Origin of the sequence: Bdellovibrio sp. HCB117 (assembly GCF_047305915.1) — a bacterium.
Classification (GTDB): Bacteria; Bdellovibrionota; Bdellovibrionia; order Bdellovibrionales; family Bdellovibrionaceae; genus Bdellovibrio; species Bdellovibrio bacteriovorus_B.
The window spans coordinates 1-57,448 of the sequence record NZ_CP178622.1; the positions used below are offsets into that span (position 1 = coordinate 1).

The 57,448-nt window shown below is 44.3% G+C and carries 57 protein-coding genes; 40 read left to right on the top strand and 17 right to left on the bottom strand.

The features are described from left to right. The 11 genes from dnaA to ACLWBD_RS00055 all read left to right on the top strand — a co-directional run bounded on the left by dnaA (position 1) and on the right by ACLWBD_RS00055 (position 12,496). The gene (gene dnaA, locus ACLWBD_RS00005; RefSeq protein ID WP_063205763.1) at positions 1-1,416 is read left to right on the top strand and encodes a chromosomal replication initiator protein DnaA; all 1,416 of its coding nucleotides are present in this window, start codon (positions 1-3) and stop codon (positions 1,414-1,416) included. Between the two features lie 227 nt (positions 1,417-1,643). Then, complete coding sequence (gene dnaN, locus ACLWBD_RS00010; protein ID WP_063205765.1) at positions 1,644-2,750, top strand: DNA polymerase III subunit beta; 1,107 nt, start codon at positions 1,644-1,646, stop codon at positions 2,748-2,750. Next, complete coding sequence (gene recF / locus ACLWBD_RS00015; RefSeq protein ID WP_413569140.1) at positions 2,750-3,877, top strand: DNA replication/repair protein RecF; 1,128 nt, start codon at positions 2,750-2,752, stop codon at positions 3,875-3,877. Before dnaN ends, recF begins: the two co-directional genes overlap by 1 nt. A gap of 47 nt (positions 3,878-3,924) precedes the next feature. After that, complete coding sequence (gyrB, locus tag ACLWBD_RS00020; RefSeq protein ID WP_063205769.1) at positions 3,925-6,342, top strand: DNA topoisomerase (ATP-hydrolyzing) subunit B; 2,418 nt, start codon at positions 3,925-3,927, stop codon at positions 6,340-6,342. A 26-nt stretch (positions 6,343-6,368) separates the two neighbouring features. Continuing rightward, a complete protein-coding gene (gene gyrA / locus ACLWBD_RS00025) occupies positions 6,369-8,852 on the top strand; it encodes a DNA gyrase subunit A (protein WP_063205771.1) in 2,484 nt (827 codons plus the stop codon). Position 8,853: 1 nt separating this feature from the next. After that, a complete protein-coding gene (locus ACLWBD_RS00030; protein WP_063205773.1) occupies positions 8,854-9,651 on the top strand; it encodes a tetratricopeptide repeat protein in 798 nt (265 codons plus the stop codon). After that, on the top strand, positions 9,651-9,875 hold the full coding sequence (locus tag ACLWBD_RS00035; protein ID WP_063205775.1) for an AtpZ/AtpI family protein: 225 nt from the start codon (positions 9,651-9,653) through the stop codon (positions 9,873-9,875). The genes ACLWBD_RS00030 and ACLWBD_RS00035 overlap by 1 nt, the downstream gene beginning before the upstream one ends. A gap of 6 nt (positions 9,876-9,881) precedes the next feature. After that, a complete protein-coding gene (locus ACLWBD_RS00040) occupies positions 9,882-10,238 on the top strand; it encodes a hypothetical protein (protein WP_413569141.1) in 357 nt (118 codons plus the stop codon). Then, positions 10,228-10,917 carry a F0F1 ATP synthase subunit A gene (atpB, locus tag ACLWBD_RS00045; protein ID WP_041875744.1) on the top strand — a complete coding sequence of 230 codons (690 nt, stop codon included), beginning with the start codon at positions 10,228-10,230 and terminating at the stop codon, positions 10,915-10,917. The genes ACLWBD_RS00040 and atpB overlap by 11 nt, the downstream gene beginning before the upstream one ends. A 37-nt stretch (positions 10,918-10,954) precedes the next feature. Beyond that, complete coding sequence (locus ACLWBD_RS00050) at positions 10,955-11,275, top strand: ATP synthase F0 subunit C (protein WP_284607786.1); 321 nt, start codon at positions 10,955-10,957, stop codon at positions 11,273-11,275. 234 nt (positions 11,276-11,509) lie between these two features. Beyond that, on the top strand, positions 11,510-12,496 hold the full coding sequence (locus tag ACLWBD_RS00055) for a MerR family transcriptional regulator (protein ID WP_413569142.1): 987 nt from the start codon (positions 11,510-11,512) through the stop codon (positions 12,494-12,496). 377 nt (positions 12,497-12,873) lie between these two features. On the opposite strand, the gene ACLWBD_RS00060 is transcribed toward ACLWBD_RS00055, so the two are convergent. From ACLWBD_RS00060 to ACLWBD_RS00095, 8 genes are all read right to left on the bottom strand, one after another. Continuing rightward, positions 12,874-14,244, bottom strand: a complete 1,371-nt coding sequence (locus tag ACLWBD_RS00060; protein WP_413569143.1) for a phosphomannomutase/phosphoglucomutase — start codon at positions 14,242-14,244, stop codon at positions 12,874-12,876. Positions 14,245-14,289: 45 nt separating this feature from the next. Beyond that, positions 14,290-15,246, bottom strand: coding sequence for a 4-hydroxythreonine-4-phosphate dehydrogenase PdxA (locus tag ACLWBD_RS00065; RefSeq protein ID WP_413569144.1), 957 nt, complete (start codon positions 15,244-15,246; stop codon positions 14,290-14,292). Beyond that, the gene (locus tag ACLWBD_RS00070; RefSeq protein ID WP_413569145.1) at positions 15,239-16,183 is read right to left on the bottom strand and encodes a peptidylprolyl isomerase; all 945 of its coding nucleotides are present in this window, start codon (positions 16,181-16,183) and stop codon (positions 15,239-15,241) included. Before ACLWBD_RS00070 ends, ACLWBD_RS00065 begins: the two co-directional genes overlap by 8 nt. After that, entirely contained in the window at positions 16,176-17,144 is a 969-nt protein-coding gene (locus ACLWBD_RS00075) for a peptidyl-prolyl cis-trans isomerase (protein ID WP_413569146.1), read from the bottom strand. Before ACLWBD_RS00075 ends, ACLWBD_RS00070 begins: the two co-directional genes overlap by 8 nt. Before the next feature lie 15 nt (positions 17,145-17,159). Further along, positions 17,160-17,969, bottom strand: coding sequence for a peptidylprolyl isomerase (locus ACLWBD_RS00080; protein ID WP_063205789.1), 810 nt, complete (start codon positions 17,967-17,969; stop codon positions 17,160-17,162). Between the two features lie 53 nt (positions 17,970-18,022). Further along, positions 18,023-18,550: a lysophospholipid acyltransferase family protein gene (locus ACLWBD_RS00085; RefSeq protein ID WP_253696540.1), complete on the bottom strand. Its 528-nt coding sequence runs from the start codon at positions 18,548-18,550 to the stop codon at positions 18,023-18,025. Positions 18,551-18,678: 128 nt separating this feature from the next. Continuing rightward, positions 18,679-19,647, bottom strand: coding sequence for an electron transfer flavoprotein subunit alpha/FixB family protein (locus tag ACLWBD_RS00090; protein WP_413569147.1), 969 nt, complete (start codon positions 19,645-19,647; stop codon positions 18,679-18,681). Positions 19,648-19,656: 9 nt separating this feature from the next. Continuing rightward, on the bottom strand, positions 19,657-20,430 hold the full coding sequence (locus tag ACLWBD_RS00095) for an electron transfer flavoprotein subunit beta/FixA family protein (RefSeq protein ID WP_413569148.1): 774 nt from the start codon (positions 20,428-20,430) through the stop codon (positions 19,657-19,659). Positions 20,431-20,613: 183 nt separating this feature from the next. Here ACLWBD_RS00095 and ACLWBD_RS00100 point away from each other — a divergent pair, with 183 nt between their 5' ends. The 6 genes from ACLWBD_RS00100 to ACLWBD_RS00125 all read left to right on the top strand — a co-directional run bounded on the left by ACLWBD_RS00100 (position 20,614) and on the right by ACLWBD_RS00125 (position 27,101). Next, positions 20,614-21,273 carry a succinate dehydrogenase cytochrome b subunit gene (locus tag ACLWBD_RS00100; protein WP_063205798.1) on the top strand — a complete coding sequence of 220 codons (660 nt, stop codon included), beginning with the start codon at positions 20,614-20,616 and terminating at the stop codon, positions 21,271-21,273. A gap of 11 nt (positions 21,274-21,284) precedes the next feature. Further along, on the top strand, positions 21,285-23,201 hold the full coding sequence (locus tag ACLWBD_RS00105; protein WP_063205800.1) for a fumarate reductase/succinate dehydrogenase flavoprotein subunit: 1,917 nt from the start codon (positions 21,285-21,287) through the stop codon (positions 23,199-23,201). Positions 23,202-23,211: 10 nt separating this feature from the next. After that, complete coding sequence (locus ACLWBD_RS00110) at positions 23,212-24,000, top strand: succinate dehydrogenase/fumarate reductase iron-sulfur subunit (RefSeq protein ID WP_063205801.1); 789 nt, start codon at positions 23,212-23,214, stop codon at positions 23,998-24,000. Positions 24,001-24,117: 117 nt separating this feature from the next. Then, positions 24,118-24,867 carry a hypothetical protein gene (locus ACLWBD_RS00115; protein WP_413569149.1) on the top strand — a complete coding sequence of 250 codons (750 nt, stop codon included), beginning with the start codon at positions 24,118-24,120 and terminating at the stop codon, positions 24,865-24,867. A 131-nt stretch (positions 24,868-24,998) separates the two neighbouring features. Further along, the gene (locus ACLWBD_RS00120) at positions 24,999-25,247 is read left to right on the top strand and encodes a hypothetical protein (RefSeq protein WP_063205805.1); all 249 of its coding nucleotides are present in this window, start codon (positions 24,999-25,001) and stop codon (positions 25,245-25,247) included. Positions 25,248-25,457: 210 nt separating this feature from the next. After that, positions 25,458-27,101: a S8 family serine peptidase gene (locus ACLWBD_RS00125; protein WP_413569150.1), complete on the top strand. Its 1,644-nt coding sequence runs from the start codon at positions 25,458-25,460 to the stop codon at positions 27,099-27,101. A gap of 79 nt (positions 27,102-27,180) precedes the next feature. Here ACLWBD_RS00125 and ACLWBD_RS00130 read toward each other — a convergent pair whose 3' ends face one another. Together ACLWBD_RS00130 and ACLWBD_RS00135 are read right to left on the bottom strand one after the other, a co-directional pair. Then, positions 27,181-28,062 carry an alpha/beta fold hydrolase gene (locus tag ACLWBD_RS00130; protein ID WP_413569151.1) on the bottom strand — a complete coding sequence of 294 codons (882 nt, stop codon included), beginning with the start codon at positions 28,060-28,062 and terminating at the stop codon, positions 27,181-27,183. Between the two features lie 9 nt (positions 28,063-28,071). Beyond that, positions 28,072-28,764, bottom strand: a complete 693-nt coding sequence (locus tag ACLWBD_RS00135) for an FHA domain-containing protein (protein WP_413569152.1) — start codon at positions 28,762-28,764, stop codon at positions 28,072-28,074. A gap of 149 nt (positions 28,765-28,913) precedes the next feature. Here ACLWBD_RS00135 and rpsF point away from each other — a divergent pair, with 149 nt between their 5' ends. The 4 genes from rpsF (at position 28,914) to ACLWBD_RS00155 (ending at position 31,775) form a co-directional block, all read left to right on the top strand. Next, positions 28,914-29,366 (top strand): 30S ribosomal protein S6, encoded by a 453-nt coding sequence (rpsF, locus tag ACLWBD_RS00140; RefSeq protein ID WP_063205811.1) that lies wholly within the window; start codon positions 28,914-28,916, stop codon positions 29,364-29,366. A 15-nt stretch (positions 29,367-29,381) separates the two neighbouring features. Further along, on the top strand, positions 29,382-30,269 hold the full coding sequence (locus ACLWBD_RS00145) for a DUF2232 domain-containing protein (protein ID WP_063205812.1): 888 nt from the start codon (positions 29,382-29,384) through the stop codon (positions 30,267-30,269). A 16-nt stretch (positions 30,270-30,285) separates the two neighbouring features. Next, positions 30,286-30,729, top strand: a complete 444-nt coding sequence (gene rplI, locus ACLWBD_RS00150; RefSeq protein ID WP_063205813.1) for a 50S ribosomal protein L9 — start codon at positions 30,286-30,288, stop codon at positions 30,727-30,729. A gap of 197 nt (positions 30,730-30,926) precedes the next feature. Beyond that, a complete protein-coding gene (locus ACLWBD_RS00155) occupies positions 30,927-31,775 on the top strand; it encodes a S1 family peptidase (RefSeq protein WP_063205814.1) in 849 nt (282 codons plus the stop codon). Between the two features lie 74 nt (positions 31,776-31,849). Here the strand turns inward: ACLWBD_RS00155 and ACLWBD_RS00160 are convergent, their stop codons facing one another. From ACLWBD_RS00160 to ACLWBD_RS00180, 5 genes are all read right to left on the bottom strand, one after another. Further along, positions 31,850-32,044 carry a hypothetical protein gene (locus ACLWBD_RS00160; RefSeq protein WP_063205815.1) on the bottom strand — a complete coding sequence of 65 codons (195 nt, stop codon included), beginning with the start codon at positions 32,042-32,044 and terminating at the stop codon, positions 31,850-31,852. A 108-nt stretch (positions 32,045-32,152) separates the two neighbouring features. Continuing rightward, positions 32,153-33,085: an SDR family oxidoreductase gene (locus tag ACLWBD_RS00165; RefSeq protein ID WP_063205816.1), complete on the bottom strand. Its 933-nt coding sequence runs from the start codon at positions 33,083-33,085 to the stop codon at positions 32,153-32,155. 14 nt (positions 33,086-33,099) lie between these two features. Then, positions 33,100-34,515, bottom strand: coding sequence for a replicative DNA helicase (dnaB, locus tag ACLWBD_RS00170; RefSeq protein ID WP_063205817.1), 1,416 nt, complete (start codon positions 34,513-34,515; stop codon positions 33,100-33,102). Positions 34,516-34,675: 160 nt separating this feature from the next. Continuing rightward, on the bottom strand, positions 34,676-34,975 hold the full coding sequence (locus ACLWBD_RS00175; RefSeq protein WP_061834327.1) for a helix-turn-helix domain-containing protein: 300 nt from the start codon (positions 34,973-34,975) through the stop codon (positions 34,676-34,678). Between the two features lie 41 nt (positions 34,976-35,016). After that, positions 35,017-35,655 carry a radical SAM protein gene (locus ACLWBD_RS00180; protein ID WP_063205819.1) on the bottom strand — a complete coding sequence of 213 codons (639 nt, stop codon included), beginning with the start codon at positions 35,653-35,655 and terminating at the stop codon, positions 35,017-35,019. A 146-nt stretch (positions 35,656-35,801) separates the two neighbouring features. Here ACLWBD_RS00180 and ACLWBD_RS00185 point away from each other — a divergent pair, with 146 nt between their 5' ends. The 11 genes from ACLWBD_RS00185 to ACLWBD_RS00235 all read left to right on the top strand — a co-directional run bounded on the left by ACLWBD_RS00185 (position 35,802) and on the right by ACLWBD_RS00235 (position 46,122). Then, on the top strand, positions 35,802-38,183 hold the full coding sequence (locus ACLWBD_RS00185; RefSeq protein ID WP_063205821.1) for a DNA translocase FtsK: 2,382 nt from the start codon (positions 35,802-35,804) through the stop codon (positions 38,181-38,183). Between the two features lie 75 nt (positions 38,184-38,258). Beyond that, entirely contained in the window at positions 38,259-38,831 is a 573-nt protein-coding gene (locus ACLWBD_RS00190) for a hypothetical protein (RefSeq protein WP_041872717.1), read from the top strand. A 16-nt stretch (positions 38,832-38,847) separates the two neighbouring features. Beyond that, positions 38,848-39,702, top strand: coding sequence for a tetratricopeptide repeat protein (locus ACLWBD_RS00195; protein WP_413569153.1), 855 nt, complete (start codon positions 38,848-38,850; stop codon positions 39,700-39,702). Further along, positions 39,686-39,895 (top strand): lipoprotein, encoded by a 210-nt coding sequence (locus ACLWBD_RS00200; protein WP_063205826.1) that lies wholly within the window; start codon positions 39,686-39,688, stop codon positions 39,893-39,895. The genes ACLWBD_RS00195 and ACLWBD_RS00200 overlap by 17 nt, the downstream gene beginning before the upstream one ends. Next, a complete protein-coding gene (gene dapF, locus ACLWBD_RS00205; RefSeq protein WP_413569154.1) occupies positions 39,892-40,752 on the top strand; it encodes a diaminopimelate epimerase in 861 nt (286 codons plus the stop codon). The genes ACLWBD_RS00200 and dapF overlap by 4 nt, the downstream gene beginning before the upstream one ends. After that, positions 40,749-41,630: a 4-hydroxy-tetrahydrodipicolinate synthase gene (dapA, locus tag ACLWBD_RS00210; RefSeq protein WP_063205829.1), complete on the top strand. Its 882-nt coding sequence runs from the start codon at positions 40,749-40,751 to the stop codon at positions 41,628-41,630. Before dapF ends, dapA begins: the two co-directional genes overlap by 4 nt. Continuing rightward, positions 41,627-42,313 (top strand): 4-hydroxy-tetrahydrodipicolinate reductase, encoded by a 687-nt coding sequence (dapB, locus tag ACLWBD_RS00215; RefSeq protein ID WP_413569155.1) that lies wholly within the window; start codon positions 41,627-41,629, stop codon positions 42,311-42,313. Before dapA ends, dapB begins: the two co-directional genes overlap by 4 nt. Continuing rightward, positions 42,310-42,819, top strand: a complete 510-nt coding sequence (locus ACLWBD_RS00220; protein ID WP_063205833.1) for a hypothetical protein — start codon at positions 42,310-42,312, stop codon at positions 42,817-42,819. The genes dapB and ACLWBD_RS00220 overlap by 4 nt, the downstream gene beginning before the upstream one ends. A 60-nt stretch (positions 42,820-42,879) precedes the next feature. Further along, a complete protein-coding gene (fsa, locus tag ACLWBD_RS00225; protein WP_063205835.1) occupies positions 42,880-43,527 on the top strand; it encodes a fructose-6-phosphate aldolase in 648 nt (215 codons plus the stop codon). Beyond that, the gene (locus tag ACLWBD_RS00230) at positions 43,527-43,967 is read left to right on the top strand and encodes a hypothetical protein (RefSeq protein WP_063205837.1); all 441 of its coding nucleotides are present in this window, start codon (positions 43,527-43,529) and stop codon (positions 43,965-43,967) included. The genes fsa and ACLWBD_RS00230 overlap by 1 nt, the downstream gene beginning before the upstream one ends. Before the next feature lie 61 nt (positions 43,968-44,028). Beyond that, entirely contained in the window at positions 44,029-46,122 is a 2,094-nt protein-coding gene (locus ACLWBD_RS00235; RefSeq protein ID WP_413569156.1) for a hypothetical protein, read from the top strand. Here ACLWBD_RS00235 and murD read toward each other — a convergent pair. Next, positions 46,108-47,430, bottom strand: coding sequence for a UDP-N-acetylmuramoyl-L-alanine--D-glutamate ligase (murD, locus tag ACLWBD_RS00240; protein ID WP_253696543.1), 1,323 nt, complete (start codon positions 47,428-47,430; stop codon positions 46,108-46,110). The genes ACLWBD_RS00235 and murD overlap by 15 nt on opposite strands. Positions 47,431-47,459: 29 nt before the next feature. Here murD and ACLWBD_RS00245 point away from each other — a divergent pair, with 29 nt between their 5' ends. From ACLWBD_RS00245 to ACLWBD_RS00255, 3 genes are all read left to right on the top strand, one after another. Next, positions 47,460-48,935, top strand: a complete 1,476-nt coding sequence (locus ACLWBD_RS00245) for a metallophosphoesterase (RefSeq protein WP_413569157.1) — start codon at positions 47,460-47,462, stop codon at positions 48,933-48,935. A gap of 88 nt (positions 48,936-49,023) precedes the next feature. After that, positions 49,024-49,218: a histone-like protein gene (locus ACLWBD_RS00250; RefSeq protein ID WP_041872690.1), complete on the top strand. Its 195-nt coding sequence runs from the start codon at positions 49,024-49,026 to the stop codon at positions 49,216-49,218. 151 nt (positions 49,219-49,369) lie between these two features. Then, on the top strand, positions 49,370-50,731 hold the full coding sequence (locus ACLWBD_RS00255) for a hypothetical protein (RefSeq protein ID WP_063205845.1): 1,362 nt from the start codon (positions 49,370-49,372) through the stop codon (positions 50,729-50,731). Here the strand turns inward: ACLWBD_RS00255 and ligA are convergent, their stop codons facing one another. Beyond that, positions 50,732-52,732, bottom strand: a complete 2,001-nt coding sequence (ligA, locus tag ACLWBD_RS00260) for an NAD-dependent DNA ligase LigA (RefSeq protein ID WP_063205847.1) — start codon at positions 52,730-52,732, stop codon at positions 50,732-50,734. A gap of 123 nt (positions 52,733-52,855) precedes the next feature. Here ligA and gatC point away from each other — a divergent pair, with 123 nt between their 5' ends. From gatC to ACLWBD_RS00285, 5 genes are read left to right on the top strand one after another with little or no spacing between them, the layout of a single operon-like run. Then, entirely contained in the window at positions 52,856-53,137 is a 282-nt protein-coding gene (gene gatC, locus ACLWBD_RS00265) for an Asp-tRNA(Asn)/Glu-tRNA(Gln) amidotransferase subunit GatC (RefSeq protein WP_063205849.1), read from the top strand. 1 nt (position 53,138) lies between these two features. Further along, a complete protein-coding gene (gatA, locus tag ACLWBD_RS00270) occupies positions 53,139-54,611 on the top strand; it encodes an Asp-tRNA(Asn)/Glu-tRNA(Gln) amidotransferase subunit GatA (RefSeq protein ID WP_063205850.1) in 1,473 nt (490 codons plus the stop codon). Continuing rightward, positions 54,601-56,031, top strand: a complete 1,431-nt coding sequence (gene gatB, locus ACLWBD_RS00275) for an Asp-tRNA(Asn)/Glu-tRNA(Gln) amidotransferase subunit GatB (RefSeq protein ID WP_063205852.1) — start codon at positions 54,601-54,603, stop codon at positions 56,029-56,031. Before gatA ends, gatB begins: the two co-directional genes overlap by 11 nt. After that, positions 56,032-56,940 carry a Ppx/GppA family phosphatase gene (locus tag ACLWBD_RS00280; protein WP_413569158.1) on the top strand — a complete coding sequence of 303 codons (909 nt, stop codon included), beginning with the start codon at positions 56,032-56,034 and terminating at the stop codon, positions 56,938-56,940. It abuts the gene before it with no gap. 28 nt (positions 56,941-56,968) lie between these two features. Continuing rightward, entirely contained in the window at positions 56,969-57,376 is a 408-nt protein-coding gene (locus tag ACLWBD_RS00285; protein WP_413569159.1) for a DUF192 domain-containing protein, read from the top strand. The last annotated feature ends 72 nt before the right edge of the window (positions 57,377-57,448 follow it).

The following is a 57,448-nucleotide window of genomic DNA, read 5'->3' on the forward strand; positions in this document are numbered from 1 at the left end:
GTGGAGTTAAACTCGTCTTTTTGGACACTAATCAAATCAAAGATGAAAAGCCGGAACGATAACAATAAGTTATTGGATACCTGGCTGGACCCTATTGAATACGTGAATACCGCGGGTACTCAAGAACGACCAAGAATAATACTTGGGGTCCCAAATGCTTTACATCAGTATTTTGTGATCGAAAATCTTCAAGATAAAATTTACACTGAGATTTCGGATACTTACGGGAAGCCTTTTGAGGTTGAGTTTAGTATTACGGGGAACAAAGTAAATGCTCATATTGAGACTTCTCATATCCCTGATGAAGTTATGGGTGGTACAGAAATCCTTCAGGCGCAATTAGCTCGTGCTCAGAATATCCAGATTACTCAACCAAGGTCTGGGCAGGATACTCTTAACCAAGAGCTTACCTTCTCCACATTCGTTGTGGGAAAAAATTCCGAGTTCGCGCATGCAGCTTGCTTCAATGTCGCCCGCAACCCTGGGGCCGACGATTACAACCCTCTCTATATATATGGACCGGTTGGAATGGGTAAAACGCACTTACTTCATGCCGCTGGAAACCATATTCGCGAGCAATATCCGCAACTTAGAATTACCTATATTTCGGCTGAACGCTTTATGAATGAGTGTATTTCGGCGATTCGTCGCCACGAAATGGATAAGTTCCGCCAAAAATATCGCGAGAACTCAGACATTCTTTTAGTGGATGACGTGCAGTTCATCGCACGCGGTGAAGCGGTTCAAGAAGAATTTTTCCACACTATCAACAGCTTTATCGACAGTCGTAAGCAAGTCATCTTAGCCAGCGATCGTATGCCGAAAGATATCCATGGTTTAGAAGACCGCAGTCGCACTCGCCTAGAACGCGGTTTGATTGCAGATATCACTATGCCGGATTTAGAGACTCGTATCGCGATCCTGCGTTATAAAGCCGAAAAATTTAACGTTCGTTTACCTGAAGATGTTGTGAATTATATCGCAAGAATCTCAAAACGTTCGATCAGAGAGCTTGAAGGTAATCTTAAGAAGGTCAAAATGTTCTCTGAACTGCAAGGCCTTCCGATCGATCACGAGCTTGTTAAACGCATTCTTTCGCACCATGAAACGCAATCCACGATCTCTGTTGAAGAGATCATGAAGCTTGTAGCAGACCATTATAAAGTGCGCGTTTTGGATCTTAAATCCTCTACTCGCGCCAAGCCAATTGTCGTTCCACGTCAAATTGCGATGTATTTGATTAAGAAGTTCTTGGATAAATCTTTAGTGGATATCGGGAAGGCTTTTGGCGGAAAAGATCACACAACTGTGATGAATGCTCTAGAACGCGTCAAGAATCTACAATCCACGGATCAAGATATTTCCAAAGATATCGAAGATTTAGAACAGAGAATCCACAATATCACAGGCGTGTGAATGTGGACTGTGGATAAGGTTGAGGAAAAATTTGGGGCTTAAAATGTGGATCCGAGTTACCCCCAAAATCAACCAAGTTTAAGACGATTTATGCAGAGTCTTTATCCACAAGTGTTTTTTAGTGTTTACATGGGTTTAGGGGATTTGTTAGGTTTTCCACGCCCCTACTACTACTACTAGTTATTTATATTAATAGTAATAGTTAATAAGAGGGCTCAAGAGGTTGTATGAAACTTGAAATTGATAAAAGAGATTTATTAAGCCTTATCGGAAAGACACAGAACATTGTTGAGAAGCGCAACACAATGCCCATTCTCATCAACGTCCTTTTGGAAGCTGATCAAAATGCTTTAAAAGTTTTTGCAACAGATTTGGAAGTCAGCCTGACAGACCAAACAAAGGTTCAAGTTCATCAACCGGGAAAAGTGGCGGTCTCTGCAAAAAGTCTTTTCGAAATCGCAAAAGAACTTTCTGAAGGCCCAATCACTTTAATCAAAAAAGAAAACAACTGGTTGGAAATCAAGCAAGGGAAGTACACTTCAAAAATCGTCGGTATCTCTGCTGAAGAATATCCGATCTTCCCAACATACAACTCTCAAGGTTTTATCAGCATCAATGCCGGTGTTCTGAAAGAGATGATTGATAAAACAATCTACTCTGTTTCCAATGATGAAACTCGTTACCACCTGAACGGTGTGTTCTTTGAACTTTCACCTCAAGGTGGATTTAAGATGGTGGCGACGGATGGTCACCGTATGAGTCTAGTGAATAAACCACTTTCGGAAGTGAAAGTGGCCGCTACTCAAGGTGTTATCATTCCTCGTAAAGGTCTTCATGAAATCAAAAAGATTTTAGAAGGCATCGATGGCAATGTGGAAATTGCGATTGAAGGTTCTCAATTCGTACTTAAACATTCATCAACAATTTTGATGATTCGTTTGATCGAAGGAAAGTACCCGAATTATCAACAATTTATTCCACAGAAGCTTCCGCAAAAAGTGATGATCCACCGTGAAGCATTTTTGACTTCACTAAAACGTGTATCACTTTTAGCGAACGTAAAATCCAAAGCGGTGTTGTTGAATCTTTCTAACGGCCGCATGGAAATTTCTTCAAACAACCCAGAGCTTGGTGACGCGAAAGAAGAAATCGAAGTTGAATACGCAGGCGGAGAAATCAAAATCGGTTTCAACGCGAAGTATGTGACTGACATCTTGACGAGCATGAGCCAAGACAAAATTGATTTCGAATTGAATGATCATCTTTCTCCGGGATTGATCCGTCCTCACAACGACACGTCTTACACTTGCGTTGTGATGCCTATGAGAATCTGATGATTTTTGAAAAGCTACGTCTTGTTAATTTTCGTAATTATCGGGACGTAGTAGTTCCATTCTCTCCGCGTGTGAATGTGTTCGTCGGTGAAAATGGTCAGGGTAAAACAAATCTTCTTGAGGCCATGTACCTGATTTCTCAAGGAGACTCTTTTCGCTACAGTGACAATCGCACCTTGATCAACTCGAATAACCAAGAGGCTTTGATTCAAGCGCTGATTACTCAAAATGATCTCCACTACAAACTCAAACTTGGATTAAGCAAAAGTCGCAAAGTTTTAACTTTGAATGACAAGAAAATTTCTTCCACTGACGTTCGCAAGATTTTTGCTAGTGTCGTGTTCAGTCCCGAAAGTTTAGCATCGATCAAAGAAGGTGCGGATCATCGCCGCGAACTTGTGGATGAGTTGCTTATCACCTTTGAACGAAAAAATGCGGATTTGATCGCGGAATATCGTAAAGCCCTGAAAACGCGCAATAAGATCCTTAAAAACTATTTGGAGGGTTTGAACGACAAAACGGTCACGGAGAACCTTTTGGACGCTCTAAACCCCCAATTCTTGCGTTTAGCGGCCGATTTAAGCTACGCCCGGATCACGGCACTCGCTGGTCTTTCCAAAGACTTTAATAATGCCATGCAGTACATTTCGAAGAATGACGCTGTGGATATCTCCGTGGAATACGTGATTTCAGATCAAAATGCGGTGGATTTTTCCCGAGAAGAAGTCCAATTTGCGCTGCAAAAAAGGATGAATGAACTGCATGATGCGGAGCTCTCATCTGGAACCAGTCTGGTAGGCCCTCACAAGCACGATATTGTGTTCCTATATGGGCAAAAAGACTCAAGATTTTATTGTAGCCAAGGGCAGCAAAGAGCCATCATATTGTCTTTCAAAATGGCCCAAATTGTGTATCATAGGAAGGCTCACGGAACCTATCCGGTTTTGATGTTAGACGATGTTTTATCTGAACTCGATAAAGCCAAAAGAGATGCACTGATTACGTTCTTACACGAGATCAATACGCAGATTTTTGTGACGACGACAGATTTCACATTGCCTGAATCTTTCAGCCTCGATCAGCTTTCCGTTTTGCGCATCAAGGATGGTCACATCCTCGATGAATAACTTCACTCTGGTTTTCCAGGGTGTATGCAGTCAGTGAGGGGTACACAGTGTCAGTCGAAGAACAAAAAACATATTCCGCCGACTCGATTCAGGTTCTTGAAGGACTTGAAGCCGTTCGTAAACGTCCAGGGATGTATATCGGTGATACCGGTTTCAAAGGTTATCACCATCTTGTGTATGAGATTGTGGATAACTCGGTAGACGAACATCTTGCAGGACATTGCAAACACATCTACGTCACAATCAATGCCGATGAATCGGTTTCAGTTCAAGATGATGGCCGCGGTATTCCCGTAGGCGCACACAAAAATGGTAAATCTGCTCTTGAAATCGTTATGACCGTTCTTCATGCCGGCGGTAAATTCGACGGTGGTGGTTACAAAGTTTCCGGTGGTCTACATGGCGTGGGTGCTTCTGTTGTGAATGCACTTTCTGACCGTGTTTCTGTCGAAGTTCATCGTGAAGGTTTCGTATGGAGACAAAACTATGAGCGTGGCCGCATCGTCGCGCCAGTAGCTCAAGGTGAAGCTTCGAATAAAACTGGAACGACAGTGACGTTCAAACCGGACCGTCAAATTTTCAAAGATGAAACTGTTATCTATGATTTCGCTACACTTGCAAATCGTTTTCGTGAACTTGCATTCTTGAATGCGGGTCTTCATATTTCTTTGAAAGACGAAAGATCAGGAAAGAAACAAGATTTCCAATATGCAAACGGTGTTGCTGAATTCGTTCAGTACATGAATCAATCTAAAAAATCTCTTCACAATGAAGTCGTTTACTTCAAAGGTGAAAAAGACAATGTCGACGTTGAAATCGCTTTGCAGTGGAATGATTCTTATTCGGAATCTATCTTCACGTACTGTAACAACATCAATACTCACGAAGGTGGTACTCACTTAGTTGGTTTCCGTGCGGCTTTGACTCGTACAACGAATGCGTACGCGACGGAAAAAAACCTTCTGAAAGATTTGAAAGCAAACCTTGAGGGTGAAGACATCCGCGAAGGTTTGGCAGCCGTGATTTCAGTAAAGGTTCGTGAGCCTCAGTTTGAAGGACAAACGAAAACGAAACTTGGGAACACGGAAGTCAAAGGTATCGTTGAAGCCTTAGTGAATGAAAAACTTGCGGACTGGATGGATCGTAATCCTGCCGTGGCTAAGAATATTATTTCTAAGTGTGTGGAATCGGCGCGTGCTCGTGAAGCCGCTCGTAAAGCTCGTGATTTGACTCGTCGTAAGACAGCACTGGATGGTGGATCTTTGCCGGGTAAGATGGCGGACTGCCAAGAACGTGACCCCGCACTTTGCGAATTATACCTGGTGGAGGGAGACTCTGCCGGTGGATCTGCGAAACAAGGACGCGATCGTCGTACTCAAGCGATTCTGCCTTTGAAAGGTAAAATCCTAAACGTCGAAAAAGCGCGTTTTGATAAAATTATTTCTTCTGAAGAGATCAAAGTTATTATCTCTGCGTTGGGAACTGGTATCGGTAAAGACAACGTGAACGTGGATAAAATCCGCTATCACAAAATCATTATCATGACCGATGCCGACGTCGACGGATCGCACATCATGACTCTGCTTTTGACATTCTTCTATCGTCAAATGCCGGAGGTTCTAGAGCGCGGTTATGTTTACATCGCTCAACCACCACTTTACCGTGCGAAAAAAGGTAAAGAAGAAACTTATTTGAAAAACGAAGCAGCATTAACCGAGTTCCTTTTAAGCTCTGGTTTGAATGCTTTCAAAATCAAAGGAAAAGAAAGCTTGAAAGAAGCCGATCTTCGTCAATTGATTTTGAACATTCAAAGATTCAATGACCTTCTTCGTGTATCTTCAAAAAAGTACGACAAAGATGTTTTGTATTTCTTGTTAAGCAAGGTAGGCGATTTCGAAAAAACTTTCGCCGACGCTGGTAAAATCCAAACTTCTTTGAACGATCTGGGTGATTGGATTAAAGGAAATCAAAAACTGGGTATCACAGAGTACAAAGGCGAAGTTAAAACAGATGAAGCTACAGGAAAACCTTATGCTGACATCTACACTGTTCGTTACGCGGATCGTATGACGACAAAATTCAGCCTTGAAAGCTTGCGTTCTTCCGAAATTATCGAGCTTCGTAAAATCTGGAATGATATCCAAGGTGTGAGCACTCTTCCGATGACAATCATGGAAGGTGAAACTGAAATTGAGTTCGACAACTACAACGAATTCTATTCTCACGTAATGGAATCTACGAAAAAAGGAATGTACATCCAACGTTACAAAGGATTGGGCGAGATGAATCCGGAGCAGTTGTGGGAAACTACACTGAATAAGGAAAACCGCACTCTTCTTCAAGTAAACATTGATGATGCTGTTGCAGCGGATGAGACATTCTCAATCTTGATGGGTGAAATGGTTGAACCGCGTCGTCAGTTCATCCATGACAATGCCCTTCTTGCTCGTAGTTTGGACGTTTAATTTTAGTTTTTTAAGTTGGTGAAGTTATGGAAAATAATAATGAAGAAAAAGGCGTAACCCGCGTCGATGTCAGTAAGGAAATGCGTGATGCCTACCTTCAGTACTCGATGTCTGTTATCGTGGGTCGTGCCCTACCCGATGTTCGCGACGGTTTAAAACCAGTTCACCGCCGTGTCTTGTTTGCACAAAGTGAAATGAACAACCGACCTGGCAGACCTTACTTGAAGTCTGCCCGTGTTGTCGGGGACGTAATCGGTAAATACCATCCTCACGGTGACTCTGCGGTTTACGAAACTATGGTTCGTATGGCCCAGGATTTCTCTTTGAGATATCCACTTGAGGATGGACAAGGAAACTTCGGTTCTATCGACGGTGATAGCGCGGCAGCTATGCGTTACACTGAGATCCGTATGACTCATCTTGCGGAAGAACTTTTGCAAGATATCGATAAAGAAACTATTCCGTTCGGACCGAACTACGACGACTCTTTGCAGATTCCTCTAGTTCTACCCGCGAAGTTCCCGAATCTTTTGGTGAATGGTTCTTCAGGTATCGCCGTTGGTATGGCGACAAATATTCCTCCGCACAACTTGGGCGAAGTCATTGATGGTTGTATTGAACTTATCAATAAGCCGGACTGTACACTTGAAGACTTGATGGTTCACATCAAGGGCCCAGACTTCCCATCTTACGGTGTGATTGCCGGTCGTGAAGGTATCTTGCAAGCCTATAAAAAAGGCCGTGGTATCATCACATTGAAAGCCGTTGCGGAAATCGTACCGGGCAAAGACCGTGAAGAGATCATCGTTACTGAGATCCCTTACCAAGTTAATAAAGCAAAATTGATCGAAAGTATTGCGGACCTAGTTCGCGACAAACAAATTGAAGGTATCTCTGATATCCGCGATGAGTCTTCTCGTGAAGGTATGCGTATTGTGATTCAACTTAAACGCGGTGAAAACGCCAGCGTTATCTTGAATCGTCTATACAAATACACGCAAATGCAAATCAGCCTGGGCATCATCATGCTGGCTTTGGATGCGAAAAACCAACCGGTCACTTTCGATCTAAAAGGTATGCTTGAAGCATTCGTTGATCACCGTCGTGACGTTGTTACGAAACGTTGTATCTTCGAACTTAAAAAAGCCCAAGAGCGCGCTCACATCTTGGAAGGTTTGAAAAAAGCCTTGGATCACATTGAAGAAGTGATCAAAACGATCCGTGCTTCTAAGGAAGCGACGACGGCTCGTGAAGCCTTGATGGCGAAGTTTGAATTCTCTGAACGTCAAGCAGTCGCGATTCTAGAAATGCGTTTGCAACGTTTAACAGGCCTAGAACGTGATAAAATCATTCAAGAACTTGACGAGTTGATGAAACAAATCGACTGGTTGAAATTCGTTCTTGCCGATGTTCGCGAAATTTACAAAATCATCGTGGGCGAACTAGAAGACATCAAAAAACGTTACGCTGACCCTCGTCGCACTCAAATCCAAGGAAACCTTGATGATATCGAGGATGAAGATTTGATCGCGGACGAAGACATGGTTGTGACTGTTACGAACACGGGTCTTATCAAACGTATGCCAACAGCTGAATACCGCGTGCAAAAACGTGGTGGTAAAGGCTTAAAAGGCATGGAAACGAAAGAAGAAGACTACGTAACAGATCTATTCTCTGCTTCGACTAAGACTATGCTTCTTGTCTTCACGGACAAGGGTAAAGTTTACTGGTGTAAAGTGCATAAACTTCCACTAGGAAGCCGCACTTCGAAAGGTAAATCTTTGGCAAACGTCGTTCAGCTAGCAAGTGGTGAAAGTGTTCGTGCGATTCTTCCAGTGGATGAATTCAGCGAAAACAAATACGTTGTTATGTTGACTGAAAAAGGTGTGATTAAGAAAACATCTTTGGATTCCTTCGCGAATCCAAGAGCAGCCGGTATTATCGCATTGACGACGGATCTTGAAGACGGAGTTATCGACGTTAAGATCTCTGATGGTCAAAGTGATATCTTCATCGCGACTAAAGAAGGTATGTCGATCCGCTTCAATGAAGCTGACGTACGTGAAATGGGTCGTACTGCTCGTGGCGTAAAAGCAATCACATTAGCTAAAGACGACATCGTCGTTGCTATGGAAGTGCTAGAAAAGAACACGAAAGACACGATTTTGATGGTGACATCAAAAGGTTACGGTAAACGCTCTGAAACAGGCGAATACCGCATCCAATCTCGTGGTGGTGTAGGTATTATCACTCAGAAAACGACAGAAAAAGTGGGCGTTGTTATCGGTACGAAGAAAGTTTCAGAAAAAATGGAACTTATTCTTTCCACTGATAAAGGACAAGTTATCCGCATGAAAGTGACGGACATCTCTGTTCTAGGACGTAACACTCAAGGTGTTCGCTTGATCAATATCGATGAAAAAGAAGAAACCGTTACAGGTGTTGCAGTTGTTGAAGAAGATGATGCAACTGAAGAATCAACGCCGACTCCAGCAGGAGTCACGCACTAAGATGGTCAGAGGCCTTCTGATTGTCTTAGTGTTGGCGCTCACCGCCTGCTCTTCCCAAGAGGAGGCGGATTATAAGCAAGCCCAAAAAGAAATAGCTCAGGAACATTACCGTATTGGCCTGAGCTATTTAGATCGAGTCATCAAAAGAAATGCTCCAACGAAATATCCCTTAGAAGCTGCTCGCGAGGCCGCGCGCATTTCATTTTTTGAGATCAAAGATTTTAATAAAGCCGTTGATTATCATCACTTCATTGTTTTGCATTCGACAGACGAAAAAGAGCGCCTTGAGTCGCAAAAACAAATAGCTGCGATTTATTTTAATAATCTTCAGAACTATCAGCAGTCGATCATTGAATATAGCAAACTTCAACAGATGCCACACACGGATCTCGAAGCGGCTCAATATAAAATGAACATCGCGCGTGCTCAGTACTATCAGAATAATTTCTTTCAAGCTGAGTCCGAGATCGATTCGCTCTTAAAACTGAAAGGCGACGAGAACACTCGCTTTAGTGCTTTGATGTTAAAAGGAAATATCTTGGTCGCGCGCAAAGACTTCGCAAAAGCGGCAGAGATATTTAAAGAGCTGATTCAAAAATATCCAGAAAAGGCGATTCAAGAAAACGTCGCGCTGACGTTGGCTGTTTGTTATGAAGAAAATTTGGATTTTAAGAGTGCCATTGCCGTTCTTGAAGCCCATAAAGAAAAATACAATCCGCCTGAATACATCGAACTTCGAATCAAGCGCATGCAAGAGCGCATGAAAAATGCTCCGGGAGCGAAAGGCTTTAGGAAGTAATGAAGAAGTATATAATTTTTGCATCCATGGGCTTTGAACTTGTCGGTTTGATCTTGGGGTGTTTTTACCTAGGGCAATTCCTCGATCAAAAGTATCAAACAAAAGGCCTTATCTTTGTCGGTTTGACCTTTGCGGCTTTGATTGGCTGGTTATGGAGAGTCATCTGGCTTCTTCGTAAGCTGCAAAAAGAGGATGAGAAGAATTCAGATTCCGATAAACCCTAGGAAGCCATGAAACCTATTTTAATAGCGCAAATCTTTGTGATCGTTCTTGGCGGCCTGTTTTTGTATCTTTTTTCCGCACCGCAACACGCACTTTCCTTTGTAGCGGGGTCTTCAACCATCTTTCTTAGCTTTTTATTACTGGGTTGGGGCTGGAGCCTTATCTTCCAGAAGAAATTGGTTGCCCTGTCTATCGGTATCATTGTATTTAAGTACGCGATTTTAGGGATTATTATCTTTAAGCTAACAGCCATGCCATGGTTCGATACCTTATGGTTCGCAATGGGGGTTGCTAGTTTTATTCTTTCAGCGTTTGTGTATGCGGTGAAAGAAGCCTTACGAGAGGGAAAAGACCATGTCATTTAACTGGACACAACTCATTCCTGGTGTTGGTCACGAGTACGCACACGTTGCAACTCTTGGTGCCGCTACAGTAGCAACAATGGCTATCGGTATGGCAGCTCGCGCTTCACTTGGTAAAGGTGAAACGGCAGTTCTTCCAGCAAGCAAATTCTCTCTTCGTGGCATCATGGAAATGTTGACGGAAATGATGGATGGACTTGCAGAGATGGTTATCGGTGAACACGGTAAACACTATGTTCCTTTCTTCACATCTGTTTTCTTCTTTATTCTTTTAAACAACTTGATCGGGATGATTCCAGGGATGACTCCTGCAACTGAAAACATCAACACAACATTCGGTTTCGGTGTTTTGATGTTCTTGTTCTATAACTTCCAAGGTGTAAAAGAAAACGGCGTGTTCGCTTATCTTAAACACTTTATGGGTCCGGTTCTTTTCCTTGCTCCTTTGATGTTCGTGATCGAACTAGTTTCACACTTTGTTCGTCCGTTCTCTTTGGGTCTTCGTCTTGCGAACGTTATGATGGGTGACCACACAGTATTGTCTGTGTTCTTGGATCTAGTTCCAATTGGTGTACCTATCCCATTCTATATCATGGGATTGTTCGTATGTTTTGTTCAGGCTTTTGTATTTACATTGCTTTCAATGGTCTACGTGGCATTCGCGATTGCACACGATCACTAGAGAGCAAACTTAACCACTCATATTGAGGAGAAATCACATGAAAAAAATGATCGTTGCTATGGTTGCTTTGTTGGCTTCTGTATCTGCATTCGCACAAGACGCTGCTCCAGCTGCTACTGAAGCTGCTGCTTCTGTTGCTACTGACCGCGGTTTGGTTGCTATCGCAGCTGCTATCGCTATCGCATTGTCTGTATTCGCAGGTGCAATGGCTCAAGGTAAAACAGCTTCTACAGCTCTTGATGGTATCGCTCGTAACCCAGCAGCTTCTGGTAAACTATTGATCCCAATGATCTTGGGTCTAGCTCTTATCGAATCTCTAGTTATCTACGCGTTGATCATCGCTCTTCGTCTTGCTTAATCGCGGTCGTCGCTAAGGACCCGATCGACTTCGTTGTCGGGTCTCGACTTGCTCTCCGGCGTACAAAAGTACGCCTACGTGGCAGCCGAAACCCTCCGGCTTGCGCTCGAATCCTTATCGCCAACCTTAGTTGGTTGGCAGATCAAAAAGAAGCTCCGTTTTGTACGGGGCTTTTTTTATTTCTCCATTTGACCTTGACCCAAGGGCAAGCCCGAGATTCATCTAGAGGTTAGGATGAAGAACTGGCTGACGATCGGACAATTTTCAAAAGCAATCGGTGTATCTGCAAAAGCTTTACGCCTTTATGAGAAGATGGGACTTCTGGAGTCTCACACTCGCGGAGAAAACGGATATCGTTATTACGATGATTCGCAATTGTCTTTAGCAAAACGTCTTAAAGAATTTAAGGACTTAGGATTCAGTCTTGCTGAAATCAAAAGTCTTCTGCGGTCCGATCAGACACTGGATTCTGAAAAATTAAAAATCACAATGCGCACACGACTTGATCTTATCAATCAAGAAGCCGAGCTTCTTAAAGAACAAAAGAAACAAATCGAAACGATCCTTTCCTCCATCGAAAAAACATCAGAGCCACTTAAGGCGGATGAGAGGAGAGTTATTATGAGTTTGTATGGCAAGGTTTCTATTGTTGTTGCTGGTGTCGATGGATTAGAAAAAACGGCTGAATATATTCAGAAGCATTTTAAAAACGCGCATCAAGATGTCTCGATTCTTCATTGGAAAGAGAACATGGATCTTCCTGCGGAGAAACCTTATGTCTTAGTTATTCCTGAGAGAGATCTTTATTCTGATGATGTGTTAAGAATTCATCCCGACGTGGTTGTGATCAAAAGCTTAAGCACATACTCTGAAGAAATTGAAAAATTATACTTAAAACTTTTCTCAGGAGTTGGTCCGCACGTTAATACAGTGATCAATGCAGATGATCGCGCAGCTGTCGCCTTAGTTGCTCACCCTACAATCAAAAAAAGCCGATATGTTTATTTCTCAAAAAATCGTGCTCTTGAAAAACAAATAAAAAATATTGGTGGCATCGTCAGCGACGGAGAAGAATTTGAGATCTACGGTTTCAATATGAAGAACCGAGTTCACTTGAAGTTCGGTCGAATTCTTTCATTTGATGAAGAGGTTGCACTGATTTCGTCTCTTGGAGCTGTAATGACAGTGGGCTTGGAGAAAGAACAACTGCAGATTCAGTAAATATAGGTCTAAAAAATGCAAAAGCGAGAATGGCCTTTGCCAGACTCGCTTTTGGTGGATCTCCTGTCCGATAAAAACAGGAGGTATCCGATGCGTAAAAACACGTACTTACGTATTCGGCGTATTCTTGAGATTACTAAAGTAATCCTTGTGATTATTTTGCTGATCCTGACTATTTTTAAGTATTAGGTATCTGAAGCAATACCTCCAACGTGTGACATAGCCTAAGGACCGGTGACTGGGAATCGGGCTGGAAACTCGGTAGGAGTGAAACACGGATGAGTCTGGTAAAGGCTCTAAAAAAAAGCCCGCTCTTTTGGAACGGGCTTTTCTTTTTAACCTGGTACTTTTTTGAAACGATAGGAAGCAGGTACCTTTTAGAGGTATTTGTTTACTACGGCTTCTACGCGGTTGCGGATTTTGTCCAGTCCGGCTTGAGTTGTGGATTCGTAGCGAACGACGACAACAGGTTGTGTGTTTGATGAACGGCACAAAGCCCAACCATCTTCGAAAGACAAGCGGATGCCATCAGTGAAGTCCACTTTGTAGTCGGCACCTGGCTTGTTTGGGAAAGCTTCGATCATTTTTTCTACGATCAAAACTTTTTTCTCTTCAGTTGTGTCGATACGGATTTCTGGTGTGTTGAATGCTGGTGGCAAACCTTCAAGTAATTGTGGAATTGTTTTTCCTGTTTTTGCCAAGATCTCTACCAAACGCAAAGCCGCGTAAGGAGCATCGTCGTAACCGTAGTTGCGATCTGCGAAGAAAACGTGGCCTGACATTTCACCACCGAATGGAGCTTTTTCTACTTTGATTTTTTCTTTTACCAAAGAGTGTCCTGTCTTCCACATGATCGGCTGGCCGCCGTGCTCAGAAACATCGTGGTACAAGCGATCCGAACATTTTACGTCGCCGATGATCTTTGCGCCTTTTTGTTCAGCTAAGATTGAGCGAGCGATGATTACCATCAATTCGTCACCGTAAACCATGCGACCTGTGTGATCGACAACACCGATACGATCGGCATCACCGTCAAAGCCGATACCGCAAACGGCACCTTCTTTAGCGACTTGTTTTTTTAGATCTTCCAAGTTTTCTTCTACAGTTGGATCTGGATGGTGGTTCGGGAATGTTCCATCTGGTTGTTCAAATAGAATTGTTGGATTTAAACCAACAGCGTTGAATAGTCCGCGAACTACGGATCCACCAGCGCCGTTACCGCAATCAAGAACGACTTTCGTGTTTTTGATGGTGCCGAATTCTTTTTTGTAGCGCTCGTAGTACATAGGCTTGATATCGAAATGTTCTTCAGAACCCTTTCCATCAATGTACTCACCTTTTTGAATGATCTCGCGAAGTTTTTGAATTTCCGCACCGAAGATTGTGCCTTTGCCTACAGAAATTTTAAAACCGTTGTATTCAGGAGGATTGTGTGAACCTGTGACTTGAATCGCGCCATCAACGCCCTTCAATTCAAAAGTTGAAAAATAACAAACAGGTGTTGTTACAAGACCCAAGTGAATAACTTTAGCTCCGGAATCCATCATCCCTTTTGCAAGGTTCTTGATGATCGCTGGAGAACTTTCACGTGCATCACAACCCAAAGCCACTGTTGGATTTGTAAGGCCTTTATTCTGTTTCATGTAGACAACGTAAGCGCGGCCTAAGAGGTATGCGAAATTATCGTCGAATTGTCCGTTGTAAACTCCACGGATATCGTACTCTCTAAAAATAACCGGTTGAAACATAAGTCACCTCTGTAAATAAGTGGAAGTATTTAGAAATATGATTTTTTAACGCGAGAGTCGAGCTAATTTTATAGCCCAGCGAATGGCATCAATCATCGAATGAGGATTGGCTTTATTTAAGCCGAAAATATCCTTCGCCGTCCCGTGATCGACGCTGGTTCTAACAAAAGGAATGCCTAAACTAATATGAACGCCGCTATCCTGCCCGTGGATTGTTTTAAACGGGATTAGGCCCTGGTCATGGTAAAGAGCCACATACATTGAATAGCGCTGCCAATTGGAAGGGAAAAATGCGGCATCGGGGACCAAAGGACCTTCCACCGGGATTTTATTTTCTTTTGCAAAGGCTGAAAGCTGTGGAAACAGAAGGAGCTCTTCCTTTCCAATAAGGCCTTTTTCACCCGCGTGTGGATTTAAACCTAAGACGGCAATGGGCCGCTTGGCTTGAGCCGCGGGAAGTTTTTTGCGAAGTTCATTGGCGTTTTTTAATGTTTCTGCAAGCACGGTGAAACTGAGGTGCTTTGTTACGTCTTTGATGGGTGTATGTGCGGTGGCAAGAACCACGCTGAATTTTTCTCCAACGAAACCCATGTTCACGTATTTGCTTCCGGAGAGTCTTTTTAAAATATCCGTGTGCCCAAGATCTTTAAAACCGGCCTCTTTAATGCTGGTTTTTGAAAGAGGAGCCGTCGCGATGCCATCTAGAACTTTTTCTAAGCAAGCTTCGGCACTTGTTTCCACCCATTGAGCGGGCGGTTCATCGGAAGCAATATCGATTAGATAAGGCCCATCGATTTTTAAGGCTTCTTGAAGGGAGTCGACGGTGATGCGTTCGAATTTCTTGTCGATGAGACGGAGATATTTTTTATCGGCCTCTTCCGGGCGCCACAAAATAAATTGAACGTTTTTTTGTGGACCCAATTTATGAAGGGCTTTGGCAGTGACCTCAAAGCCAATGCCGTCGACGTCGCCGGTGGTAAGAGCGATTCTAAGTCTACTCATTGATACGAACAAAGATCTCGTCGCGTTTGCTTTGCAACCATGTTTTAAGTTGGCGCTTAAAGCTCGCTTCTAAAAGTTGGGCCTTAATACGATCTTTGGCTCTTTCAAACTTTGGATCTGTCGTCAGTTTTTTTCCAGTGAGCTTCACGATATGATAACCCATACGCGATTTAACAACGGGAGTTGTTTCGCCTACTTTTAAATTTGAAATGGCTTCTTCAATCTCTGGCAAGAATTCACCGGATTTGAATGTACCTAAGCTTCCGCCAGAAGAGAAATTCGGATCTTCACTGAATTGTTGAGCCAAGGTTTCAAAATTATCACCGGCACGGACTTTACCGGCGGCAGCTTGTGCTCTTTGAAGTGCGGCTTCAGCGCCGCCTTTCTTTGGACTAAAAAAGATGTGTGAAACCGAAAATTCATCAATTGATGGACGGCTGCTGGGGCTTGTTTTCAAGTATTCGTTCAAAGCATCTTCATCAGAGATACGAAGTTTTGAAATGATCTCTGAATCCATTAAAGATTGTTTTTCGATACTGTGTTTAAGAAAAGTCTTATACTCCGACGCTGAGATTCCTTGGCCCTTGATGATGTTTAATAGCTCGGCCTCAGTGACATTATTTCTTTTCGCCATGCTTTTAAGTTCAGACTCCACGCGGTCCGAAGTGACGGAAAGATTTAAACGTTTTACTTCAGACTCTAAAATCTTTTCGTTAATAAGATAATCTAGCTGAGCTTTACGATCCCCTTTAAGACTTGTCGGTGCTTTATCAAATAACAACGCTTCGTCGATAAGGCCTGGTTTGCCGATACGATTTTGTAGTTCTTTAAAATCGGATTCCAAAACTAGCTCGGTATTCACGATAGCCACAGTTTTTTCCACAAGCTCGGCGTGAGCTGGTGTAGCGATCAAAAATGGAAAAAGAAAACTAATCATTGGGTCCTCGCGTATCAACCGTAATCGAGTTCATTAAATCGTAGTCCTTTAGGACTTTACTACTTCTGAGCTGAGCATCAAGCCAAGCTACATACTCCGCCTGCTCGCGTTGAGCACGAAGAGCGCGAATAATCTGTGATTTGACCTCTTCTAGCGGCTGAGTCGTTGCTGGAGCCTTCTTTTCTACGCGAATAAGATGAACACCAAAAGGACTTTTAACGGTTTGTAGACCGGCACCGGCGCTAAATAACGGGTCAAAGTAATCCACACTGCCCTTTTCAATCCAACCGACAACACCACCTGTTTTACCTTCGGGAGTGATTGAAAACTTACGAGCGATCTCGCCGAAGTCGGAAGTTTTTAAATCAGTTCTAATGGCATCCGCTTTGGCGTCTTCATCAACAACGATCTGGCGGATATAAATACGCTCTTTACGTTTCCAACGGTCTTTATTGTCTTCGTAGTAGCGTTTGATTTCTTCGTCAGTCGGGGGCTTAATCTTTTCGTTTAGTTTCTTAAATACTTCTTTTTCTACCAAACCATAGCGGAGTTCTTCGCGCCACTCTGAAAAAGAAAGGTTTTCTAAAGCCAAAGCTCGACGAAATGAAAGATCATCGGGATAGTTGGCTCGAAGCTTATCAACTTCTTTATCCAGCATGTTTTCAGAGATCACGATGCTTTGGGAACGGGCCCAATCCAAAGTTAGACTCTTTACTAAGAAGTCGCGCAAAATTTCTTCTTTAACACGATGGATATTGTTGGGATCTTTGGCCGCTAAAGCATCGAAGTTGCGAAGGCGACGTGCTAATTGGTTGGCGAACTGTTTTGAAGTTAAAACATGATCGTTCACCTTCTCTACGGGCTTGGTAGAGATCTTTTGGTAACTGGAAGGACAACCCGCTAAGGTAAAGGCCATTAAAATAAAAAGCCCCGTACTTGCGGGGCTCTTTAGAAATTTCATAAGAAATATTCCTTATTATTTTATCGCACTCTTATTTTCTTTAATTGAGTACGATCTTTTCAACTTATCGAAGTATTCGTTGAAGATCTGTTTTCTTTTTTCGTCGAAAACAGCAGCTCTGATTTGACGCTTATTTGCGTTCTCAAAGCTTCTACGTCCCGTAAGTTTAATGATGTGGAATCCGAACTGAGATTCGATGAGCCCCTTGATTTCACCGACTTTCATGGATGCCGCAGCTTCATAATAACCTGGAACAAGAGTTACACGAGATTGCCAGCCGATGTCACCACCTGCTTGCTTAGAAAGAGCATCGTCAGAATAAAGTTTCACAAGCTCTTCAAATGGTCTTTTGCTTTTCTTAACTTCGTCAAAAATTTCTGTCGCACGTTTTTTAGCTTCAGCTACTTGCGCTGGAGTCGCGCCAGGTTTGAACTCAATCAAGATGTGGCTTGTGCGAAGTTCTGGGTTTTTAGCGTACCATTCTTGCATTTCTTTATCAGAAACTTGGATCTTTTGAATGCGAGGACCAAGATCTTTTTCAAGCAAAGCTTTGTACATTTCCTGGTTGAAACGCTCTTGAACCACAGGGTCTTTAGCCAAGCCACGTTTTTCAGCTTCTTGAAGTCCCGTTTCGTAGCGGATCAAGTCTTCAAGGAAAAGTTCTTTTGTTGGAGGGTTGATCGTCTGAGAACGAACCTCGTTGTACTTTTTGTTAAACTCTTCAACGGTGATAGATTTTTTTCCAACCTGAGCCACAACATCCGTGGATTTTTGCGCATAGGAGTTCACAGAGATGAGCATCAAGATGCTTAATAGAAGTTTCATACTTTAAAAGTCCCTTTAAAAAGTTGAAGACAAGTCACCCTAAAACGCTAGCACTAGGCATCATTATCCGCAATGAATTTAAGAGCTTGCTGTCTCGCGTGGTGCAAAAGCCCCTCTAACTCTAGAGCAAGGTCTGGGTTTCGTGGATCGACTTCACGAGAGATCGCCGTCATGGGACCCACCCAGTAAATGATCACTTTTGCGAAGGGTTTTGGAAGAAAAGTTTTGTTCCAAGATTTTGGAAAATGAATCGCGCGGTCGCACGCAACACCGGCTGCGTAAATCGGGCCAGAAATCATGCGTGAGATTTCAAAAACTCCGGGCTTTACTTTGTGTAACGGACCTTTCGGGCCATCTACTGCAAAGCTGCAATTTCCCCCGTCTTTTATCAAACGCAAGAGACCTTTCAGTGCTTGAACCCCACCACGCGTGGAGGAGCCTCGGCTGGTCTTTGCCCCCAACCATTTTAATACCGTCGCCATCAACTCGCCGTCTTTGGATTGCGATGCGATTGTAGCAATGCGATAGCGTTTTACGATGGATAAAAGAGCAAGCTCGTCCCCATGCCAGTGCGCGAGCACGACAGGATTCTGAGTTTCTAATGAATTTTTCAGGGAATCTGGTTCGATAAGCCGAACCCTCCATGTCCATGAGAGGGTTCGGTAGAAGACAAATACAATAATCGGAAGAATGTATTTTCTAAACACGATTAGTGGTGAAGAGCCTTTTTAAACTCTTCAGTGAGTTTCGGAACGATTTCAAGAGCGTCACCCACGATACCGTAAGTAGCCTTCTGGAAGATCGGAGCGTTCGCATCGTTGTTGATAGCAACGATAACTTTAGAACCACTCATACCCGCCAAGTGTTGAATTGCGCCAGAGATGCCCACTGCGATGTACAAAGTGGGAGCTACTGTTTTACCAGTTTGTCCTACTTGCATACCGTGACCAACCCAACCAGCATCAACTACGGCACGTGAAGCACCTACAGTTGCACCCAAAACGTCCGCAAGATCATGAAGAACTTTGAAGTTCGCAGCCTCTTTCAAACCGCGACCACCACTCACGATGATGTTTGCTTCTGTCAAATCAAGCTTTTCACTAGCGCCTTTAACGATCTCTTTGATCAAAGTCTTAAGATCAGGTTTTACAACCGCTTGTTCAACAACGTTTGCAGATTTAGAAGTGTCCGCCGCCGCTACCGGAAGTTGATTTGCACGCATCAAAACAATCTTTACAGAGCTGTTTTCGAAGTTGGCTTTAGCAAAACATTTTCCAGAATACATTGGCTTCGTCGCTGTGACGTTATCGCCAGAGATATTAAGCTCTGTGCAATCGCTTGCAATCCCCGTGTTCAAACGAGCAGCTACGCGCGGGAACAAGTCACGACCCGTCGAAGAAGCTGAAGCAAGAAGGATGGAAGGTTGAACTTTTTCAACAACAGAAACGATGTTCGCAGTGAAAAGCTCTGGATTATATGAATCTAAAGAAGCGTCTTTAACAACGTGAACTTCATTCGCGCCGTTTTGAGCTGCCGCCGCTGTGACATCACCTGCGTGAGAACCGAAAACCACTGCAACAACAGTGTTTCCAGACTTAGCCGCTGCTTGAAGAAGTTCAATAGAGCTGCGTTTTAGATTTCCGTGAGATTGTTCAGCAAAAACTAATACTTTTCCCATGATTTACCTCTATAGAACTTTCGCTTCGTCGCGAAGAAGTTTAACTAGTTCAGTAGCTTGCGCTGAAGAATCACCCGCTAGCATTTTTACTGGTGGTTTTTCTGCAGGAAGTGCGAAACCAGAGTATTTAACTTTGATGTCCGAAGCAGGAATGTTCAAAGAAGCAAATTCAACTTCTTTGATCACTTTTTTCTTTGCCTTCATGATACCTGGAAGACTTGCGTAGCGAGGCATATTAAGGCCTTTGTTCGCTCCGACAACCGCTGGAGTCATCATTTGCACCACTTCTTTTGCTCCACCTTCGATATCGCGCTCAACAACTACGTTTTCACCGTTGAAAGCAAACTTCGACACCACAGTTGTATGAGGAACATTCAAGAACTCAGCAAGCATTTGGCTGACAGAAGAGGCATTATCATCGATCGCCAATTTACCAGAGAAGATAACTTTAGCTCCGCCTTCAGCCTTAATAACTTCGGCCAAAGCCTTAGCTGTAGAAAAATTGTCTAGATTTTCAGCATTTACAACAATCGCTTCATCAGCACCCATTGCCAAAGCTGTTCTTAGAGATTCGATGACGCGAGTCTTAGGACCTACGCTTAGAACCCACACTTGGGAGCCAGCATTGGCATCGCGAAGTTTCACAGCTTCTTCAACCGCATACTCGTCATAAGGGTTCAAAACCCATTTAATTCCCGCCGTGTCGATTCCGTTTTGGTCGGGAGTGATTTTAATCTTTGTTTCGGTGTCGGGCACCTGCTTGATACACACAAAAATCTTCATGTTTTTACCCCGTATTTTAGAGGTTTTGTTCTATCGCAAGTCTAGGAAAGGCAAAACTAAATTCCATATTTAACGTGTCGCGATACATGACGGGTGTCATAGACAAATCCAGCCCCCGAGGAGTAAGTTCAATTGTAAACTTATTGAGAAAATACAATGTAATAACACAAGGGGTTTTTCACCATGTCTGGATTTCTCGGTTCAACCGTCGGGAAAAAATACATAATGGGAATCTCTGGTCTTGTTTGGGCGGGTTTTGTACTCGCTCACATGGCCGGAAACTTATTAATCTTCGTCAGTCACGATGCTTACAATGCTTACGGACATGCGATCACAAGCGGCAACTTGCTTTATGTCGCAGAAGCGATTTTGGTTTTGGCCTTAATCACTCACGTGTACATGGCAGTTTCATTGACCGCGCAAAACAGAGCTGCGAAATCTTCGCGTTATGCAGTGGCGGCTTCAGGGCAAAAACGAGTGAGTCTTGCTTCTCGCACTATGGCGGTTCAGGGTTCTTTGATTCTTGTCTTTATCATTCTTCACTTGATCACTTTCAAATATGGCACTCACTACGAAACAACCGTGAACGGTGTTGTGATGCGTGACCTTGCTAGATTGATGGAAGAAGTTTTCCAAATGCCAGGCTATGTGATCTGGTATGTGGTCGCTCTTATTCTTCTTGGCTTCCACTTAAGTCACGGCGTGGGTTCTTCATTCCAATCTTTGGGATTGATGGAAGGCTCTTACCGCGGTCTTTGGAAAAAACTAAGCTACACATATGGGATCATCGTAGCTTTGGGTTTTATCGCTCAACCACTTTACCTTTTCGTGTTTGCACACTAAGGAGCAGATAAATGGCTAACAAATTAGATAGCAAAATTCCTAGTGGCTCTATTGAAGACAAATGGACCAAATCGAAGTTCGATTACAAACTAGTTAATCCTGCCAACAAAAGAAAACACTCTATCATCGTTGTCGGAACAGGTCTTGCGGGTGCGTCTGCAGCGGCATCACTAGGTGAGCTTGGATACAAAGTAAAAGCATTCTGCGTGCATGAATCTCCTCGTCGTGCTCACTCGGTGGCAGCTCAAGGTGGTATCAATGCCGCGAAAAACTATCAAAATGACGGTGACTCTACTTACCGTCTTTTCTATGACACGGTAAAAGGCGGCGACTTCCGCGCGCGTGAAGCCAACGTTTATCGTTTGGCCGAAGTGTCGGCGAACATCATCGACCAAATGGTGGCACAAGGTGTTCCATTTGCTCGCGAATACGGTGGAACTTTAGCAAACCGCTCTTTCGGTGGAGCGCAGGTTTCTCGTACATTCTATGCTCGCGGTCAGACAGGACAACAGCTTCTTTTGGGTGCTTACTCAGAGATGATGAGACAAGTTGATGCGGGCACGGTTGAGCTTCGCACTCGTCGTGAAATGTTGGACCTTGTTATCGTTGATGGAAAAGCACGCGGTATCATCGTACGTAACTTGATCACAGGCGAAATTGAATCTCACGAAGCAGATGCTGTTGTTATCGCCAGCGGCGGTTACTCAAACGTCTTCTTCCTTTCAACAAATGCGATGGCTTGTGCCGTGACGGCGGCTTGGAAAGCCCACAAACGTGGTGCTTACTTCGCCAATCCTTGTTACACACAAATCCATCCAACGTGCATCCCGGTTCACGGAGAAAACCAATCAAAACTAACTTTGATGTCTGAGTCTCTTCGTAACGACGGTCGCGTGTGGGTGCCAAAAGCCGTTGGTGACAAACGTCATCCAAACGACATTCCAGAAAACGAACGCGATTACTATCTAGAGCGCGTTTACCCTTCATTCGGTAACTTGGCTCCTCGTGATGTGGCTTCTCGTCAGGCGAAGTATCGTTGTGATGAAGGCCGTGGCGTGAATGAATCTGGTAAAGCGGTTTACCTTGATTTCGCAGATTCCATTAAACGTTTGGGTGAAGACAAAATTTCTGAGCGTTATGGAAACTTGTTTGAAATGTACGAAAAGATCACAGGTCAAAATCCGTACAAACAACCAATGATGATCTACCCTGCTCCTCACTACACAATGGGTGGTTTGTGGGTTGATTACAACTTGGAATCAACAATTCCAGGCTTGTTCGTCGCGGGTGAAGCAAACTTCTCTGACCACGGTGCGAATCGTCTTGGTGCTTCGGCATTGATGCAAGGTTTGGCAGACGGTTACTTCGTTCTTCCATATACTTTGGGTAACTATCTTGGTTCAACGAAGCTTGAAAAAGTTTCGATCACGAACGATGCCTTTAAAGCGGCTGAACATGGTGTGAAACAAGAGATCTCTAAACTTATGAACATCAAAGGTAACCGCACAGTTGATAGCTTCCACAAAGAACTTGGAAATATCATGTGGGAATACTGTGGCATGGGTCGTAACGAAGAAGGTCTTAAAAAAGCTCTTCAAGAGATTCCAAAATTGCGTGAAGAATTCTGGCAGAATGTGCGCATCCCTGGTGATGCAAACTATCTGAACGTAGAGCTTGAAAAAGCCGGACGCGTTGCAGACTTCATGGAGCTTGGCGAGTTGATGTGTCGCGATGCTTTGGAACGTAAAGAGTCTTGCGGCGGTCACTTCCGTGAAGAATACCAAGTTGACGGTGAAGCAAAACGTGACGACGCGAACTTCTGTCACGTGGCTGCGTGGGAATACACAGGCGAAAACAAAGCCTCTGTTCGCCACACTGAAGAATTGAAATTTGAAAACGTACATCTAGCAACTCGTAGCTATAAATAAGAGGCGTAACATGGCTGGAAAAACATTGAATCTGACTTTAAGAGTGTGGAGACAAAAAGGTCCTAAAGACCAAGGCGGCTTCGTAGATTTGCAAGCTAAGAATGTGTCTGAAGACGCTTCTTTCCTTGAGATGCTAGATGCTGTGAACGAAGAGCTTGTTTCTAAAGGTGACGAGCCTATCGCATTTGACCATGACTGCCGCGAAGGTATTTGTGGTGCGTGTGGTTTTGTGATCGACGGTGAAGCTCACGGTCCTATGAAATCAACAACCGTGTGCCAATTGCACATGAGAAATTTCACGGACGGCGCAACGTTGACGATTGAGCCTTTCCGCGCACAAGCTTTCCCGGTTATTAAAGACTTAATGGTGAATCGTTCTGCAATGGATAGAATTATCTCTGCGGGTGGTTACATCAGTCAAAATGCTGGCAATGCTGTTGATGCAAATGCGATCCTGGTTCCAAAAGCAGACGCGGATGAGGCGATGTCATCTGCAACATGCATCCAATGTGGTGCGTGTGTGGCTGCTTGTAAGAACGCTTCAGCTGCTCTATTCACTTCAGCAAAAATCTCGCACATGGCTTTGCTTCCGCAAGGTCAGGTTGAAAGAAAAGAACGTGCTCTTCGCATGGTGGCTGCGATGGATGCCGAAGGGTTCGGTGCTTGTACGACAACAGGTGCTTGTGAGGCGGCTTGTCCTAAGGACATTCAACTTACAAACATCTCTCGTATGAACCGTGAATTCCTAGTGGCGAACGCAACGAAGCGTGAAAAACACAGTGATGGCGGCGCAGGCTAGTTTTTAAAATCAAATATGATGTAAAAAAGGGAGTCTAAAAGGCTCCCTTTTTTATTTTTACCCAGCCCCTTCTTGTGCTGTCTTGTGTTTCAGGAATATCGACGGCAACATAAAGGAATGAATAAGTCCGCTTTGGTTCTTTCATTATTAATTTCTACGACTTCGCTGGCGAACACTTTGATCATTGGCGATTCACACGTCGTGGGACCTTTTGGTGAAAATCTTCACAAATATTTCAATGAAGTGGCGCAAGAGAATGTGCGCACCGTGGGTCTTGCGGGTGGAACGGCTCGCTCATTCACGGACTCATCCGAAGCAAAACGGACTTTGAGTTATGGTTTTGCGGATAGAAAAAACGACAAACAGAAGGTTGTTCCTGGCGGAACGAAAGCAACGGCCCCATTGCTATCTACCCTCTTAGATGAAGAAAAACCGCGAAGAGTTATTATCGAATTGGGCGATAACTTTGCCGATTACAAAAATCCCAATTCTCAGTCTGATAGAACCGTTGTTGCACAAGTTAAGCAGATCACCGAAGTGCTGAACAAAAACAAATTCAATGGCACTTGTTACTGGGTGACGCCAACGTGGACTGATAAAGCGCTCTCAAAACCCTATTTTAAGTCGAACATGCGCCTCGCTCGCGTAATTGAAATCATCAAGAATGAAGTGGCTCCCCGTTGTCAGGTCATCGACAGCACCACGGAAATCGGTATTAGTGAAAACGACATCAAGACAACTTCAGACGGTTTACATTTTGACGCTAAAAATGGCGCAAAATGGGCGCGCGGTGTCGCGGACCGCATTCGTGAAGTTGAAGCGAATGCTGCAAAATCCCGCTCTAAAAATCCTGACGGTGTAAAATAATATTATAATTTTTAACCTTTAAACTCTGCATCGAAGGTCGTCTCATACAGAGACATCTTCGACATCACATCTTTTTTGATTTCTTCTAAAGCTAACGCAACAAACTTCCGAAACTAGACCAAGGATTGGCTATGAAGAAGATTGATGTATTGATGCAAGAGTTAGGTTTCAACAAAGATGCTCCGGACAGTGTCAAAGAAGCATTTATAAAACACCTCATGAAAGCTTCTTATGGAGTCAATGTTACAACTCCTTCAGAGAAAAAAGAGATCGCTGCAAACCCACAGAAAATCGCGACACTCAAATCTCCACAACAGTTGAGTTTTGATTTTATCGAGCAAGAAACACGACCAACGTCCGGAAAAAAGGCCGTGTCTTAGTCTCGTCTATTAGAAGAATGGCTAGAAAGTTCCTTGTCCTTCGTCTGGAAAAACACGACCTAGTGCTAAGAATTGGCCCCAAGTAATTCTCCTCTACAAAATTTAATAACCAGCTCACCTTCACATTGGTACCATTTTGGAACTGGGCACGTTCAGGGAAAATTTTTCCTCGTTCGTTCGCTTGAAAATCACCCAATGAAGGAGGGGATTATGAAAAGGCTTATGGAAAGAGCCTCTAAAGCAGCCATGGTAGGCTTACTACTTATTGGTGCTAATGCGTTTGCGGCGCCAGCTGAATCAGTTCCAGGCGAATACATTGTTAAATTGAAAGACTCTGTTTCCGCGAAATCTTCGATCAATGTTCTTAGCGCGCAACTGGGGTCTTACGTAAAAGACACTATTCCCGGACAAAACATTGTGGTTATCAAACGCCCGGTGTTTGAAATCCAGTCAAACGTAGTTAAATCCCTTTCTGAAAATCCAATTGTAGACATTGTAGAACCAAACTACATCTACAGAATTAACAAAACTCCAAATGACCCGATGTTGGGTCAACTGTGGGGATTGAAAAATAGCGGACAACAAGATTCTGAGCGTCGCGCAGGTATTGCAGGTATAGATATCGGTGCAGAACAAGCATGGGATATCACAACAGGATCTAAAGACATTATCGTCGCTGTTATCGATACAGGTGTTGATTACAATCACCCGGATCTAGTTAGTAATATGTGGACGAACGAAGTTGAAGCGAATGGTAAACCAGGAGTTGACGACGACGGAAATGGTATCGTTGACGATATCCACGGTGCGAATTTCGTTAATGCGAACGCTCCAACTGGTAATCCACTCGATGATCACGGTCACGGTTCTCACTGCTCGGGCACTATTGGTGGTACGGGTGATGACGGCAAAGGTATCGTGGGTGTAGCTTGGAACGTTCGTATCATGGGCGTGAAGTTCCTTTCTGCAAGCGGTTCAGGCTCACTTGATGGCGCTTTAAAAGGAATCGACTACGCAACAAAAATGGGTGCCAAAATCATGTCGAACTCTTGGGGTGGCGGTGGTTACTCTGAAACTTTGAAGCAAGCTATCGAAAGATCGAATGCTGCTGGCGCACTTTTCGTCGCGGCGGCGGGTAACGAGTCTAATAATAACGACGCGAGCCCAACATACCCTGCTACATACGATGTACCAAACGTACTTTCGGTAGCGGCGATTGATAACAGAGGCCAAATCGCTTCTTTCTCTAACTACGGCAAAACAAAAGTTCACGTAGGTGCTCCAGGTGTGAATATCGTGTCTTCTATCACTGGTGGAAAATACGATTCATGGTCTGGAACTTCGATGGCGACTCCACACGTTTCTGGTATGGCGGTTCTATTGGCTTCTAACGAGCCGAACCTGACAGCGCTTGAAATGAAAGAAAGAATTATCGCGACTTCTAAACCAATCGCGGGACTTCGTGGTAAATCTAAAGGTGGCATGGTGAATGCTTATGCAATGTTGACAAATACATTGCCGGCTCCAGATCCAAATGATCCGATCAACTGGCAAACTGTTCCTGTCAGCATTTCTTCGGCTCATCCATATAAAGAAAAAACGAAGGAAGAGTTCGAAGTTCGTGTTCCAGGAGCAAAACAGATCGCTTTGTACTTCTCTAAATTCGACACTGAAAGAGATTATGACAAAGTGGAGTTCTTCGATGCTAACGGCAAGAAGGTCTCTGACATGAGCGGTAAAAACGACGACTCGTTCTCAACAACAATTGACGGTGAGTACGTAAAAATCGTTTTCACATCTGATGATTCTGTTCAACGCTACGGGTTTGATATCACGAAAGCGGCTTACAGATAATCTTTAAGCTGAAAAGAAAAACTAAAAAGCCACCTTTTGAGGTGGCTTTTTTATTTTCAGATAAAATAAAAATTAAGAACTACTTTTTGGAAGACACTTCTTTTAAAAACTTTTCCATTTTTAAGTTTGTATAATCAGGAAAATCCAACTGCGTGCAGTGTGAGCCATACGGCACAAGTACAAACTCAGAATGTTTGATCGTCTCTTTGAAATGATATTGGAAACGTAAAGGCGTCACCATGTCTTTTTCGCCCGAGATGATGAGCGCGGGCACCTTGATATTTTCTAAAACTGATTCCCCGTTATATTCCATCAGCTCTTCAAATAAAGTGATGAAGACTTCAAGATTTAAGCGCGCCACGCCTCTTAAGTACACTTCGATATCTTTTATATGACTTACGCGAAGATTGAATCCACCAGCCAGAGCCGCGATATACACAGACATAGGATTATCAACAGCCAATTTCCACAGAGTATTCCACACGTAGGGTTGTTTTTCGTATTGCTCTTTCACGAAATAAAAGAAGGGTTCGATCACATCCAGGCCAAACATTCCCTTGATAGGATTGCGAGCAAAGCCATTAATGAAAATCATCGATGCAAAAGCCTCCGGCTTTTCATCATAAGCTTTGAGCATGATAGGAACGCCGAAGCTATGTCCTGCAAAATGAGCCTGTTTGATCTCTAAATGCTTCATCAAAGCAAAAACGTCTTTTGCCAAAGCTTCCATCGTTAACTGACTCATGTCGGTCACAGGGTTGCTTTTTTGGTGTCCGCGAAGGTCGAAAGTGATGACTTTGTATTTGTGGGAAAAATATTCGATCTGGTGGTGCCAGTGGTTCATGATGCAGGCAATACCGTAGATCAGAATCAAAGGCTCACCCTCCCCGCGCACTTCATAATAAATCGGAGTGCCGTCGAAGCTTTCAAAGCTGCCGGTGGTTTTGGGTGTTGTTAACATGAAGCCTCTCTACAAGTACGTCACTTTAATGAGCGTGTTTCCAAAAGAAATCAAGTCGCCATCTTTAAGCATTTCGGCATCAACGGACTTATTGTTAAGAGTCACACGACCAGGAGCTTTGATTTTTAATTCAACCATACCTGGACCGGGATGAAGTTCGAAAGCCTCTTTGGGGGCATCTTCATCGTGAAGTTCGATATCCAAGGACTCGGAACCCGCTTTACGGGGCCCATAGCCTAAAATAATTTCCTCATCCGTCTGAATACCCTGGGTGAATGTGAGCTTTAACGCGGGGCTAAATCTTTGCAATACGAGGCTTTGTTCGGAGGGATCGGGAGGTGTGACCTCCGACAGCTTGTCCTTTAAAATATTGCGCCACGTCACAAGTCGACTGAAGTCGATCGCGATCTCTTCTTCGACCGAAATAACTTTAAACTGGGTGCGACCTACCTCAAAGATAACCCCTGGTAATAACGCCACTTTTTTTACACGGCGACCACTAATATGGATGCCGTTGGAGGAGTCTAAATCCATCAAAACAAACTGCCCCTTCCCGTCGATAGAGATCTGGGCGTGGGTCCCCGAAACTTTGGGGTCTTTGATAATGATGTCGGCCTTGGAGCGACCCAGGGTGATTCCGTCTTCAACCTTGAAGCGGGAACCCTCATTGGGGCCATCAAGAATCTCAATAAAAGTGACCATTTAAGTATTCTAGGACCGGTTTATTCACTATTCAAATGCCTAATCCTTGTGCTTGGTCCTAAGCCGTGCTAAACCCTCTAAACATTTTAAAAAAGTCATCCTTGCTCCCGCTCACTATGGTGGGGGCTTAAACCGAAAGGATATAGTTCATGGAAACTACTAAATCTGCGAAAAAGCCATACGAAGTTGTGGTTCTTATGCACCCAGATGCAACTCTTGAAGAGCAAAAAGATTTGTTCAAAAAGAACAAAGCTACGATCGAATCTTTCAAAGGTTCAATCAACTCTTTGGAAACTTGGGGTAAAAGAACTCTAGCAACTCCCATCGGCAAAATGAAAAAAGCTATCTACTTCCACTCTACGTTCGAAGCAGATACTCAAGCTATCGCTGAGCTTGAAAGAACTATGCGTATCAACGACAAAGTTCTTCGCTTTATGCACACTCGTTTGGACGAGCGTGTTTCTTTGGCTAAGTTCATGGAAGGCTTCAAAAAAGGTCTTTCTGAATCTGCTGCTCGCGAAAAAGAGCGTGAAGCAAAAGCCGCTGCTCGTAAAGCTGCCTTCGCAGCTGCAAAAGCAGAACGTTTCGAAAAAGGCGAATAATTAAGAGCGTAATCCATGAAGAAGACCGCGACGCCACAGAAATTCATCACAATTTCATCTCTCTCGATTTTGTTGTCGATGTTGACTGTGGTTATGGGCGCGCCTCTTCTTCGTGTACTACGTAAAGCCTACGGTCCCCTCGCCTTTTGGATTTTGGGACTTGTGGCAACGGGAGCAGCGTGGCTCCTGAACGCACAACCTCTGGCGCTTTTCCTTGGCTCTGTTTGGATGACTTTAGGGGCCTACATGGAGTTAGAGCAAAAGGGTGTTGGGTGGTGGATCTCTGGACTTGCGAGTGTCGCAATCGGTTCTGCAGCCGCTGGCTTGGGACTTTTTGGAGCACTTCAAAAGAACGGAATCAACACGTATGCTGAAGTCCAAAAATTAATGGAGCAGTTTTCCGCTCAGGTTCAAAAAATGAATCCGGCGGTGAAATTGGATCCGGCAATTCTGGTGCAGCAGATTCCTTCAGCCATCGTTATTCTTTTAATCATAACGTTGGGTGTGGGATTAATTTTTGAGAGAAGGGTTTTTTCATGGCTCAATTTGCCCCGTGAGAAAATTGCCTCTCAGCTCAAGTTGTTAGAATATCGCGTTCCGGATTTTGTGATTTGGGTTGCGATGACTGCCTTCCTTCTAACAATGGTGAGTTTTGGCGGTAAGGCCACTTCCATCCTCGCAGTGAATATTGTGAACGTTGTTATCGTTCTTTATTTCTTTCAGGGGCTGGCAGTGTTGGAGGTATTTCTGAATTCTATGAAAGCCGGTGTTTTCATGAGAGTTCTGACGTACATAATTTTGGTCGGTCAGTTATTGCTTGTTTTGAGCGTGGTTGGCTTGATCGATTACTGGGTTGATTTCAGAGCTCGCCTGAACAAGGTGAAGCCTGCTGAAAGCAACTAACAAAAATGGAGATCACATGAAAGTTATTCTTCAAAAAGACGTTAAAGATGTAGGTCGTGTTGGTGAGTTGGTGAACGTTTCTGAAGGTTTCGCAAGAAACTTCTTGTTCCCACGTAAATTGGCAGCGGAAGCTACTGAAAAACGCGTAAAAGAGTACGAACACTTGAAACGCGTAGCTGAAGCTAAAAAGAAAAAAGCATTGGCAGAACGCCAAGAGCTTTTGAACAAAATCAACGGCACAACTGTAACATTCAAATTGGCTGCTGGTGAGACTGACAAACTTTTCGGTACTGTTACTACAACAGATATCTCTAAAGAATTGCAAAAAATGGGTCACTCAGTAGACCGTCGTGACATTCACCTTGAAGAGCCAATCAAAGTATTGGGTCAACACAAGGCAGTTGTTCGCTACGCAGAAGGTATGGAAGCAAAAATCCAGATCTCTGTTGAAAGAGCGTAATAACGAGAAAGTTTCGGTAAATCGAAAGTTCTTAAAAGGGATCTCCGTCAAAAGAGATCCCTTTTTTTATAGTCATTTCACCTGCTTAAAAATGACGCACTTCCATCATAAGACTTTGTTATCTTAAATATTTGAAAATTTGTATTGCACTGGTTCCATTTTGGGTGTTTAACGGCCCTCACTTTGGGGGGGTCACTATGAAATCCACAGTTTTTAAAGCAGCTCTAGTTACAGGTCTTTTGGGATCTTTGATTGCCTGCTCTCCTGCGAAACAGAACTCTGTTCAACTAGGCGCTGATAGCACATCTATAATTGGTGGCGTTCCTGTTGATTCTAAAGACGTTATTGCGAAGTCTACGGTGGCTCTAGTGGCTTCTGTGGTCACTCAAGATGGCCAAGAAGGTCAATTCATCTGCACAGGTTCTTTGCTAACTTCAAATATCGTTTTGACTGCAGGTCACTGCGTTCCTGAAGTGGGTTCCGAATATAAAGAGGTCGCTCTTTATGTGATCTTCAATACAGATCTAAATAACATGCAAAGAGGCGATATCCGTCTTGTTGTAGATTACGTTATTCATACAGAATACGGAAAAACGGGTGAGCAAGGTGAAGACGCTCATGACCTAGCTCTTGTTAAATTCTCTGGCGCGATGGCTCCTGGTTACCAACTTGCGAAGTTCTTGGATGACGAGACACTTTTGACAGCGGGTAAAAAAGTGACTTTGGCTGGTTACGGTTTGATCGAAACTGATGGCGTGAATACAAAAAGCGATAACAAACTTCGCAAAGTCGACGTTGAGATCGTTGAAGATTTCGGTAAACACGAAATCCTTCTTGATCAAACTCAAGGCAAAGGTGCTTGCCACGGTGACTCTGGTGGTCCGGCTTTCCTTGAAGTGAACGGCACTCAATATGTTTGGGGTGTTACTAGCCGCGGTGCTGGTAAAGACGGAAAAGATGACTGCTCTCTAGTAAGCGTTTACACAAAAGTGAAATCTGAATCTACTTTCGTAAAAGACGCTTTGAAAAAGCTTTCTGGAAAATAGTTTTTAGATAAAAGCTAAAAAGAAAAGGCTCCCGATGAGGAGCCTTTTTTATTTTGTATTATCGAAGATATTTTTTAAGCGCTCTGCTCGTCCTGCATTTCAAGGAAAACCAACTGAAGGTATTCAGCCATGACTTCACGCAACTCTTCAATGGTGAGCGTTTCTGGGCTTTTCCCGTACTTTTCTAACAGGGCATTGAATTCACGTTCGACAGGATCCTGAGGCAGTCCGGTTGCCGCAATCACTGTCTTTGCTAAAGTTTCTCCCATGATCAGCCTCCATGCTTAACAAGGGTCTCGCTTTGTAAGACGCTTTGACTAAATCAAGAGGTTAAAGAGAACTCAATTCCAAAAAACGGCTTTGGGCTTTGGTCTAGCTTACTTCTGTCGACGGTGGGAATGTTCCTTAGACCAAGTACGTGCCTTAGGCAGATTCCAATAGAGGAATGGCAAAAGGATACGTCGAGGCAGCAAACGACGAATGTAATAAAAGAGTGTCGCATCCAGGGTCGCTGGAATCCAGAGCGGCGGATTTTCTTGCTTCATCACTTTCAAAACCTGCTTCGCAATTTTTTCTGGAGTGGTTAGCGACATGTTCATCATCTTTTCCACAAACGGAGTCATGTTCTGATAGAAGTCGCAATAAGGGCCGCTCCAATTGCGAGTCGGATCCGACAATTCGGTGTGATACACGTTCTTGAAAGAATTGCTGTGAATAAAGCCTGGCTGCACGAGGGTGATAGTCACACCGAAGGGGCGCATTTCGTACCACAAGGCTTCGCTGGCGCCCTCTAACGCGAATTTAGAGGCTGAATAAGATGCCATCGTCGGCATGGCTAACATCCCACTGACCGAAGAAATATTTATGATCTTACCACGGCCGGTGGCGCGCATGTGTGGCAGAGAAAGGCGAATCAGTCCCATCGGGCCAAAATAATTGGTGGCCATTTGCAGCTCTTCATCTTTTTCAGTCATGTGCTCAATGACCGAACGATACGAAATACCGGCGTTATTTATCAGGATATCAACTCCACCCCAGGTTTTTTGAATCTCGTTATAAAGGCGCACGCGGTCTTCTTCGATGGTCACGTCCAAAGGACGAATTATGAAGCGATCGTTTTCTAAAAAGTGCGAGCGCACTTTTTCAAGACTGTGCTCACGGGCGGTGGCTACGACACGATATTCTTGGCAGTGATAAAGAAGTTCGGCTAAGGCTAAGCCAATGCCAGCGGAACAACCCGTGACTAAGACCACGGGCTTAAACGCTTGAGGTTTTGATTTACGCTGAAAGAAGTAAAGTAAGGGCCTCATAGAAGCCCATTATCTTAAACTGGTGCGCCTGGTGCAAAGTTTTTAGGTCTGCCGCCTGGCATCGGAGGTGGAGCTTGCGGTGGCGGCATCGGATTGATGTTACGCTCTTCCGGCTCGGCATCACGGAATCTATTGTATTGGGCATCGAAACGCATTTTAACGGGGCCAGTGGCACCGTTACGCTGCTTACCCACGATCACTTCGGCGTGACCTTGTTTATCTGGATTTTCTTTATCATAGTAGTCATCACGATAAAGCATCATGATAACGTCGGCATCTTGTTCGATTGATCCGGACTCACGCAGGTCAGAAAGCATTGGTTTTTTCTCTGTACGGCCTTCCACCCCACGATTCAGCTGGGCAAGAGCAATAACAGGAATTTTCAATTCTTTGGCGATGGCCTTCAAAGATTTAGAGATTTCTGCAACCTCTTGCTCACGTGAAGACATTTTTTGCTTCATGCTCATCAACTGCAAGTAGTCGATCATGATCAAATCTAATCCGTGTTCAGCTTTCAAGCGACGCGCCTTAGAGCGAATTTCAAAAGGTGAAACACCTGGCGTATCATCGATAAAGATGCTGGCTTCAGAAAGAAGACTAGCCGCATGAATCAAGCGAGGCCATTCAGAATCGCTGACTTTACCGTTACGAAGGGAACCCAAGCCCACTTTCGCTTCGGCCGCCAACATACGCATCATCATGGACTCTTTACCCATTTCTAGAGAGAAATAGGCCACAGTCTTTTTAAGCTTTAAAGCCACGTGTTGAGCGATATTAAGAGAGAACGCTGTCTTACCCATGGAAGGACGAGCGGCGATGATCGTCATCTCTCCAGGGTGAAGTCCCGCTGTCATTTCATCCAGGCGTTTAAAGCCCGTAGCAAGACCAGTGACCTCAACTTGGTTCTTATAAAGCTCTTCTAATTTTTTGATAGAAGCGCGAACGATTTCCATCGAGCCAACAAGGCCCGTAGCAGCTTTGGCTTCACCGACTTTAAAGATTTCACTTTCAGCTTGATCGACAAACGATTCAACGTCCGCGAAATCCTGTTCGTACGCTTTTTCAATAAGAGAGCTATTAACTTGAATCAACTTACGCAACGTCGCTTTATCTTTTACGATCTTTGCGTGAGTAACGATATTTGCAGACGAAATTGTTTTATCTAAAAGGCTGACTAAATACTCGGGTCCACCGGCCATCTCCATAGAGCCTTCGCCTTGAAGAATATTCGTTACGGTGATGATGTCCACAGGTTGATTTTTGCTGTGAAGCTCTTTAATGGCGTTAAAAATCTTCTGGTGAGATGGCTTGTAGAAGTCTTCAGCCACAAGGATATCACCCACTTGGTCCAAAGCTTCTCGGTCTAGCATGAGACCGCCCAAAATAGACTGTTCGGCCTCAATATTCTGAGGTGGAATCCGTGTACTCATTGAACCCCTCTAAGAGTAACGAAGATTTAAAACAAAAGACTAAAAAAATTGCGGGGCTTCTACAAAGATGGTGGTTCTAAACGGGCCCGCCGGTGCACAAGTTTTCTGATAAATGCTTCGGTTCACTAGGATCCAAAGCATTCTTCCGAAAACTAATCTCTTAGTTCAGTTTTTTTACACGAATCTTATAGTTGTCAATTTTCTTCTTAAGTGTGTTGCGATTGATGCCAAGCATTTGCGCAGTTTTAACTTGATTTCCGTTATAAGCGCGCAAAGCCAGCTCTAAAAGAGGCTTTTCTACTTGTTCGATAACGACGTTGTACAAACCATTCAACTCAACTTGAGCTTCTTTTTGTTGAGCAAATAAAACTTCTAGTTTGCTCTTCACAAGCTTTTCCAAGCTTACGGACTGAAGATTAGCGACAAAAAGATTATCGGAACTGTTTAGGTTCGGCGTCATGGAACTCCCAAGAATGTTCAGCTTATTATTTTTGGAGTGGACTACACTCCGCGTGTTTCGGGAGACCAAATATACTTATGCAGCTGCAATTGCAACCTCGCAGATGAATTTTGATGCAAAATTTTTTCTGCCAACCAGCGTTCAGACACTTGGCCGTATGATGGGCTGTATAAAACCACAAATTTTTCAAATAAATTGTGTTGACGACAGAATTCTTCGGACCATTCAAAATCTTTTTCAGAACAAATAACAAACTTGTATTCCGTGCTGGGCGTGGAAAAGCTGATGTTGTTCATCAAGAAAGAATCTGCGGCTCCACTATCAGGAGTTTTCACATCCAAAATTATTTTTACGCGCGGATCGACGTGCTCGATGCTTTTTGATCCGCTGGTTTCCAAAGAAACTTTGTAACTGCGATCACATAATGTCTTCATCAATGTGTGAACTTCTTTTTGTAAAAGAGGTTCTCCACCGGTGATGCAGACATACGGTGTTTTGTGTGTTTCGATTTCTTTTAGAATTGTTTCCAGGCTTTGCAACTCACCTTCATAATAAGAATATTTGGTGTCGCAGTAAGTGCAGCGCAGATTGCATGCCGTCAGGCGCACGAACACGGTGGGAAGTCCCACATACGTCGTTTCACCTTGAACACTATAGAAAATCTCGTTTATTTTTAGCATGCTAAACAGGCTCCTGGCGTTGACCCTGCGGGTCAGGCTCGTTGCAAGGATACGTGTATACGGCATTTTTCGAAACCGCACCAGTCTTAAGTCAAGGATGCGCCTGTTAGAATGACTAACTACGGGAAATTTCGTAAATTTTTTAAATGAATCATTTTCTTAAGAAGTTTCGTCAGGACGTCATTGCAATCAGCTTTTTAGGTTTAGGGCTTTTCCTCGCCCTGGCTTTGTTCAGCTACAATCCATTTGATCCCTCCATGAATTCTATTGGGCAAGGGCTTAAGGCCACGAACTATTGCGGTATCGTGGGAAGTTTCCTTGCAGACATGCTTTATCAGGCTTTCGGGCTGGCGGCGTGGGTTGTCGTTGTGAGCTTTTTACGTATTGCGTACGCAAGCTTTCAGGGGGAGCCGCTCAATCTTAAGAATATTCGCTTTGTCTGGGCTCTTCTTTTGATTGTGAATATTGCGGCTCTTTTGTCGCTTTATTTACCTACGACAAAAGTTTTCAAAGAGCAGATTTATCTGGGTGGTCTTTTAGGCTTGGGAGTCTCTCAGGCTTTGATGCGCGCCTTTAATTCAATCGGTGTGCAAGTTATTCTGCTTTCGTTAATGGCTGTGCTCATCGTGTTCTATTTCGAAAAATCTTTGCAAGAGCTTTCAGAAACTCCGCGCGGCTTTATGGCTTTCTTAAAGAAGAAGAAAATCATGGATAAGCTTGCGGGCTTTTTTGCCGGCATGTTTGTGAAAGAGAAAAAAGCCAAAGCTAAAAAGTTAGAGGCTAAAGACGAGAAACCTAAAACTGTCTTCCCGCTATCAGACAAAAAATTTGTTGGAAAAGATGAAGAGGAAGAAGACGAGGATCTAAACGCGCTTCTTGAGGCAGATGCTGAAGCTGCAGAAGACGAAGAAGAAGAAGAAATCGAAGAGGAAGAGGAAGAAACGCCGGCCCTGAAGCTTGCGCAAAAGCGCAAAGTTGTTATGAAGGCGAAACCACCTCGTCGTATCGAAAATTGGGATATGCCGAAGCTGGCTCTTTTAGAAGACCCTCCAGCGTCTCGTATTAAAATTGATAAAGCTGAGATTCAAAGAAAAGCGGATTCATTGGTGGAAAAGCTTAAGAACTTCTCGATCGAAGGATCGATCCAGGATGCAAAGCCCGGCCCGCTTGTTACGATGTATGAGTTTAAACCAAATGCGGATGTTAAGATCAGTAAGATTTCAGAGCTTGAAGATGATTTGTCTTTGGCTCTTTCTTCTGAGTCTGTCCGTGTCGTGGGTCATATTCCGGGAACAGATGTTGTTGGTATTGAAACAGCGAACTTAAAGCGCGAGACCGTTTATTATAAAGACTTGATCGCCGAAGATCAGTTCTGGAGTGAAGATCTTGCGTTACCGATGGCTGTCGGTCGCGCCGTGGATGGCGAACCTAAAGTGGTGGATCTTCGTAAGATGCCGCATCTTTTGATCGCGGGTACAACGGGTTCGGGTAAGTCGGTGTTCGTCGGCTCTATTATCACGGGTCTTTTGTTCCGCCATTCTCCAAAGACACTGCGTTTGGTTTTGATTGACCCTAAAATGGTCGACTTAGCTCCGTTTTCTACAGTGCCTCACTTGGTTCTTCCTCACGTGACGGAACCAAAGAAAGCCGCAACGGCTTTGAAGTGGGCGGTGCGCGAAATGGAAAAGCGTTATAAATCTTTATCGAAATTCGGCGTCGGTAAAATTGAAGCCTTCAATGAAAAAACCGGCGGGCTTTCAAAAGCGGAAATTGAAGAACACGAAAAAATCAATTTGGAGCTCGAAGAAGGAAAAGCCAAACTTGAGCAGTATTACTATCAACCGCTTCCATTTATCGTGATTGTCGTGGATGAGCTTGCGGATTTAATGATCGTGGAAAAACAAAACATCGAAGAGCCGATTCAGCGCCTGACGCAAAAAGCGCGCGCCTGCGGCATCCACTTGATTGTTGCCACTCAATCCCCGCGTAAAGACGTTGTAACCGGTTTGATTAAAACAAATATTCCAGGACGCGTGGCTTTGAAAGTGGCGTCTAAAATGGATTCCCGTATCATCATTGATGATTCAGGCGCAGAACGTTTGCTTCCGAATGGGGATATGTTGTTCCAAGCTCCAGGCGTTGGAAAACCGACACGCCATCATGGGCCTTATCTTTCAGATAAAGAAATTGGCAACGTCGTGAAACACTGGGCGGCGCAAGCGGAACCTGAATATGATCCATTGGCGATGAAAGCTCTTGATGGATTTGCTGGTGGCGATGGTGCGGAAGCTGGCGATTCCGGCGGTGGCGGCTTTGGTGAAGAAGAATACGATGAACGTTACGATGAAATTTTATCGTGGGCTTCAGAACAAAAAGAAATTTCTGCGTCTTTGATTCAAAGAAAGTTTAGACTCGGTTATCCGCGTGCGGCTCGCTTGATCGAAATTTTCGAAAAAGAAGGTGTCGTTGGTCCCGCGAATGGCAGCAAGCCGCGTCAAGTTCTCGTCAGTAGTTTTAGAGAACAATAATTTGAGCCTTGACTCTACCTCCTTAGGTCGGTGTGATTAAGACACCACAATAAAAAACCATTCAAGGAGGAATTTATGGTTAAGGCTCTTATCGCCGCTCTAGGTCTTGCGTTCTCAGTTAACGCTGTTGCTGCTCCAACTGCTGTTGAAGTTTTGGCTAACATCCAAAACGCAGCGATCATGGATCAAGCTCAAACAATGGGTTTGGACTGGAAAGTTGGCGACAATGCTAACTACAACATCGACATGGGCTTCATTAAAGGTTCAATGTCTATGTCAGTTCGTTCTATCGGTGCTGATGGCATCTGGATGGATCAAAACATGGATCTTGGTTTCGCTGGAAAACAAAAAGTTGAAACTCTTCTTGATCCAAACACTGGCGAAATCAAAAAAATGCTAGTGAACGGTAAAGAACAACAAGTACCTAAACAAGACGTGGAAGTTATCGAAGTTAAAGAAGACAGAATCACTGTTCCTGCTGGTACTTTCGATTGCATCCACGCTCGTCTTAAAGACAAAGAGCAAAATGCTGAAATCAACGCATGGATCAACCCACAACAAGTTCCACTTTCTGGTATGTTGAAACAAGTTGCTCCAAGCCAATTCGGTAACGTGACTGTTGTTTTGAAAAACTTCAAAAAGAACTAAATCAATGCAATTGATCATGAAAAGAGCCGCAGTGATTGCGGCTCTTTCCTTTTTAGCACTGCCCGCTTTTGCTCAGACGAAGAATGGAAAGTCTGAGACCTACAAAGATATTATTGAAAAAGCGTATAACTTAAGTTTGCAGCGCGATCGCCAGCAAGCTTTGAATATTCTTGCTACGGCCATTCAGCGCGAAACCCGTCCTCAAGCCATCTCGGAACTTAAAAAAACGACCTCAGAAGTCGCCAATGTGTTTTTTAGTGATAAAGCCCAACAGTTGTTTGAAAACGGTGTCTCTTTAAGAAAGACCGATTTGAACCAAGCGTTGGATAAGGTTACCGAAGCCGCTCGTATCGAGCCCGACAACTTTTCAATCATCAACGAGCAAGCGCGTCTGCTTATCGCTAAAGGCGACTGCAAAAACGCCCAAGAAAACGTGCAAAAGCAGTTGAAGGTTGTGAGCTTTGATGAAGAACTAAAGCTCAGCCTGGCTCAAGCATTGATCTGTCAGAATCGTTGGTTGGATTATCAGAAAGTGGCCGACACTGTCGTGATAAAACGGTCCCCGCAGCAAAAATTCTGGCAGGCCCTAGAGGTTGAAAAGTCCCTAGGTCAGAAAAGTCTTACAAAAGCGCAAGATGCCTTAGCAAATCTTAAGAAGTCTGACGAAAAGTATCCCGAATTATACTACTGGAATTGGAAATACGGCCAAACCCTTAAGAAAAACAACCCGGAAGAGGCTCAGAAATACGTGATGAGCTGCAAAAACATTTCAGCGAATCAGTATAGACAGTATATGATAGACCCCATGCTTTGCCGCCGCCTTGTTGAGGTGGAAGGAGAGCTAAAGGGGATGAATGGAACACCTGAATAAAATCCTTCTCATTAGTGGACTGCTTTTGACGTTCGCAGGTTGCGGCGTGAAAGGCCGTCCGTTGCCACCACTCAATCCCGCACCATTAGGTCGTGGAGAACCCACGTACAAAGAATCGCAGAAAAAACCTTTGCCCAAAGTTTTGCAACAAGATCAAGAAGACACATCGGTGAACGAGCCGGAGGAGCGATGAAAAAGCTTCTTCCGATCTCCATCATGAAAATGTCCGGAGCGGGAAATACCTTTGCCCTCATTGATGCACGTGAAAAATCCGACTGGAGAGATGTGGAAAACTCTTTGGGAAAGTCGCGAGCAGAGTTTGCAAAACTTGTTTGCGATCATGTATTGGGTTTAAGCACGGACGGATTTCTGCTTATTGAAAATGGCAGCGAAGGTTTTGATTACGACTGGGATTTTTATAACTCTGATGGTTCTACAGCAGAAATGTGTGGAAACGCGGCTCGCTGTGCTGCCCGCTTCTGTTACGAGTATCTGGGAAGTTCTGAAAATAAAGCCTGTTTGAAATTTAAGACCGGTGCGGGTTTGGTAACGGCGCAAATTCTGGGTGACGACGAAGTGCGTGTGCAAATGCCGGAAGCTCGTTTTGTAAAAGAAAGTATTGAGCTAAAAACAAAATCTAAAGGTGTTCAAAAGTTTGCTCTGGTGAATACCGGCGTTCCACATTTAGTACAAAAAATTTCGAATCTTGCAGAAGCAACGACGCTAAAAGAAATGGCCCGCGAAGTCAGATCGCATGCGGATCTAAAACCTGCAGGCGCGAATGTAACTTTCTATGCGGAAGATTCAAAGGGCCACATCAATGCGGTGACCTTTGAAAGAGGCGTCGAAGATTATACGCTTGCTTGTGGTACCGGGGCCGTTGCGGCTGCTCTTGTTTATTCGCAGCTTAGTTCAGAAAAACAAATCAAAGTGCAAATGCCCGGAGGGCTTTTAAGTGTGGTTTTTGATGGTAAAGACACTCACCCACTTATGACCGGCGGAGCCGTTTTCGTCGGAGAATTTAAATACAATCTAGAGGTGGTAGGATGAAAAATTTTAAAGGGACCTTCACAGCTTTAATTACCCCGTTTAAAAACGAAAAAGTCGATTACACTTCTTTAGATCGTCTTTTAAAGCAACAGCTTGACGGCGGTGTTGATGGATTTGTCGTGAATGGCACGACAGCGGAAAGCCCCACTCTTTCAACTCAAGAAGTGGGTGAGCTTTTTAAACATATTCGTAAATTTGTGGGCGACAAAGTTCCTTTGATCATGGGAACGGGTTCCAATGACACCGCAAAGTCTATTGAAACATCTCGTAAAGCAGAAGAGATGGGTGCCGATGCTATCTTGGTTGTTGTTCCTTACTATAACAAACCACCGCAACGCGGTCTTTTTGAGCACTTTAAAGCCGTGGCGAGTTCGGTAAAAATTCCGACTCTTCTTTACAATGTTCCGGGCCGTACAATCACCTCACTTGCAACGGAGACCATTCGTGACCTAGCAAAAGTTCCGGGTGTGATTGGAATTAAAGAAGCGACAGGAAAAATTGATTTAGCCCAAGACATTATCAAGGCATGTGGCAAAGAGTTTGTGATGCTGTCTGGTGACGACGGCACCTATGTTGATTTCTTAGGGGCCGGTGGGCACGGTGTGATCTCGGTAGCGACTCACGTAATTCCGGCGCAAATGGTGCAGTGGAAAAAATGGGTTTCTGAAGGTCAGATCGAAAAGGCGCGCGCTGATATTAATAAGTATATGAATCTTATCAATCTTCTTTTTGTCGAAGCAAATCCGATTCCAGTAAAGAAGGCCTTACAGTTAATGGGCGTGATTGATTCTGCGTCTTTGCGTTTGCCACTGGTGGAATTGTCTGCGGAACATACGGAAAGTCTGAAAGCAGAAATGAAAAAAGTGGGTCTTCTGTGAAAAAAATCAAAGTCGGCGTCATCGGCCCTGCGGGCCGTATGGGAAAAGAAATTGTTGGAGTTATTGATTCTAATCCCCGCTGTGAAGTGTTTTATCCACTGAATCGCGACGATAAGTTCGATGCTAAAAAAGCGAAACAAGTCGATGTGTGGATTGATTTTTCTTCGCCAGACGCCTTGAAGGATGTTTTAAAAAGAGCTGCCGAACATAAGACGCCTGTCGTTTGCGGCACGACGGGATTTTCTAAGAAAGAAAAAGATCTTCTGGCTCAATACTCTAAAAAGATTCCCGTTCTTTGGTCTTCAAATATGAGTTTAGGTGTTGCGGTCCTTAACGAAACTTTGAAAAATCTTTCTGCGATTTCACATTTTGATTTTCAGATTGAAGAAATTCATCACAATCGCAAAAAAGACAAACCATCCGGAACGGCAATCACATTGCAAGAGAATCTAGAAAAAGCCGTTGGTAAAAAACTTCCAGAAGCCCTGGCCATTCGCGGTGGCGGCGTTTTTGGCGTTCATAAAGTTTATTCAATGAGCGATGAAGAGGTTTTGGTTTTTGAGCATTCCGCACTAAACCGGACGGTCTTCGCCAAAGGGGCCGTGATGGCGGCAGAGTGGCTGGTCAAACAAAAGCCGGGCCTTTACCAAATTCGTGATGTTTTATTTGGGAAAAAAGCATGACGCCAATTCGGCATTCTGCTTTGATTCATGCCGCCCTCGACCTCGTCGGGGGCGCCGAAAAAGCCAAGAACCTTCTAAGAAAATTAAGTGAATGTGGCGAGGTCACCGCGATTTCGTCAGTCTATAAGCGGTATTTAACAGCGGAGCGCTTAGATTTAAGTGCGTATCTTGAGTTTGTAATACGCTTTGAAACGCCATTGAACGTGGATGCATTGCTGCACCTGGTTTTATCTTTATGTGAGGAAGGCAATCCTGGCCTAAGCCAGAAAAGTCATAAAGAGCTAACACTTCTTACCTATGATGACTTGATATTGATGTCTCCTCGATTAACGCTTCCCTATCCTCAGCTTCATCAAGACCCGCTCATCATCCGCTGTTCAGCGGAAGCATGGGGCCAATATGAGCATCCTATCTATCAGAAGAATCTGAGTGAAATTGCGCGTGCGGCCGCTCCTGCAAGACAGGCCGAGTTTTATATTCAGGGTAAAAGCCTGGTTGATTTTTAGCCTGCGCCAACGTACAAATTTGGGTGTTACATTTAATCCATTTTTCTTGCGGGAGATCCCATGAAGTTTTTCATCGATACAGCTGAAATTGAAGAAATCAAACAGGCCAACTTACGTGGTTGGGTTGACGGCGTTACAACGAATCCTTCGTTGATTGCTAAATCAGGAAAACCATTTCATGACGTGATCAAAGAAATCTGCAAGGAGGTTTCTGGTCCTGTTTCCGCAGAAGTTATCAGCCTTCAAGCAGAAGAAATGTTCCGTGAAGGTAAAGAACTAGCGAAACTTGCTTCTAACATCGTTGTTAAAATTCCAATGACTGAAGACGGTATGATCGCAGTTAAAAAATTAACTGCTGAAGGCATCAAGACGAATGTCACGTTAGTTTTCTCTCCGATGCAGGCGTTGCTAGCGGCAAAAGCGGGCGCGACAATGGTCTCTCCATTCGTTGGCCGTTTGGACGATATCGGACAAGAGGGCCTGACAATGGTTAACCAGGTTATCCAAATTTATCAAAACTATGACTTTGCAACGGAAGTCTTAGTAGCGAGCGTGCGCAGTCCAATGCATATTCAACTTGCTGCTGAAATGGGTGCGGATATCGCAACAATTCCGTTTAAGGTTATGCAGCAAATGACTCATCATCCGTTAACTGACAAAGGCATTAAGCTTTTCATGGATGACTGGAATAAGGCTCAAAAGAAATAATGATGAAATACATTTCTTATCTTGTTTTGACTGGAACTCTTCTTTTGTCTGGGTGTCGTACCGGCGGGGTTATTCTTCGTGAAACTCCGCTCAATGTCAGCGAAACCCGTCGCGCCGTTATGAGCGTGATCGGTGAGCCTCGCTCGGTAAGTCAGAATGGACGAGAACTAGTTTCTCAGTTTTACGATAAGAAGAACAAACCTATCGAAAAAATGGATATGGCCCGTGAACGTTATTACACACACGTGACGGTCCTAGGTGATCAACGCCCTTATGATGTCCAGGTCGAGGTCCTAGTCGAAGGTCGTGATGAAAATGGCGGCTTTGAGCTGTTAGATCGAGATGACGACAGAGCCGGTGTGATCGCCGAAAAGATCCGCCGGGCGCTTAACCAAAGTCGCGACAATCGTAACGTGATTGACGACTTCCGCTCCTTCTAAATACGATATAGACTAGTCAATATGACTAGTCTTTTCATTTGAAGAGGTTACGTTGCAAGGAATGCAGCTTAAACGGATTCTTCCGTTCGCAGTACTAGCGGGATGCTTATGCTGGTCAAGCCAATTAAGTGGTTTGAAGTTCATTCCTATTTATGAAGCGCTAACGATCAAGGCGCAAAAAAATTCTCCTCCACATATTGCATTTGAAGAAGTCGTCGAATCAGAGCGCATCTCTGAAGAGTGGGTGCGACTGGCGAAAATCAAACCTGCAACATTGGCCGTTGAAAAAACCTCTTCCACGCCCCTTTTTGCTAAAAAAATTGAAGTGCCGGAAATGGTCTTAACAAAGAGGCCAGAGACCCTGATTACGTCATCACAACCTGAAGAGGTTAACGAGGGTGGTTGGGTTGAGCATTTACCAGTGGCTCAAGCCAAGCGCCTGCAAGAAGCTCAAAGACGCAGCGAAGTTTTAAACCAAGATTGGACTGTCCCTACTTGGAGTGACATGGCCCGCGAGGTTTTAGAAAAATCGGGAGCTTTGGCCACGAGTCCTTCTTCCTCGAATGTTTATGTGGCGGGAACTTCTTCTTCTGGTCAAATAAGCACCCGTCCTTCACAGGCATCAGTTTCTATTCCAGATAGAGCCCCTCAAGGTGACCTCGATGAGCATGCGGACGGATCCCAGTCCTTTGTTGAAGAAAAGAATCTTCGTCACTACATCCAAGGCCCACTTGAAATCACCGGCGGTCTTGCCGTTACAAATGAACACCATATCGAAATTCGCCGTAATGACGAGGGAGTCTTAAAAGAACTTGGTCGCGTGGATTTGCGCCAAGGTCTTTATAATATAGAAGTCGAAGATAAAAACGGGACGGTCGTTGCCCGCTTGGTAGATAAAGAAGGAAAAACTTTAGGTGAAGGTTCTTTCCGTCTAAATAGAGTTGCTGCAGCAAATGCGGGAACTCTTCAAGGACCAAAACTTAAGATCGAACCGCATCCGGATTTTGCGGGTATCGTGACGAGTGCCTACAACCCAAAACCTAACGATGTAGCTCCCGCGCAAACTCGCGCCACATTCGTAAAAGGGGCTAGTGAAGTTGCCGTAAAAAAAGATGACGGCTTGGTTGCGATGGATAATGTCACGAAAGGTTCGATGACGGTTATGCGTGCGGCAGCTCCGAAACATCTGCAAACCGCCGCAATCGTGATCTCTGGAAAAGAATTTAAATCTCAGCTTTATCCCGAATCTATGATCAGGGCGCTTCAAGATATCGTGGCTCAACAGCGCGCACAGTCTATTGATGGTTCTCCAACTGTTATTTGGGGTAAAGTGTCTCTGGATGGCAAAGCGCTGGCTGGAGCCGAAGTTGTGGTCGAATCCGATGAAGCTTTAATTCCGGTTTACTTCAATTCATTCATGATTCCCGATCCGCAGCTGAAATCCACAAGCGAAAATGGCCTATTTGCGTTCGTGAACGTGGACCCCGGTTTTCATTCCATCTTAGCGACGCGATCTTCAGCCATCTTAGGTTACCAAAACGTGGTTGTCGAAGAAGGTTCAGTTGCCCAGGGGGACGTTGAGTCTACCATTAACACTGAAGCGGTGCCTTTAAGAATTTATGATGCGTTTACCGGCGAAGCGCGCCCTGGTTTAGTCACGATGCAAAGCTTACAGGAAGATTTAGAGGTTTCGACAGGTTTAACAACCGTGACCTTACCGCATGTCAGTCGATTAGGATTGATGCGTGTTCAACCTGAGGGTGCCGACTACGTGTCTGCTCGTTACATTTACAATGACACCGATGAATTCATTCATGCTCCGCTAGTTCATTGGTCATGGCTGACTTCGATTAAGTCCTTCTTAAGACTTGATGATATGCCAAGCACAGGCTTTGTTGTCGGATTCGTTCCAGATGAAGACTTTGAAGTTTACCTGGCAGCGTATGATAACTTTGACCCAAGACAGATCGTCTACTTTGATATGCAGGGACGTATCCTGCAAAATCGCAAAGGCATCGCTGGCGGCGGATTCATTCTGTTTAATGTTCCCGAAGACACCCATGAAGTGGTGGTATTAGGAGCAAGAACACGCAAAATGTATTCGCGCGTTCTTCCTGTAGATGCAAACTCGCTTTCAGTTTTAACTTTCCGCTAATTGCCCGGCTTTAGCAAAATCTGCAACTCTTGATTTAAAGAAATTTCCACGATCTTCAAAAGACTTAAATTCGTCTAAACTTGTTCCACCCGGGCTCAATAAAACCGTGTCAGAACTTTTTGCTTTCTTAAAACAATATTCTAAAGCCTCCGCCAAGTGCGGATAAGAAGCTCCAGGTAAAAGAGATTTCTTTTGAGCGATCTCGCGGCATTCGCCGAAGAATACGAATTCGACGGACTGGAAATGTTTTAACGGCATCAAATCTTGCCAAGGAAGATTTTTATCTCGGCCACCTAAAAGCAAAAACAACTTTCCACCATTGCTTAAAGTATCGTGGGCTGCCGTGCTAGCAATTAAAACGCTGTCCATCGCGGTGGCTTTGCTGTCGTTAATAAAGCGGACACCCTTGAACGTTCCCACATTCTCAAGACGGTGAACAAGACCTTTAAAATTTTTCATTCCTTCAATTGCTTCGCGTGGCCAGCCGGCCTCAAGAGCCAATGCGGAAGCTAAAGCCAAATTGTCTTGGTTGTGTTGTCCAATAAGCTGAGCTTTTTCTAAATGAAGATCTTTGAAGGTGACATCATTTTTTGAAATGACTTTCACACTTTCATCGCGACCTTTTTTCTTTGAATATTCAACTAGGTCTCCACCTTCGCTATTTAAAAGCATTGCTTTCTTGGTGATGGAATGAATATTCCACTTTGTTTGATAGTAATGCTCAAGATTGTCGTACCGCTCAAGATGATTCGAGGTGAAATAGGTAATCGCCGATAGATCTAAAGAAAGATTTTCGCAGTTTTCTAATTGATAGCTGGATAGCTCTAATACAATCCAATCTGCGCGAGTTCTGTGTCCTTCGAGAACTTCGGCAGCATACTGGGAAAATGGAGTGCCCAGATTTCCACCGACAAATCCCGTTTTAGAAAAAGCCTCAAGACCGGCCCCTAATAAAGATACGGTCGTACTTTTTCCTACAGATCCTGTGACGCCCATCAATTTTTCGTTTTCTAGACAGGCGCAGGCCAAAGAAATTTCACTGGTAATTTTAATGCCCTCACTTTTGGCTTTCTGAATCCAGGCAGAGGTGAGTGGAACCCCCGGAGACACCACCAAAGTTTTCGGTGATGCTTGAGACATCAAAGCTTCGGGATCATTAAAATCCGCTGTCGGTAATTTTCCATCAAATGTGAGTACGGATTGAGCAGAAAATCCTAGATCTAAAAGCAGTCGGCGAGCCGCCTCACCACTTTTACCCATCCCGACAATAGCAATTGGAGTCTTGAGGTTCTTGATAAATTCGTTCATCTGCACGATCATATTCTTGGGAGGAAGATTTGCCCACTTCTTTTTCGCAACCAGTTCCTGATTTCAGATCCGCTTCATTCACTGCTATCATCAGTGACCTGCATCTTTGCGAGGCAGAGCCGGTTAACATTAAGTTTCCGTTATGGAAGAAGTTTAAAACTCGGCAATTCTTTTTCGATGATGTTTTTGAAAACTTTCTGAAGCACATTGAAGAAAAGGCCAATGGCCAGCCCATCGAGTTGATACTTAATGGCGACATCTTTGATTTTGACAGTGTTTTGCGATTGCCTGATGAGCCAACCTACAAAGTAGATTGGTTAGAACGTCATCGCGGCCTCTATCCTCGCGAAGAGCGTTCTCGTTATAAAATCGAAGTTATTTTAAAGGATCATGCTGAATTTGTCCGAGCACTGCGTGAGTTTGTTCTGCGTGGACATCGTGCTATTTTCGTTATTGGCAATCATGATCTTGAACTTCATTTTCCGGAAGTGCAGGAAGAAATTTACCGGCATTTAGCTTTGCCAGATCACAAACGCGATCAAGTGCGCTTTGTGGAATGGTTTTACATCAGCAATCAAGACACTTTGATTGAACATGGTAATCAGTACGATCCGTATTGCATGTGTGAGGACCCGATCAATCCCTTTGTTCGCGGTTATAATTATATTTCGTTGAAGCTGCCGTTCGGGAATTTGGCTTGTCGGTACATTTCTAACGGGATGGGTTTTTTTAATCCGCACGTCGACACGAATTACATCATGACTTTGCCAGAGTACATTCGCTTCTTTTTTAAGTACATGCTGCGTGCTCAGCCGGGTTTGATCATTACTTGGTTCTGGGGTTCGGTTGTGACCTTGCTTTACGCATTTTTCGACCGCCTGTCTGCACCGATCCGTAATCCATTAAAGATTGAAGATCGTGTGTCTCGAATTGCTGAAAAAGCGAACGCAGAGCCCCGCATGGTTCGGGAGCTGAAAGAACTTTTCGTTGCTCCCGCGGCGAGCCACCCGACGTTACTTGCGCGTGAACTGTGGTTGGACCGGGCTTTTATCGTTTTCCTCGCGTTCTTTTTAATATTCCAGCTAATGGTATTCGTTCGTTCGGTGTATGAAATTTCATTCTTCTGGGCTTTTATTCCGCTTTTCTTGTTGCTGCCATTCTTCCTTTTTTACAGCAAGTCGATCACGTCCCTCGTCTCGGGATACAAAGAGCCCGATGACCGAGTTCTTTCCATGGCCAGTGCAATTACTAAAGCGCAGCGCATCGTCTTTGGACATACTCATCATACACGCCATGAAATCATTGGGTCTGTTGAGCATTTGAACTCAGGCTGTTGGTCGCCCGCATTTTTGGACGTGGAGTGTACGAAACCTTTGGACCAAAAAACTTTCGTTTGGATTTCTCCGACCGAAGGGGGAAGTCGCCAAGCCGAGCTTCTGAAATTTGTGGATGGCAAATCAGAACTCATCGCGAACCCAGGTCGGACGGTTTCGGCAAATAATTAGTGCGCCGCAAGAAGATTTCATATTGTCAATTTCTGGACCCTATGCAAACCTTTTACAGGTAAACACACGGATGGAGAGAGGTTTAATCATGGCAGAAGTACTTGTTGTAACAAGCAAAGTAAAAAAACTTATCAAAGAAAAAGGTCAAATGAACACCTCTGCTGAGACTATTGATGTTCTTAGCAAAGCTATTGAGCAACTTTGCTTAAAAGGTATCGAAAGTGCTAAAGCTGATGGTCGTAAGACTGTTATGGCACGCGATATCGTGATCGATCACCTTTAATTTGGTGCTGATTTAGTTATTGCAAAGAACCCGTGGTGAAAGCCACGGGTTTTTCCGTTTAAAGAGTTGTCTTATTCTGAGACATCTCAAGACAAGTCGTTAATTCGCCGATAAACAAATATTGAAACTTTGATGGACAAAGGATGCGGCGATGAAAATGACAGCGATGCTTTTTTCATTACTTATTGCGCTGACTTCAAGCGCGTTTGCGCAAGGCAAATTCTATAAGTCTACGGACAAGATCACCCTGTCGTATGAAGAGTTCCGCGCACTTACTGATGAAAATCAAAAAGCTTGGCTTAAAGAGATTCAAGCCTTCTATGCTAAAGTGGACGCTGTCGAAGCCGGCGAAAGAATTAATCCAAAACGTAAGTACAGCCTCTTGCCCGAGTTCTTGTTTCAGGCACTTTCTAACTCCACTTCATTTTGTGCCACATCTTCTATTCTAATTGGGAATCCCGCCGAGGCAGCCAATGAACGCTGTCAGGTGCAAAGAAGTGTGAAAGCAGGGGCTTCGTTAGTTTGTATGCGTTGCCCGGGCGATCGCCTTAGCGGTGTCTACGTATGTACAAGCGCAAATGACGATGCTTCCACGATCTCAAAAAATCTGCTTAAGGAACTTGATAAAAAAGATTACGAGGGATCAAAGGTTCAAATTAGCGCCGACTCTTTATCAAAACATGTTGAAGTGACTCTCGATGAAGGCTCATCCCCCTTTGAGGCTCCTATTCTTCGCAAGAATACAGTCGTAAAAAGAATTGTCACACCGTCTTCGTCTGAAGAAGTGGTGATTGATTTAGGCCCGGAAGCACAAATCAAAAAGGCCTCTAAAGCCGGTCCAATGACAGTGGTAGAAAGACGCGACGAAAGCGGCGCCGTCTTGGATCGCGTGGGCAATAATCCTCACGTGGCGGACTATCATCTTAGAGCGCTAGAAGATGTCGGAAACTCGAAAGGGAACGACAATCTTGATGTCGAAGAGGTCAGCAAAACCGAACGTCTGGCTTGCGTTTATGCGGGTTGGGCCGTAGAAGGCCCGCAATGCTCTCCTATCAGTGAAAAAGAAATCCGTGACGCTTCTGGAAAGTCAGTCACTTACTCTTGTAAAGCAGATCAAGACGGTTCAGCGGTTTATGGAGACAATGAAGACGGAAAGTCCGTTGTCCTATGTAATCCCGTGCTTTTTGGATTGAAAGATGAAAAGCCTATTTGTATTCGTCGCTCTAAAAATGCGACGGAAGAGTGTGTAAAGGCGTCTAATAAAGCAAGCGAAACGCTGGCATTTGCCAAATCCAATCCTACAGAATATCGCGCGCTGGTTCGTCGCGTAGACGTTCTTTGCCAGCAAGATGAAAATGTTTTGCGCAAACACTTTGAAAAGCGCGGTCGCAGTAAATCACAAGTCGACCATGCGATTAAAGACTTAAGTTCTACCTGCGTGCATCTGCGTGGTCGTATGGCAGAACTCGTTGACGCTAATAAAGCAACGGCACCGCGCGCAGGCCAGCGCTAACTAAAGCATCTTTTGAAGCTCGTCCCAGGAAATGATTTTAACTCCCAGGCTTTGCGCTTTTTCAACCTTTGAGCCTGGATCATCACCGACGACAAGATAGTTCAATTTTGATGAGACAGATCCTAGAATCTTCCCGCCATTTTTTTCAATAATGTCTTTTGCGTCGTCGCGCTTAATAGGTAGAGTTCCCGTAATTAAAAAACTCATCCCGGAAAGCGCGCCCTCTTGCGAGCGAACCGGATTTGCAATCGTCACGCCGAGTTTTAGCATGTCGTGAACTTCGTTCACGAGTTTTTTGTTGGCGGTCCAATCACCGATAGCTTTTGCCACCTTCGGCCCGATTTCAGGAACTTGCAGAAGTTCTTCTTCAGTCGCTTTCAAAAAGTTTTCTATATTCACGAAGTGGTCGGCAAGATGCTTTGCGGTTTGTTCGCCTACGAAGCGAATACCCAGTGCAAAAATAAATCGCGCCAAAGTGGGGTTCTTACTGTTTTCAATGCTTTTAATAATATTCTCAGCGGATTTATCACCTTGTCGTTCCAAAGAAAGAACATCTTCTTTTGTCAGCCGGTAAAAGTCGGAAAACTTCGCTAAAAGCTTATGATCCACCATGGTTTCAATCAGCCGATCACCGACTTTATCAATGTTCATTGCGCGACGAGCGACGAAATGTTTCAAAGATTCTTTAACCACGGCGATGCAAAGTGGATTCACGCAACGAGTGACCACTTCACCTTCTGTTTTGACAGTCTCGGATCCACAGGCCGGGCATTCAGAAGGAATCAGGAAGGGTTTGCTCGTCTTAGGACGTTTTTCTGCTACAACAGAGACGACTTCGGGAATCACATCACCTGCGCGCTGAATGATCACCGTATCGCCGATGCGCACATCCTTACGATTGATTTCATCTTGATTGTGCAAGGTTGAATTTGTAACCGTTACTCCACCCACTTTGACGGGTTTCATGATCGCAACCGGGGTTAAGGCCCCCGTTCTTCCAACTTGGACTATAATATCTTCAATAACCGTTTGTGCTTGCTCGGGTTTGAACTTGGCCGCTGTGGCCCAACGCGGACTTCGAGCTACTAAACCCAAGTCGTCTTGCAGACGAAGAGAGTTCACTTTAATAACAACACCATCAATATCGAACGGCAACTGCGGACGAATCTTTTCAACATGGTGATAGTACTCAACAACCTCTTCGGGTCCTTTACATACTCGCACCAGATCTAATCCTTCTTTATTTTGTAATGAAGGAACTCCGACTTCGTGAAAATATTCTTCGATCTCTAATTGGGTTTTAAATTCTACGCCGTCGACGGCGCCTAGTGCATAAGCATAAAAACGCAAAGGCCGAGACGCCGTGATTTTTGAATCTAATTGCCGTACCGAGCCCGCCGCCGCATTACGGGGATTTGCAAAAGTTTGCTGCCCATTTTCTTGCTGAGTCTCGTTCAGTTTTGCGAAGTCTTGTTTAAACATTAAAACTTCGCCACGGACCTCTAAAAGCGCTGGCGGATTTTTCGTACTCAGCTTAAGAGGAACGCTGCGAATGGTACGGACACCTTGAGTGACATCCTCGCCGACCGTCCCATCGCCACGAGTGAGGGCGCGAATGAACTGCCCATTCTCATAGATAAGCTCCATCGAAAGACCGTCAAACTTCGGTTCGACGAGATATTCGACATGCTTATCGGTGTTAAGAAATTTCTTAACGCGCTCATCGAAGTCGAAGATGTCTTCGGGGGAATAACTATTAGCCAATGAAAGCATAGGAAGCCGATGCGGAGCTTTTTCAAAAGCGCTCAAAGGAGTTCCACCGACACGTTGAGATGGCGAATCCGAAAGGTCTAAGTTCTTTTCGCTTTTTTCTAAGGCCAAAAGCTCGCTATACAACTGGTCGTACTCGTAGTCCGAGATTTTGGGGCTATCCATCACGTGATAAAGATAGTCGTGGTGCGAGATGATTTTCTTGAGCTCTTCGTGGCGCTTTTTAGACATGGAAATGAATTTATCACTCTGGGGGAAAAGGTCTAGTCTAAAAAAGGAAGAACGCGCATTTGATGACTGAACTTTGTTTTTTGAATACCCTTAAATCTTACATCCCCGCGAAGGAGACTCTCGGTGATCGACAAAAAAACTATTGAACACATCGCAAAGCTTGCTCGCTTACAAGTCAGTGAAGAAGAAGCCCAAGAGTACAGCACCCAACTAGCGAAAGCTCTGGGTCATTTCGAGCAGATTTCAAAAATAAACACGGCTGGAATCGAGCCTTTGGTAACGCCAACGGAAATTGAATCTTTTTGGCGTGAGGATGTGGTTAAGCAGGAATTTACCGCTGAAGAAATGACGGCCAATGCTCCCGCAAAAGCAGGGAACCTCTTTAAAGTCCCGCCGGTGGTGTAAGATGGATTTAACTTTTGCTTCAATCACAGACATCGCCGAAGCCGTTCAATCTAAGAAAGTCAGCGCTAAAGAGGTGACAGAACATTTCGCGAAACGAATTGATTCCTTAGATGAAAAATTAAATTCTTTCACCACTAGGAATGATCAAGCTCTGAAAGACGCTGAAGCTTTGGATGCCCGAATTGCCAAGGGGGAACATGTCGGTCCCCTGGCCGGTGTTCCCTTTGGAATCAAAGAAATGTTCTGCACAAAAGGCCTTAAGACGACGGCGGGATCTAAAATTTTAGAAAATTTTATTCCACCCTATGATGCCACTGTCGTGGCTCGCCTTAAAGCCGCTGGCATTGTCGTGATGGGAAAATTAAATCAAGATGAATTCGCCATGGGCTCATCGAATGAAACCTCTTTTCACGGTCCGACAAAAAATCCTTGGAAGCTTGACTGTGTGCCGGGAGGTTCATCCGGGGGATCTGCGGCGGCGCAGGCGGCGCGTTTGGTTGCAGGCACATTAGGAACTGATACCGGTGGATCTATTCGTCAACCCGCAAGCTTCTGTGGCATCGTGGGAGTCAAACCCACCTACGGACGCGTCAGTCGTTACGGTATTATTGCTTACGCTTCTTCGCTCGATCAAGCGGGCCCGATGGTGAGCTCGGTAAAAGATGCGGCATTAACGATGGAAGTTATTTCCGGTTTTGATAGTTTTGATTCTACCACGACACAAAGATCTGTTCCCGCTTGGAGTAAAAATTTAAAGGCCGATATGAAAGGCATGAAGATTGGCCTGATGAAAGAATATATGACCGGCGGCCTGCACGCGGATGTGCAAAAAACCGTGGAAAACGCGGTGGACTCATTAAAGAAAATGGGAGCAGAAATAGTTGAAGTCTCTGTGCCTATGTCTGAATTCGCAGTTCCCGTTTATTACTTGATTGCGGCCAGCGAAGCTTCGTCAAATCTTGCTCGCTATGATGGCGTGAAATATGGTCACCGTGCCGAATTTAAAAACCTTTCCGCTGTTGAATTAGAAACTTTTTATGGAAAAACTCGCGGCGAAGGTTTTGGTAAAGAAGTCAAACGTCGTATTATGCTTGGTACTTACTGTCTTTCAAGTGGTTACTATGATGCTTATTACAACAAAGCAGGTCAGGTTCGTCGTTTAATAATGAACGAATACTTAGAAGCTTTCAAAAAGTGCGATGTCATTCTAAGTCCGGTTACTACCGCGCCCGCCTTCAAAATTGGTGAACGCATTTCTGATCCTTTAACCATGTATTTGAATGATATCTTTACCACATCGACAAACCTTGCGGGACTGCCAGGGATGAGTGTTCCCTTCGGACTATCGCAAGAAAATCTTCCGATCGGTATTCAGCTAACCGCTAGTCATTTTGAAGAACAGAAAATGTTGGACGTTGCTTTTGCACTGGAAGGCGCTTCTCCGGTGAAAGGAAAAAATCCCCATGTCATATAGAGGATATGAAGCCGTCATCGGTATCGAAATTCACGTTCAGTTAAGCACGCAGTCTAAAATTTTTAGTGCAGATTCAACAAGCTTCGAGGCGGGAGACAATGAAAACACTTCGCCGATCAGCGTGGGTATGCCGGGGTCTTTACCCGTCGTAAATAAAAAAGCCGTGGAATATTCAATCAAAACGGGTTTGGCTTTGGGTTGTGATATCCGTCGTAAATCCGTTTTTGCGCGTAAGAATTATTTTTACCCTGATCTGCCGAAGGGCTATCAGATTTCCCAATATGATCAACCACTGTGTGAAAATGGATCTGTGACGTTCAAAGTGGATGGCGTGGAAAAAACAGTGTCTATCACCAGAGCTCATATGGAAGAGGATGCTGGAAAGTCCAACCATCACGGTGACTACACGCTCATCAACTACAATCGTGCTGGCATTCCTTTGCTTGAAGTTGTTTCTGGTCCCGACATCCGCAGTCCCGCGGAAGCCGCGGAATATGCGCGCACAATCCGTCAGATTGTTCGATATCTCGATGTCTGTGATGGAAATTTAGAAGAAGGATCTTTGCGTTGTGACTGTAACGTTTCCGTCCGCAAGAAGGGTGATCCCAATTTTGGAACGAAAGTGGAAATTAAAAATATCAATTCCTTCCGTTTCGTAGAAAAGGCGATCGAGTTCGAAATCGAAAGACAGATTGATGCTGTAGAGCGTGGAGACAAGATCATTCAGGAAACACGCCTGTGGGATCCAGATAAAAATCGGACGTTTTCTATGCGCACGAAGGAAGATGCGCAAGACTATCGTTATTTCCCGGACCCAGATCTGCTTCCGTTGACGGTCAGCGATGCAATGATTGAGCAGTATCGCAGAGAACTCCCCGAGCTTCCTATTGCGCGCGCCAAACGTTTCCAAGAAGAGCATGCGTTGCCAGAGTACGACGCGACCGTTCTGACCACCGAAAAAGATTTGGCTGATTTTTACGAAGAGACTGCCAAGGAAGCCAATAACTTTAAAGCCTCTTCGAACTGGGTGATGACTGAAATTTTGCGCGAGCTGAAAGAAGCCAATAAAAGCATCAAGGATTCCCCGATTCGGCCCAAACAATTAGGTCAGATGATTGCCATGATTGATAAAGGGGCCATTTCAGGAAAAATCGCTAAGACTGTTTTTCAAGAAATGTGGCAAACCGGAAAAGAGCCGGCAGTGATAGTTAAAGAAAAGGGTCTGGTGCAGATTTCGGATCCAAGCGCTATCGAAAAAATCGTCGAAGAAGTATTAGCCGCCAACGGTAAAAACGTGGAAGAATATAGGTCTGGTAAAAAAGCTGTCTTTGGATTCTTTGTTGGCGCCGTTATGAAAGCTTCTAAGGGTCAGGCTAATCCAGAGCTTGTGAATAAGATTCTGCAGGAGAAATTAAAGTAAATGAAAGTCGCAGCCCTTGATCTTGGAACGAATACCTTTCTTTGTTTAATTGCTGAAGGCACAAAAGATGGAATCGTCAAAGTGCATAAAGACCTGGCAACAACAGTTCGCCTAGGTCAAGGTGTCGATAAGACTGGCGAGTTTCATCCCGATGCTCTTCAGCGGGCGAAAACATGTCTTACAGAATTTAAAAAAGAAATTGATTTGCATAACGTGGACCGCATTCTGGCCATGGCGACTTCGGCAGCACGGGATGCAAAAAATGGAAAAGAGCTTTTTAAAATCGGCGAAGAGCTGGGAATCCCTATTGAGATTATTCCCGGTGAAGATGAAGCCCGTATCACTTACCAAGGTGCTACGGCAGGAATGAATGACACTCAAAAGACATCTTTGATTGTCGATGTGGGCGGCGGCTCTACAGAGCTTATCTCGGGACGAGGGAGCAAAATTCTTTTTGGAGAAAGCCTTAACATTGGCGGCGTACGTTTGACTGAAAAATTCATCACGAGCCAACCTGTTTCGGCTACAGAGCAAAAAGCTCTTGAAGAATACATTCAGACGCAAATTAAAACAGTATTACCGGAACTGCAAAAAGAAAAAATTGATCAGATTATAGCGGTAGCAGGAACACCCACTTCTCTTGTCGCAATCGAGGTCGGTGGATATGACGAAAAGAAAGTCGACGGCTTTTTTTTGGGGAAAGACCGCTTAGCCTATTGGGTGCATGAGTTTGGCGCAACGACTGTGGAAGAAAAGAAAGAAAAATATCAATTGGGTGGCCGCGCCGACATTATTTTTGCAGGTGCCTCGATTTTACTTGCCGTGATAGAGGCATTGAAGCTTCCCGGAATGATTGTTTCCACTAAAGGAGTTCGATATGGCGTCGCTCTTGAAATGCTTAAAAATTAGAACGCTCTTTATTCTTTTAACTATATATATGCCGGTATCGCTATTTGCAGCGACACCGTTCAAGACAAGATCTATTAAAGTCGGAACTAAAACCTTGGTCGTGGAAGTAGCAGAGACTGCTGACCAACATGAACGTGGATTGATGTTTCGAGAAAAATTGGGTGAAAACGAGGGCATGCTTTTTATTTTTAAAAACGTAGAGACTCGTTTTTTCTGGATGAAAAATACGTTGATTGATCTTTCCATTGGATACTTTGATGGAAGCGGGACCTTGGTCGATGTTCAGGAAATGAAGTCTGGTAAAGGAATTCCGGATGCACAACTTCCTTCTTACCCAAGCGCAAAACCGGCGAAGTATGCTTTGGAGATGCAAAAAGGTTGGTTTGAAAAGAACAAAATCAAAATTGGCGCTAAATTACAGCTGCTTAAACCATAGTCTAGTGACCGTATTAGTGTTTGCCTCACTCCGGTCTTGGGCATAAATTGTTAATAAGGCTTTATTGAAACA

Bases quoted from the DNA above. Each gene is read 5' to 3' on its own strand.
- dnaN (WP_063205765.1), top strand. From the start codon at position 1,644: ATGAAACTTGAAATTGATAAAAGAGATTTATTAAGCCTTATCGGAAAG.
- recF (WP_413569140.1), top strand. From the start codon at position 2,750: ATGATTTTTGAAAAGCTACGTCTTGTTAATTTTCGTAATTATCGGGAC.
- gyrA (WP_063205771.1), top strand. From the start codon at position 6,369: ATGGAAAATAATAATGAAGAAAAAGGCGTAACCCGCGTCGATGTCAGT.
- ACLWBD_RS00030 (WP_063205773.1), top strand. From the start codon at position 8,854: ATGGTCAGAGGCCTTCTGATTGTCTTAGTGTTGGCGCTCACCGCCTGC.
- ACLWBD_RS00035 (WP_063205775.1), top strand. From the start codon at position 9,651: ATGAAGAAGTATATAATTTTTGCATCCATGGGCTTTGAACTTGTCGGT.
- ACLWBD_RS00040 (WP_413569141.1), top strand. From the start codon at position 9,882: ATGAAACCTATTTTAATAGCGCAAATCTTTGTGATCGTTCTTGGCGGC.
- atpB (WP_041875744.1), top strand. From the start codon at position 10,228: ATGTCATTTAACTGGACACAACTCATTCCTGGTGTTGGTCACGAGTAC.
- ACLWBD_RS00050 (WP_284607786.1), top strand. From the start codon at position 10,955: ATGAAAAAAATGATCGTTGCTATGGTTGCTTTGTTGGCTTCTGTATCT.
- ACLWBD_RS00055 (WP_413569142.1), top strand. From the start codon at position 11,510: ATGAAGAACTGGCTGACGATCGGACAATTTTCAAAAGCAATCGGTGTA.
- ACLWBD_RS00060 (WP_413569143.1), bottom strand. From the start codon at position 14,244: ATGTTTCAACCGGTTATTTTTAGAGAGTACGATATCCGTGGAGTTTAC.
- ACLWBD_RS00065 (WP_413569144.1), bottom strand. From the start codon at position 15,246: ATGAGTAGACTTAGAATCGCTCTTACCACCGGCGACGTCGACGGCATT.
- ACLWBD_RS00070 (WP_413569145.1), bottom strand. From the start codon at position 16,183: ATGATTAGTTTTCTTTTTCCATTTTTGATCGCTACACCAGCTCACGCC.
- ACLWBD_RS00075 (WP_413569146.1), bottom strand. From the start codon at position 17,144: ATGAAATTTCTAAAGAGCCCCGCAAGTACGGGGCTTTTTATTTTAATG.
- ACLWBD_RS00080 (WP_063205789.1), bottom strand. From the start codon at position 17,969: ATGAAACTTCTATTAAGCATCTTGATGCTCATCTCTGTGAACTCCTAT.
- ACLWBD_RS00090 (WP_413569147.1), bottom strand. From the start codon at position 19,647: ATGGGAAAAGTATTAGTTTTTGCTGAACAATCTCACGGAAATCTAAAA.
- ACLWBD_RS00095 (WP_413569148.1), bottom strand. From the start codon at position 20,430: ATGAAGATTTTTGTGTGTATCAAGCAGGTGCCCGACACCGAAACAAAG.
- ACLWBD_RS00100 (WP_063205798.1), top strand. From the start codon at position 20,614: ATGTCTGGATTTCTCGGTTCAACCGTCGGGAAAAAATACATAATGGGA.
- ACLWBD_RS00105 (WP_063205800.1), top strand. From the start codon at position 21,285: ATGGCTAACAAATTAGATAGCAAAATTCCTAGTGGCTCTATTGAAGAC.
- ACLWBD_RS00110 (WP_063205801.1), top strand. From the start codon at position 23,212: ATGGCTGGAAAAACATTGAATCTGACTTTAAGAGTGTGGAGACAAAAA.
- ACLWBD_RS00115 (WP_413569149.1), top strand. From the start codon at position 24,118: ATGAATAAGTCCGCTTTGGTTCTTTCATTATTAATTTCTACGACTTCG.
- ACLWBD_RS00120 (WP_063205805.1), top strand. From the start codon at position 24,999: ATGAAGAAGATTGATGTATTGATGCAAGAGTTAGGTTTCAACAAAGAT.
- ACLWBD_RS00125 (WP_413569150.1), top strand. From the start codon at position 25,458: ATGAAAAGGCTTATGGAAAGAGCCTCTAAAGCAGCCATGGTAGGCTTA.
- ACLWBD_RS00130 (WP_413569151.1), bottom strand. From the start codon at position 28,062: ATGTTAACAACACCCAAAACCACCGGCAGCTTTGAAAGCTTCGACGGC.
- ACLWBD_RS00135 (WP_413569152.1), bottom strand. From the start codon at position 28,764: ATGGTCACTTTTATTGAGATTCTTGATGGCCCCAATGAGGGTTCCCGC.
- rpsF (WP_063205811.1), top strand. From the start codon at position 28,914: ATGGAAACTACTAAATCTGCGAAAAAGCCATACGAAGTTGTGGTTCTT.
- ACLWBD_RS00145 (WP_063205812.1), top strand. From the start codon at position 29,382: ATGAAGAAGACCGCGACGCCACAGAAATTCATCACAATTTCATCTCTC.
- rplI (WP_063205813.1), top strand. From the start codon at position 30,286: ATGAAAGTTATTCTTCAAAAAGACGTTAAAGATGTAGGTCGTGTTGGT.
- ACLWBD_RS00155 (WP_063205814.1), top strand. From the start codon at position 30,927: ATGAAATCCACAGTTTTTAAAGCAGCTCTAGTTACAGGTCTTTTGGGA.
- ACLWBD_RS00160 (WP_063205815.1), bottom strand. From the start codon at position 32,044: ATGGGAGAAACTTTAGCAAAGACAGTGATTGCGGCAACCGGACTGCCT.
- ACLWBD_RS00165 (WP_063205816.1), bottom strand. From the start codon at position 33,085: ATGAGGCCCTTACTTTACTTCTTTCAGCGTAAATCAAAACCTCAAGCG.
- dnaB (WP_063205817.1), bottom strand. From the start codon at position 34,515: ATGAGTACACGGATTCCACCTCAGAATATTGAGGCCGAACAGTCTATT.
- ACLWBD_RS00175 (WP_061834327.1), bottom strand. From the start codon at position 34,975: ATGACGCCGAACCTAAACAGTTCCGATAATCTTTTTGTCGCTAATCTT.
- ACLWBD_RS00180 (WP_063205819.1), bottom strand. From the start codon at position 35,655: ATGCTAAAAATAAACGAGATTTTCTATAGTGTTCAAGGTGAAACGACG.
- ACLWBD_RS00185 (WP_063205821.1), top strand. From the start codon at position 35,802: ATGAATCATTTTCTTAAGAAGTTTCGTCAGGACGTCATTGCAATCAGC.
- ACLWBD_RS00190 (WP_041872717.1), top strand. From the start codon at position 38,259: ATGGTTAAGGCTCTTATCGCCGCTCTAGGTCTTGCGTTCTCAGTTAAC.
- ACLWBD_RS00195 (WP_413569153.1), top strand. From the start codon at position 38,848: ATGAAAAGAGCCGCAGTGATTGCGGCTCTTTCCTTTTTAGCACTGCCC.
- ACLWBD_RS00200 (WP_063205826.1), top strand. From the start codon at position 39,686: ATGGAACACCTGAATAAAATCCTTCTCATTAGTGGACTGCTTTTGACG.
- dapF (WP_413569154.1), top strand. From the start codon at position 39,892: ATGAAAAAGCTTCTTCCGATCTCCATCATGAAAATGTCCGGAGCGGGA.
- dapA (WP_063205829.1), top strand. From the start codon at position 40,749: ATGAAAAATTTTAAAGGGACCTTCACAGCTTTAATTACCCCGTTTAAA.
- ACLWBD_RS00220 (WP_063205833.1), top strand. From the start codon at position 42,310: ATGACGCCAATTCGGCATTCTGCTTTGATTCATGCCGCCCTCGACCTC.
- fsa (WP_063205835.1), top strand. From the start codon at position 42,880: ATGAAGTTTTTCATCGATACAGCTGAAATTGAAGAAATCAAACAGGCC.
- ACLWBD_RS00230 (WP_063205837.1), top strand. From the start codon at position 43,527: ATGATGAAATACATTTCTTATCTTGTTTTGACTGGAACTCTTCTTTTG.
- ACLWBD_RS00235 (WP_413569156.1), top strand. From the start codon at position 44,029: ATGCAGCTTAAACGGATTCTTCCGTTCGCAGTACTAGCGGGATGCTTA.
- murD (WP_253696543.1), bottom strand. From the start codon at position 47,430: ATGAACGAATTTATCAAGAACCTCAAGACTCCAATTGCTATTGTCGGG.
- ACLWBD_RS00250 (WP_041872690.1), top strand. From the start codon at position 49,024: ATGGCAGAAGTACTTGTTGTAACAAGCAAAGTAAAAAAACTTATCAAA.
- ACLWBD_RS00255 (WP_063205845.1), top strand. From the start codon at position 49,370: ATGAAAATGACAGCGATGCTTTTTTCATTACTTATTGCGCTGACTTCA.
- ligA (WP_063205847.1), bottom strand. From the start codon at position 52,732: ATGTCTAAAAAGCGCCACGAAGAGCTCAAGAAAATCATCTCGCACCAC.
- gatA (WP_063205850.1), top strand. From the start codon at position 53,139: ATGGATTTAACTTTTGCTTCAATCACAGACATCGCCGAAGCCGTTCAA.
- gatB (WP_063205852.1), top strand. From the start codon at position 54,601: ATGTCATATAGAGGATATGAAGCCGTCATCGGTATCGAAATTCACGTT.
- ACLWBD_RS00280 (WP_413569158.1), top strand. From the start codon at position 56,032: ATGAAAGTCGCAGCCCTTGATCTTGGAACGAATACCTTTCTTTGTTTA.
- ACLWBD_RS00285 (WP_413569159.1), top strand. From the start codon at position 56,969: ATGCCGGTATCGCTATTTGCAGCGACACCGTTCAAGACAAGATCTATT.